The sequence below is a fragment of the Microbacterium sp. 05T445 genome, assembly GCF_056395865.1.
This window is the reverse complement of sequence record NZ_JBFTKJ010000001.1, coordinates 675,845-730,952: the sequence shown is the minus strand read 5'-3', so window position 1 is coordinate 730,952 and position 55,108 is coordinate 675,845. Positions and strand designations below refer to the sequence as shown.

Annotated in this window: 56 protein-coding genes, 3 tRNA genes and 1 pseudogene (2 of these 60 cut by a window edge); 44 read left to right on the top strand and 16 right to left on the bottom strand. The window is 71.9% G+C overall.

Going from position 1 to position 55,108, the window contains the following annotated elements; translation table 11 throughout:
* From AC1DDU_RS03555 to AC1DDU_RS03525, 7 genes are all read left to right on the top strand, one after another.
* A protein-coding gene (locus AC1DDU_RS03555; protein ID WP_477433412.1) for a sugar ABC transporter permease crosses the window boundary here: on the top strand, positions 1-802 show its 3' portion. Its footprint begins 62 nt before the window's first position; the window shows 802 of its 864 coding nt (coding positions 63-864); its start codon lies off the left edge, out of view; its stop codon occupies positions 800-802.
* 145 nt (positions 803-947) lie between these two features.
* Positions 948-2,846 (top strand): glycoside hydrolase family 13 protein, encoded by a 1,899-nt coding sequence (locus AC1DDU_RS03550; RefSeq protein WP_477431244.1) that lies wholly within the window; start codon positions 948-950, stop codon positions 2,844-2,846.
* Positions 2,843-3,628, top strand: coding sequence for a hypothetical protein (locus tag AC1DDU_RS03545; protein ID WP_477431243.1), 786 nt, complete (start codon positions 2,843-2,845; stop codon positions 3,626-3,628). Before AC1DDU_RS03550 ends, AC1DDU_RS03545 begins: the two co-directional genes overlap by 4 nt.
* Before the next feature lie 99 nt (positions 3,629-3,727).
* Positions 3,728-4,228, top strand: coding sequence for an FBP domain-containing protein (locus AC1DDU_RS03540; protein WP_477431242.1), 501 nt, complete (start codon positions 3,728-3,730; stop codon positions 4,226-4,228).
* On the top strand, positions 4,225-5,136 hold the full coding sequence (locus tag AC1DDU_RS03535; protein ID WP_477431241.1) for a PfkB family carbohydrate kinase: 912 nt from the start codon (positions 4,225-4,227) through the stop codon (positions 5,134-5,136). Before AC1DDU_RS03540 ends, AC1DDU_RS03535 begins: the two co-directional genes overlap by 4 nt.
* 88 nt (positions 5,137-5,224) lie before the next feature.
* Positions 5,225-5,309: transfer RNA gene (locus AC1DDU_RS03530), tRNA-Tyr, on the top strand.
* Positions 5,310-5,535: 226 nt separating this feature from the next.
* Complete coding sequence (locus AC1DDU_RS03525; protein ID WP_477433410.1) at positions 5,536-6,090, top strand: YbaK/EbsC family protein; 555 nt, start codon at positions 5,536-5,538, stop codon at positions 6,088-6,090.
* Between the two features lie 91 nt (positions 6,091-6,181).
* On the opposite strand, the gene AC1DDU_RS03520 is transcribed toward AC1DDU_RS03525, so the two are convergent.
* Positions 6,182-7,126, bottom strand: coding sequence for an alpha/beta fold hydrolase (locus AC1DDU_RS03520; protein ID WP_477431240.1), 945 nt, complete (start codon positions 7,124-7,126; stop codon positions 6,182-6,184).
* Between the two features lie 214 nt (positions 7,127-7,340).
* On the opposite strand from AC1DDU_RS03520, the gene AC1DDU_RS03515 reads away from it, so the two are divergent.
* Complete coding sequence (locus AC1DDU_RS03515) at positions 7,341-8,330, top strand: hypothetical protein (protein ID WP_477431239.1); 990 nt, start codon at positions 7,341-7,343, stop codon at positions 8,328-8,330.
* An 18-nt stretch (positions 8,331-8,348) separates the two neighbouring features.
* Here the strand turns inward: AC1DDU_RS03515 and AC1DDU_RS03510 are convergent, their stop codons facing one another.
* Positions 8,349-9,938, bottom strand: coding sequence for a phytoene desaturase family protein (locus tag AC1DDU_RS03510; protein ID WP_477431238.1), 1,590 nt, complete (start codon positions 9,936-9,938; stop codon positions 8,349-8,351).
* Between the two features lie 88 nt (positions 9,939-10,026).
* Between AC1DDU_RS03510 and AC1DDU_RS03505 the strand changes: the two genes are divergently transcribed.
* The 4 genes from AC1DDU_RS03505 (at position 10,027) to AC1DDU_RS03490 (ending at position 13,362) form a co-directional block, all read left to right on the top strand.
* Positions 10,027-10,827: an inositol monophosphatase family protein gene (locus tag AC1DDU_RS03505; protein WP_477431237.1), complete on the top strand. Its 801-nt coding sequence runs from the start codon at positions 10,027-10,029 to the stop codon at positions 10,825-10,827.
* 546 nt (positions 10,828-11,373) lie between these two features.
* Positions 11,374-13,116 (top strand): M23 family metallopeptidase, encoded by a 1,743-nt coding sequence (locus tag AC1DDU_RS03500; RefSeq protein WP_477431236.1) that lies wholly within the window; start codon positions 11,374-11,376, stop codon positions 13,114-13,116.
* A gap of 63 nt (positions 13,117-13,179) precedes the next feature.
* Positions 13,180-13,251: transfer RNA gene (locus tag AC1DDU_RS03495), tRNA-Thr, on the top strand.
* A gap of 37 nt (positions 13,252-13,288) precedes the next feature.
* A tRNA-Met gene (locus tag AC1DDU_RS03490) sits at positions 13,289-13,362 on the top strand.
* Positions 13,363-13,868: 506 nt separating this feature from the next.
* Here the strand turns inward: AC1DDU_RS03490 and AC1DDU_RS03485 are convergent.
* The gene (locus AC1DDU_RS03485; RefSeq protein ID WP_477431235.1) at positions 13,869-14,342 is read right to left on the bottom strand and encodes a winged helix-turn-helix transcriptional regulator; all 474 of its coding nucleotides are present in this window, start codon (positions 14,340-14,342) and stop codon (positions 13,869-13,871) included.
* Positions 14,343-14,443: 101 nt separating this feature from the next.
* On the opposite strand from AC1DDU_RS03485, the gene AC1DDU_RS03480 reads away from it, so the two are divergent.
* The 3 genes from AC1DDU_RS03480 (at position 14,444) to AC1DDU_RS03470 (ending at position 15,544) form a co-directional block, all read left to right on the top strand.
* On the top strand, positions 14,444-14,965 hold the full coding sequence (locus AC1DDU_RS03480; protein WP_477431234.1) for an SRPBCC family protein: 522 nt from the start codon (positions 14,444-14,446) through the stop codon (positions 14,963-14,965).
* Positions 14,966-15,026: 61 nt separating this feature from the next.
* Positions 15,027-15,233 (top strand): hypothetical protein, encoded by a 207-nt coding sequence (locus AC1DDU_RS03475; protein WP_477431233.1) that lies wholly within the window; start codon positions 15,027-15,029, stop codon positions 15,231-15,233.
* 65 nt (positions 15,234-15,298) lie between these two features.
* Positions 15,299-15,544 carry a hypothetical protein gene (locus AC1DDU_RS03470; protein ID WP_477431232.1) on the top strand — a complete coding sequence of 82 codons (246 nt, stop codon included), beginning with the start codon at positions 15,299-15,301 and terminating at the stop codon, positions 15,542-15,544.
* Between the two features lie 44 nt (positions 15,545-15,588).
* On the opposite strand, the gene eno is transcribed toward AC1DDU_RS03470, so the two are convergent.
* The 8 genes from eno to AC1DDU_RS03430 all read right to left on the bottom strand — a co-directional run bounded on the left by eno (position 15,589) and on the right by AC1DDU_RS03430 (position 24,095).
* A complete protein-coding gene (gene eno / locus AC1DDU_RS03465) occupies positions 15,589-16,869 on the bottom strand; it encodes a phosphopyruvate hydratase (protein WP_477431231.1) in 1,281 nt (426 codons plus the stop codon).
* Positions 16,866-17,918: a phosphotransferase family protein gene (locus AC1DDU_RS03460; RefSeq protein ID WP_477431230.1), complete on the bottom strand. Its 1,053-nt coding sequence runs from the start codon at positions 17,916-17,918 to the stop codon at positions 16,866-16,868. The genes eno and AC1DDU_RS03460 overlap by 4 nt, the downstream gene beginning before the upstream one ends.
* Positions 17,915-18,967 (bottom strand): mannonate dehydratase, encoded by a 1,053-nt coding sequence (locus AC1DDU_RS03455; protein WP_477431229.1) that lies wholly within the window; start codon positions 18,965-18,967, stop codon positions 17,915-17,917. The genes AC1DDU_RS03460 and AC1DDU_RS03455 overlap by 4 nt, the downstream gene beginning before the upstream one ends.
* 27 nt (positions 18,968-18,994) lie before the next feature.
* Positions 18,995-19,834, bottom strand: a complete 840-nt coding sequence (locus AC1DDU_RS03450) for an SDR family NAD(P)-dependent oxidoreductase (protein WP_477431228.1) — start codon at positions 19,832-19,834, stop codon at positions 18,995-18,997.
* Between the two features lies 1 nt (position 19,835).
* Positions 19,836-20,492 (bottom strand): RraA family protein, encoded by a 657-nt coding sequence (locus AC1DDU_RS03445; RefSeq protein WP_477431227.1) that lies wholly within the window; start codon positions 20,490-20,492, stop codon positions 19,836-19,838.
* Positions 20,493-20,510: 18 nt separating this feature from the next.
* Entirely contained in the window at positions 20,511-21,524 is a 1,014-nt protein-coding gene (locus AC1DDU_RS03440) for an ABC transporter permease (RefSeq protein WP_477431226.1), read from the bottom strand.
* Entirely contained in the window at positions 21,517-23,031 is a 1,515-nt protein-coding gene (locus tag AC1DDU_RS03435; protein ID WP_477431225.1) for a sugar ABC transporter ATP-binding protein, read from the bottom strand. Before AC1DDU_RS03435 ends, AC1DDU_RS03440 begins: the two co-directional genes overlap by 8 nt.
* A gap of 62 nt (positions 23,032-23,093) precedes the next feature.
* The gene (locus AC1DDU_RS03430) at positions 23,094-24,095 is read right to left on the bottom strand and encodes a substrate-binding domain-containing protein (RefSeq protein WP_477431224.1); all 1,002 of its coding nucleotides are present in this window, start codon (positions 24,093-24,095) and stop codon (positions 23,094-23,096) included.
* Between the two features lie 97 nt (positions 24,096-24,192).
* Here AC1DDU_RS03430 and AC1DDU_RS03425 point away from each other — a divergent pair, with 97 nt between their 5' ends.
* The 10 genes and pseudogenes from AC1DDU_RS03425 to AC1DDU_RS03380 form a co-directional block, all read left to right on the top strand.
* Positions 24,193-24,957 carry a GntR family transcriptional regulator gene (locus AC1DDU_RS03425; RefSeq protein ID WP_477431223.1) on the top strand — a complete coding sequence of 255 codons (765 nt, stop codon included), beginning with the start codon at positions 24,193-24,195 and terminating at the stop codon, positions 24,955-24,957.
* A 42-nt stretch (positions 24,958-24,999) separates the two neighbouring features.
* A complete protein-coding gene (locus AC1DDU_RS03420; protein ID WP_477431222.1) occupies positions 25,000-25,857 on the top strand; it encodes an SMP-30/gluconolactonase/LRE family protein in 858 nt (285 codons plus the stop codon).
* Between the two features lies 1 nt (position 25,858).
* Complete coding sequence (locus AC1DDU_RS03415; RefSeq protein ID WP_477431221.1) at positions 25,859-26,812, top strand: DUF4432 family protein; 954 nt, start codon at positions 25,859-25,861, stop codon at positions 26,810-26,812.
* A gap of 42 nt (positions 26,813-26,854) precedes the next feature.
* Positions 26,855-27,703, top strand: coding sequence for a fumarylacetoacetate hydrolase family protein (locus AC1DDU_RS03410; protein ID WP_477431220.1), 849 nt, complete (start codon positions 26,855-26,857; stop codon positions 27,701-27,703).
* Positions 27,704-27,721: 18 nt separating this feature from the next.
* On the top strand, positions 27,722-28,465 hold the full coding sequence (locus AC1DDU_RS03405; RefSeq protein ID WP_477431219.1) for an SDR family NAD(P)-dependent oxidoreductase: 744 nt from the start codon (positions 27,722-27,724) through the stop codon (positions 28,463-28,465).
* Positions 28,466-28,536: 71 nt separating this feature from the next.
* On the top strand, positions 28,537-29,151 hold the full coding sequence (locus AC1DDU_RS03400; RefSeq protein WP_477431218.1) for a hypothetical protein: 615 nt from the start codon (positions 28,537-28,539) through the stop codon (positions 29,149-29,151).
* A 116-nt stretch (positions 29,152-29,267) separates the two neighbouring features.
* A complete protein-coding gene (locus AC1DDU_RS03395; protein ID WP_477431217.1) occupies positions 29,268-29,858 on the top strand; it encodes a copper resistance CopC family protein in 591 nt (196 codons plus the stop codon).
* 34 nt (positions 29,859-29,892) lie between these two features.
* Positions 29,893-30,426, top strand: a complete 534-nt coding sequence (locus AC1DDU_RS03390) for a copper chaperone PCu(A)C (protein ID WP_477431216.1) — start codon at positions 29,893-29,895, stop codon at positions 30,424-30,426.
* Positions 30,426-31,655 (top strand): Dyp-type peroxidase, encoded by a 1,230-nt coding sequence (locus AC1DDU_RS03385; RefSeq protein ID WP_477431215.1) that lies wholly within the window; start codon positions 30,426-30,428, stop codon positions 31,653-31,655. Before AC1DDU_RS03390 ends, AC1DDU_RS03385 begins: the two co-directional genes overlap by 1 nt.
* 91 nt (positions 31,656-31,746) lie before the next feature.
* Positions 31,747-32,331 (top strand): annotated as a pseudogene (locus AC1DDU_RS03380) (GAP family protein); the annotation flags it as partial.
* Between the two features lie 128 nt (positions 32,332-32,459).
* Here AC1DDU_RS03380 and AC1DDU_RS03375 read toward each other — a convergent pair.
* Entirely contained in the window at positions 32,460-32,864 is a 405-nt protein-coding gene (locus tag AC1DDU_RS03375) for a hypothetical protein (RefSeq protein ID WP_477431214.1), read from the bottom strand.
* A gap of 4 nt (positions 32,865-32,868) precedes the next feature.
* Positions 32,869-33,621, bottom strand: coding sequence for a CDP-alcohol phosphatidyltransferase family protein (locus tag AC1DDU_RS03370; protein WP_477431213.1), 753 nt, complete (start codon positions 33,619-33,621; stop codon positions 32,869-32,871).
* Between the two features lie 20 nt (positions 33,622-33,641).
* Here AC1DDU_RS03370 and AC1DDU_RS03365 point away from each other — a divergent pair, with 20 nt between their 5' ends.
* From AC1DDU_RS03365 to AC1DDU_RS03330, 8 genes are read left to right on the top strand one after another with little or no spacing between them, the layout of a single operon-like run.
* Entirely contained in the window at positions 33,642-34,673 is a 1,032-nt protein-coding gene (locus AC1DDU_RS03365) for a zinc-dependent alcohol dehydrogenase (protein WP_477431212.1), read from the top strand.
* Positions 34,670-35,065, top strand: a complete 396-nt coding sequence (locus AC1DDU_RS03360) for a 6-pyruvoyl trahydropterin synthase family protein (protein ID WP_477431211.1) — start codon at positions 34,670-34,672, stop codon at positions 35,063-35,065. Before AC1DDU_RS03365 ends, AC1DDU_RS03360 begins: the two co-directional genes overlap by 4 nt.
* Positions 35,062-36,078, top strand: coding sequence for a glycosyltransferase family 4 protein (locus AC1DDU_RS03355; RefSeq protein ID WP_477431210.1), 1,017 nt, complete (start codon positions 35,062-35,064; stop codon positions 36,076-36,078). The genes AC1DDU_RS03360 and AC1DDU_RS03355 overlap by 4 nt, the downstream gene beginning before the upstream one ends.
* Positions 36,075-36,902, top strand: coding sequence for a small ribosomal subunit Rsm22 family protein (locus tag AC1DDU_RS03350; protein WP_477431209.1), 828 nt, complete (start codon positions 36,075-36,077; stop codon positions 36,900-36,902). The genes AC1DDU_RS03355 and AC1DDU_RS03350 overlap by 4 nt, the downstream gene beginning before the upstream one ends.
* The gene (locus AC1DDU_RS03345) at positions 36,890-37,843 is read left to right on the top strand and encodes a lysylphosphatidylglycerol synthase domain-containing protein (protein WP_477431208.1); all 954 of its coding nucleotides are present in this window, start codon (positions 36,890-36,892) and stop codon (positions 37,841-37,843) included. The genes AC1DDU_RS03350 and AC1DDU_RS03345 overlap by 13 nt, the downstream gene beginning before the upstream one ends.
* Positions 37,840-38,589: a RibD family protein gene (locus tag AC1DDU_RS03340; protein ID WP_477431207.1), complete on the top strand. Its 750-nt coding sequence runs from the start codon at positions 37,840-37,842 to the stop codon at positions 38,587-38,589. Before AC1DDU_RS03345 ends, AC1DDU_RS03340 begins: the two co-directional genes overlap by 4 nt.
* Before the next feature lie 14 nt (positions 38,590-38,603).
* A complete protein-coding gene (locus tag AC1DDU_RS03335; RefSeq protein ID WP_477431206.1) occupies positions 38,604-40,244 on the top strand; it encodes an LTA synthase family protein in 1,641 nt (546 codons plus the stop codon).
* 53 nt (positions 40,245-40,297) lie between these two features.
* Positions 40,298-40,792, top strand: coding sequence for an N-acetyltransferase family protein (locus tag AC1DDU_RS03330; RefSeq protein WP_477431205.1), 495 nt, complete (start codon positions 40,298-40,300; stop codon positions 40,790-40,792).
* An 8-nt stretch (positions 40,793-40,800) separates the two neighbouring features.
* Here AC1DDU_RS03330 and AC1DDU_RS03325 read toward each other — a convergent pair whose 3' ends face one another.
* Entirely contained in the window at positions 40,801-41,847 is a 1,047-nt protein-coding gene (locus tag AC1DDU_RS03325) for a DUF2510 domain-containing protein (protein WP_477431204.1), read from the bottom strand.
* A 90-nt stretch (positions 41,848-41,937) separates the two neighbouring features.
* Positions 41,938-43,320 (bottom strand): alpha/beta fold hydrolase, encoded by a 1,383-nt coding sequence (locus AC1DDU_RS03320; RefSeq protein WP_477431203.1) that lies wholly within the window; start codon positions 43,318-43,320, stop codon positions 41,938-41,940.
* Between the two features lie 329 nt (positions 43,321-43,649).
* Between AC1DDU_RS03320 and AC1DDU_RS03315 the strand changes: the two genes are divergently transcribed.
* The 6 genes from AC1DDU_RS03315 (at position 43,650) to AC1DDU_RS03290 (ending at position 49,559) form a co-directional block, all read left to right on the top strand.
* Positions 43,650-45,773 carry a heavy metal translocating P-type ATPase gene (locus AC1DDU_RS03315; protein WP_477433408.1) on the top strand — a complete coding sequence of 708 codons (2,124 nt, stop codon included), beginning with the start codon at positions 43,650-43,652 and terminating at the stop codon, positions 45,771-45,773.
* Between the two features lie 74 nt (positions 45,774-45,847).
* Positions 45,848-46,723 (top strand): DUF2510 domain-containing protein, encoded by an 876-nt coding sequence (locus AC1DDU_RS03310; protein WP_477431202.1) that lies wholly within the window; start codon positions 45,848-45,850, stop codon positions 46,721-46,723.
* A gap of 2 nt (positions 46,724-46,725) precedes the next feature.
* Positions 46,726-47,550 (top strand): sulfite exporter TauE/SafE family protein, encoded by an 825-nt coding sequence (locus AC1DDU_RS03305; RefSeq protein ID WP_477431201.1) that lies wholly within the window; start codon positions 46,726-46,728, stop codon positions 47,548-47,550.
* A 9-nt stretch (positions 47,551-47,559) separates the two neighbouring features.
* Positions 47,560-48,009 (top strand): FAS1-like dehydratase domain-containing protein, encoded by a 450-nt coding sequence (locus tag AC1DDU_RS03300; protein WP_477431200.1) that lies wholly within the window; start codon positions 47,560-47,562, stop codon positions 48,007-48,009.
* Positions 48,006-48,419 (top strand): MaoC/PaaZ C-terminal domain-containing protein, encoded by a 414-nt coding sequence (locus tag AC1DDU_RS03295; protein ID WP_477431199.1) that lies wholly within the window; start codon positions 48,006-48,008, stop codon positions 48,417-48,419. The genes AC1DDU_RS03300 and AC1DDU_RS03295 overlap by 4 nt, the downstream gene beginning before the upstream one ends.
* A 3-nt stretch (positions 48,420-48,422) precedes the next feature.
* Positions 48,423-49,559 carry a UDP-N-acetylmuramate dehydrogenase gene (locus AC1DDU_RS03290; RefSeq protein WP_477431198.1) on the top strand — a complete coding sequence of 379 codons (1,137 nt, stop codon included), beginning with the start codon at positions 48,423-48,425 and terminating at the stop codon, positions 49,557-49,559.
* Positions 49,560-49,662: 103 nt separating this feature from the next.
* Here AC1DDU_RS03290 and AC1DDU_RS03285 read toward each other — a convergent pair whose 3' ends face one another.
* Complete coding sequence (locus AC1DDU_RS03285) at positions 49,663-50,865, bottom strand: pyridoxal phosphate-dependent aminotransferase (RefSeq protein ID WP_477431197.1); 1,203 nt, start codon at positions 50,863-50,865, stop codon at positions 49,663-49,665.
* 151 nt (positions 50,866-51,016) lie between these two features.
* Between AC1DDU_RS03285 and AC1DDU_RS03280 the strand changes: the two genes are divergently transcribed.
* From AC1DDU_RS03280 to AC1DDU_RS03260, 5 genes are all read left to right on the top strand, one after another.
* Positions 51,017-51,349 (top strand): hypothetical protein, encoded by a 333-nt coding sequence (locus AC1DDU_RS03280; protein WP_477431196.1) that lies wholly within the window; start codon positions 51,017-51,019, stop codon positions 51,347-51,349.
* A gap of 121 nt (positions 51,350-51,470) precedes the next feature.
* Positions 51,471-52,361 carry an ABC transporter ATP-binding protein gene (locus AC1DDU_RS03275; protein WP_477431195.1) on the top strand — a complete coding sequence of 297 codons (891 nt, stop codon included), beginning with the start codon at positions 51,471-51,473 and terminating at the stop codon, positions 52,359-52,361.
* Complete coding sequence (locus AC1DDU_RS03270) at positions 52,358-53,218, top strand: ABC transporter permease (protein ID WP_477431194.1); 861 nt, start codon at positions 52,358-52,360, stop codon at positions 53,216-53,218. Before AC1DDU_RS03275 ends, AC1DDU_RS03270 begins: the two co-directional genes overlap by 4 nt.
* A gap of 93 nt (positions 53,219-53,311) precedes the next feature.
* Positions 53,312-54,580 carry a sensor histidine kinase gene (locus AC1DDU_RS03265; protein ID WP_477431193.1) on the top strand — a complete coding sequence of 423 codons (1,269 nt, stop codon included), beginning with the start codon at positions 53,312-53,314 and terminating at the stop codon, positions 54,578-54,580.
* On the top strand, positions 54,577-55,108 hold the 5' portion of the coding sequence (locus tag AC1DDU_RS03260) for a response regulator (protein ID WP_477431192.1). The gene runs 101 nt beyond the window's last position; 532 of the gene's 633 nt are visible here — the first part of the coding sequence; its start codon is at positions 54,577-54,579; its stop codon lies off the right edge, out of view. The genes AC1DDU_RS03265 and AC1DDU_RS03260 overlap by 4 nt, the downstream gene beginning before the upstream one ends.

Genomic DNA, 55,108 nt, shown 5'->3' with positions numbered 1-55,108 from the left:
CGTGGTCGCGGTCTTCGCGATCTTCCCGCTGCTGTACGTGCTCTCGGCGTCGCTGAACCCGGGCGGCACCCTGCTGACGGCCAACGGGCTGTTCGGCAACCTCAGCATCGAGAGCTACATCGACTTGTTCCAGTCCGACACGCACCCGTACGGCGCGTGGTTCGTCAACACGCTCGTGATCGGCCTGGTCACGGCGGCGGGCACGGTCATCCTCGGGGCGCTCGCGGCGTACTCGTTCTCGCGCATGCGCTTCACGGGGCGCCGGTTCGGCCTCACGACCCTGCTCGTGGTGCAGATGTTCCCGCAGATGCTGGCGATGGTCGCGATCTTCCTGCTCATGGTGCAGATCGGCGACATCTTCCCGGCGATCGGGCTGAACAGCCAGATCGGCCTCATCATGGTGTACCTCGGCGGCGCGCTGGGCGTGAACACGTACCTCATGTACGGGTTCTTCAACACGATCCCCGCGTCCATCGACGAGGCCGCCAAGATCGACGGCGCCGGCCACGCGCGCATCTTCTTCACGATCATCCTGCGCCTGGTCGCGCCCATCCTCGCGGTGGTCGGCCTGCTGTCGTTCATCGGCACGTCCAGCGAGTTCGTGCTGGCGAGCATCATCCTCATCGACCCCGAGAAGCAGACGCTCGCGGTCGGCCTCTACAAGTTCATCTCCGACGAGTTCTCCAAGAACTGGAGCCTGTTCGCCGCGGGTGCGGTGCTGGCGGCCGTGCTGCCGGTGGCGCTGTTCCTCGCGCTGCAGCGCTACATCGTGGGCGGCCTCACCGCGGGCAGCGTCAAGTAGGGGATGCTCCGTCCCGGTGCCATGATCGGGACGGACACAACTGAAAAACAACACATGGGCTCTGCCATGGCCTCGGCCGTGCAACCACGTCGCACCGATCTCGCAACCGGCGGCGCCGCGCCGCCTGTCCTGGAAAGGCATGAGCATGATATCCCTGACTCCGCACCACGACGGCTCCCCGCTGTACGTGTCCGACCTCGCCCCGCAGCTCGGCGACGTCGTGACCGTGCGCCTGCGGGTGCCCGCGGGCTACGGACCCCTCGCCGCGGTGCGCACGCGGTCGAACCCCGATCACGAGCCGGAGTGGACGGATGCCTCCCTCCTCGGCACCGTCGACGGCTGGGACTGGTACGAGGCAACGGTGACCGTGCGCAACCCGCGCCACGGTTACCGCTGGCTGCTGGTGCACGAGGACGGCGGCGTGGAGTGGCTCAACCAGACCGGCCTCCACACGCTCGAGACGCTCGACGCCGAGGACTTCGCCCTGGTGGCGTACCCGGCGCCCCCGGCGTGGCTGAACGACGCCGTGATGTACCAGGTCTTCCCCGACCGCTTCGCGCGCTCGCCGCAGGCCGACACGCACCCGACGCCAGAGTGGGCGATCGCGGCGAGCTGGGACACCCCCGTCGACCCGGTCATGCCCGGGCGCTCGCAGCAGTTCTACGGCGGCGATCTCGACGGCGTCATCGAGAAGCTCGACCACCTGGTGTCGCTCGGCGTGAACCTGCTCTACCTCACGCCGATCTTCCCGGCGGCGTCCAACCACCGCTATGACGCGTCCAGCTTCCACAGCGTCGACCCGCTCCTGGGCGGCGACGAGGCGTATGTCCGGCTGATCGAGGCGGCGCATGCCCGCGGCATCCGTGTCATCGGCGATCTCACGAGCAACCACTCCGGCGACCGGCACGAGTGGTTCCAGGCGGCACTCGGCCACCCGGGTGCGCCCGAGGAGGAGTTCTACTACTTCACCGACGAGGGCAACACCGAGTACGAGTCGTGGCTCGGCACGCCCACTCTGCCGAAGTTCAACTGGGCGTCGCAGGAGCTGCGCCGCCGGTTCATCGACGGTCCCGACTCGGTCGTGGCGAAGTGGCTGAAGCCGCCGTACAACGCCGACGGCTGGCGCATCGACGTCGCGAACATGACCGGGCGCCTGGGTGAGGTCGACCTGAACGCCGAGGTGCGGCAGCTGCTGCGCAAGACGATGATCGAGATCAACCCCGACACGATCCTGCTCGGCGAGTCCACGAACGACGCTGCGAGCGACCTGCAGGGCGACGGCTGGCACGGCGCGATGACGTACCCGTCGTTCACGCGCCCGCTGTGGGGATGGCTCTCCGAGCCGACCGGCGCACCGTTCCTCACGGCCGAGGGCGTCGAGCGCACCGAGCCCTGGTTCTTCGGCCAGCCGATCGGCGGCATCCCGCGCTACACCGCGCAGCAGTTCGTCGACGCGGTCGTGCGCTTCACCGGCGGCATCCCGTGGCGGGTGCGCCTGGGCAACATGCAGCCCCTCGACACGCACGACACCGGGCGCTTCGCCACCAACGCCGGGCCAGGCACCGTGCCGGTCGCGGTGGGGCTCATGGTGACGCTCCCGGGGCTGCCGGTCGTGTTCGCGGGCGACGAGTTCGGCCTGACCGGCGCCGAGGGCGAGGACAGCCGTACCCCGATCCCGTGGGGCACCGAGAGCGAGCCCGCGGTGGCCGACCGGCTCGAGGTCTACCGCGAGCTCATCGCGCTGCGCCACGCGCACCCGACGCTGTCGACCGGAGGCCTGCGCTGGATCCACGTCGACGACGACACCGTCGTGTTCGTGCGCGAGTCCACCGACGAGACGCTGCTCGTACTGGCCGCGAAGGGCGACGCGGATGCCGAGATCCCGGCGGGCGCCCTGCCCGGAGCCGCGGCGGCGGAGGCCGTGTACGGCGACGGCACACTCGCGGTCGCCGGCGACGGCGCGGTGCTGCTGTCGGCGGACGGTCCGGCCTTCGCGGTGTGGACGCTGCCCGGGGTCAAGGTGCCCGCGGACGGCGCGCGGTGACCGCACCGGAGCGGTTCGACGAGCTCAGCAGCGCACTGGCCGCCGGCGTGCGCGAGCACGATGGGCTCGTCGGACTCGTGCTGCTGGGCTCCGCATCGGATGAGGCGCGCGCCCGGCGCGACGAGTGGTCGGATCACGACTTCTTCGCCCTCATCGAGCCCGGGCGCGGGCCGGAGATCCGGCCCGACCTGTCGTGGCTGCCCGACCAGGACCGGCTCGTGCTCACGGCGCGCGAGGGGGAGATCGGCTTCGTCGCCGTCTACGACGACGCCCACGTGTTCGAGTTCGCGTTCTCGGATGCCGCCGAGCTCGCCGGCGCCCGTGCCGCCGATGCGACGATCCTCGTCGACGACGAGGCCGGCACCACGGCGACGCTCCTCGCCGAATCCCGGGCGCGCACGGCCGGGGACGACCTGTTCGACCCGGCGAACGACGTGCGGCTCGTGCTCGTGAAGCTGCTGATCGGCGTCGGCCGCGTCCGGCGCGGAGAGCTGCTCAACGGCAACGCGTTCATCCGGCAATGGGCGGTGCAGCTGCTGGTGCGGGCGATCCGCGGGCGGTTCGCCGCGGCATCCACGTCGCTGCGCGACGCGAACGACCCGATGCGCCGCTTCGAGCGGGACTTCCCGGTGTGGGGCGCGCACATCGCGGCGTCTCTCGACCTGCCGATCGAGGAGTCCGCCTACGAGCTGTACCGCCTCACCCGAGCGATCCTCGAGCCGGGCTGGGACGAGTTCCCCACGCGCGCGGCCGACGTCGTCGCCGAGCGGCTGGGCTGGTAGCGACGACGACCCCGAGCGGATGCCGCCGCCACCCCGCGCTGCGTGCGCGGGGTGGCGGCGGCATCCGTCGTTCGTAGACTGGGTCGGCGAGGAGGTGCCATGCGCCCGCTGACCGAAGAAGACGTGCGTTCGTCGTTCGTGAACGCGTCGCCCGACGAGCTGCGGCTCGTCACGCTGCCCGCCGATTTCGTCCTCACCGACTGGGATCACCTCGACTTCCTCGCGTGGCGCGACCCGCGCACGCGCGGCCGGGGCTATCTCGTGGCCGAGGTCGACGGCCAACCGGTCGGCATCGTGATGCGTGCCGCGGAGGGCTCTCCGCACGTCCGTGCGGCGATGTGCAACCTGTGCCACACGATGCAGCCGGCCGACCAGGTCGTGATGTACACCGCGCGCAAGGGCGGTGAGGCGGGTGCCCACGGCGACAGCGTCGGCACATACATCTGCGCCGATCTGTCGTGCCACGAGAACGTCCGTCTGGCCGCGCCCCTCGCTCCGAACGAGGTGCGCGCGAGCGTCGACCTCAAGATCGACGGCACCCGCCGGCGCACCGAGGCGTTCGTCGGCCGCGTGCTCGAGACCGCAGGGGTCAGGCGATGACGGTCGTGGTGGTGGGCGACGCCCTCATCGACGAACTGCGCGACGACCACGGTGTGCGCGAGTTCGTCGGCGGCGCCGCGCTCAACGTGGCCGTGGGACTGAGGCGGCTGGGGGTTCCCACGACTCTCATCGCCATGCTCGGCGACGACGAGCCGGCGTCGCGGGTGCGCAGCTACCTCGCCGACTTCGGCGTCGAGCTGATCGCGACGTCGTCGCCGCTGGGCACGGCGCGCGCGGTGAGCACCCGCACCGGCGGCGGTGAGCCCACTTACGAGTTCAACGAGGCGTCCCAGCGCCGCCGCATCCGCTTCGGCGACGCGGAGCGAGCGGCGATGAAGGATGCCGACCTCGTCGTGGTGAGCTGCGTCGCGTTCGACGACGCCGAGCAGGCGGCGGAACTGGCCGACGCGATCGCCGAGGCGGAGGCATCCGTCGCCGTCGACCCGAACCCGCGCACCGGCATGATGCGCGACAAGGCGGAGTTCGTGCGGGGGTTCGAACACCTCGCCGCGCATGCGGCGCTGGTGAAGGTGGGCGAGGACGACGCCGCGCTGCTGTACGGGACGAGCCTCGACGCCTTGCGCGCGCGTCTGATCGACCTCGGCGCGGGCGCCGTGCTGGCCACCGAGGGCGCCGCGGGCGCCACGATCGAGGCCGGCGACGCCGTCGCGACCCAGCCCATCTCGAGTCTTCCCGGTCGCATCGTCGACACCATGGGCGCCGGTGACGCGGCCTTCGCGGCGACCGTCGCGGCGCTCGTCTCCGGCACGCCGGCGACTGCCGACGAGTGGGAGACGGTGCTGCAGAGCGCGATGGATGCCGCCGCCGCGACGTGCCGCTTCGAGGGTGCGCTGCTGCGCACGCCCGACGCCGTGAGGGGCATGGATCTCGACAGCATCGGCACGTGAACGGCGTCGATTTCTGACCTCGCGCATCTACGCGTAAGATTGTGGATCGCGCCTCCGGTCGTCTGGAAAAGTCGGACGGGTGCGCATTGGCGAGTTACCCAAGCGGCCAAAGGGATCTGACTGTAAATCAGCCGTCTTAGACTTCGGGGGTTCGAATCCCTCACTCGCCACCAACGTCGAAACGCGCCCCGCTTGCGGGGCGCGTTTCGACGTTTCCGACCTGCGCTGCGGGATTCGAACCGCGGCGCGAAGCGTCGCGTTCGATGGGCCCCTCCGCCAGAGGCTCCGCGCGGCGCGAAGCGACGTGTGGAGGGGCGGTGGGACCCTCACTCGCCACCAACGCAGGCGCCCCCTCGTGGGGCGCTTCGTGGTTTCGGGGAGCGCTAGCCTGGCGCCATGATGTGGACGGCCACCGGAACCCTCACCGCAGAGGCCGCGACGCGGCATCCGCAACTCGTCGCGACCCCCGTCGCCAGTGCGCTGGCGGCGCTCGATCCCGAGGTCGCCGCGACCGTGGGCGTCGCGGCGATCGACGCGGCGCTCGCCGACACCGCCGCGTTCTGCGAGCGGTACGGCGTCGCGCCGGAGGCGTCGGCCAACTGCGTCGTCGTCAAGGGCAAGCGCGGCGGCGAGGTGCGCTTCGCCGCGTGCATGGTGCTCGCCACGACACGCGCCGACGTCAACGGCGTCGTGCGGCGGCGGCTGGACGTGCGCAGCGCCTCGTTCGCCCCCATGGACGAGGCGGTCGCGCTGACCGGCATGGAGTACGGCGGCATCACCCCGATCGGGCTTCCCGCCGACTGGCCGATCTTCGTCGACGCCGCCGTCGAGGCCGCGCCCGAGGTCGTCATCGGCGGGGGAGCGCGCGGCAGCAAGCTGTTCCTGCCGGGGCGGACGCTCCTGGAGCTGCCGGGGGCCGAACTGGTCGAGGGACTCGGGCGGGCGATCGGCTGAGGCATCCGAGCCTCCTCCCAGTGGGGCGCGGAGTCTCGCAGAGACCGGATCGGGCGCCGGCCGGCGCGCTGCGCTGTGCCGGTCGGTCTGGCTATTGCACTGCCTCGTCGAGTTCGGATAGCGCCGACACGACGGCCTCGGGATCGGCGTACTGCACGTAGTGGGATGTCGTCGTCGCGGTTGTGACGCGCACGTCTTCGCCCAGCGCCGCGTAATGAGCCCGGTCCGCGGCCGACGCCCCGTCGGCGAACACCACGATCGCCGGCACCGTCACCGCCGCGATCGCGGAGCTCGCTCCATCCAACTCTGCGAGGCTCGTGGCGAGCGCATCCGTGCTGTAGAGGAAACCGGCGCGCTCCCGCACCGCTCTGGGAAGGTGCCCTCCGGCGTCATCATCCAACTGCGCGACGACGAAGGGTCGCGTGAGCCCGACCGAAGACGCGGCGACCTGCAACGACGTGGCGACCAACGCCACTGGCGCAGCGTCACCCATGGTGGTCTCGTTGGTGGGGTCGATGAGCAGGAGGCCGCTCACCTGCGCGGGACTGCGGGCCGCGAACTCTCGGGCTATGAGTCCGCCCATCGAGTGGGCCACGATGATGAAGGGGCCGTCCTCGTGTGCCGCTGCGAGCAGCAGCGCCAGTTCGTCGGCCTCGTTCGCGGCGGTGCGTTCGCCGCGGGCCGGGGAAGACCAGCCGTAACCCAGCCGGTCGTACGAGCAGACACGACGCTCGACGGACAACGTCGCCTGCATGTCGGCCCAGTTGGTCGACGAGTCCCCGAGGCCGGACTCGAGGAGCACGGGTGGGAGGGCGGAACGGGGCCCCGCACAGTACAGGTGCCACGTGCGGGACTCGACGTTGACCAACGCCCCCGGTGGACGGAACCGCTCCCGTTCCTGGCTGACGATGATCGTCTCGACGAGGTGCGCGATGCAGAGCACCATCACGAGAAGTCCCGCGACCGACATGGCGATCAGTGCGCGCGGTCGTCGCGGGGTCGCCTGCCGGGTCACTTCGTCAGCATCACTCGTCACCCTCCCATGGTGCGGGCGGCCCGGCCACCGGCACATCCACCCGCGGTACGACATCGCGCGTCCAGAGGTGCGGGTCTGATCGGGCAGCCGGACGACTCCGCCGTGCCTGTCCGCTTCACTCCGGCGACCGGGCCACTCCGAGCGGGTGACCGTTGCGCAGCGGCGTGTCAGGATGGGCGTGCGGGCTCATCGCCCGCGCGAGGAGAGGAACGCCATGACCGTGCCCGACCCGTATTCGTCGGTTCCGCAGGCGACGGCCCAGCCGGCGCGGACGGATGCCTCCCACTCGCCGCTGCTGCGCGCTGCCATCTGGGTGGCGATCGGTGCGCTCATCGCCGCCGCGATCGTGTGCGTGGTGTGGGTGCTCCTCGGCTCGCAGAACGGCATCGTCGGGCGCGCGTTCCTCACGATCCTGCTGCTCGTCGGCTTCGCCGGCGTCGCGATCCTCGACGCGCATCTGGCGCCACAGCGTCCGGCCTGGTTCGCGCTGGCGAGCATGGCCTCGTGGATCATCGCGCTGCTGATCGGCGCGGTCATGATCTGGATGCCGGAGCGCTACCCGTGGCTGGGCGTCTCGCGATTCATCCAGTTCCTCCTGATCGTCCTGATCCTCCAGCTGGTGCTGCTGCATGTGCGCTTCTACCTGAAGGCGCTGCAGCGATACGACACCCCCTTCACGCGCACCGTCGCCATCATCACGGTGTCGCTCGTGGTCGCCCTCGCCGCGCTGCTGATCATCCCGCTCGCCTTCGGCGAATGGCTCAACCTCGCCGACATCTACTGGCGCATCGTGGTCGCCGTCGCGATCCTCGCAGCCCTCGGCACCGCACTCGTGCCGCTGGTGAACGTGCTGTTCGCCCCGAAGAAGGCGCACCCGTACCCCATCGCCGCCGTCGCTCCGGGGGCGCCGATGGCGCCGGCCGGTCCGGCGCCCGCCCCGGCCTCGCAGGAGCTGCTGCCGTGGCCGACGTACGTCGACGCGACGACCCCGCTCCCGATGCTGCCCGACGGGTCGCCCGACTGGAACGCGTACTACACCGGGTACCCGTCGCCCGGGGCGCACGTGTTCGCACCGGTCGAGCCCGCGCCGCCCGCGCCTGCCGCGCTGCCCGTGCCGGCTCCCGAGGCGGCCGCGCCTCAGCCGCCGGTCGCCCCCGGCTACGAGGGCTACCCGCCCCCGCCCCCTCTGCCGCCGCGTCCGTAACGCTCCTGGCGGCCGGGTTCAGCGGGGGAGCAGCTCGAGCGCGGCCATCGCCGCGTTGTGGCCTCCGAGTCCGCTCACCGCGCCGCCGCGCCGCGCGCCCGAGCCGCACAGCAGCACGTTCGGGTGGTCCGTCGCGACGCCCCAGCGCTGCGCCGGGGTGTCCAGCGGCTCGTCGTCGCCTGCCCACGGCCACGACAGCGATCCGTGGAAGATGTCGCCGCCGATCATGCCCAGCGCTGCTTCGAGGTCCGCGGTGGTGCGCGCCTCCACGCACGGGGTGCCGTCGGGGGCTTCGTAGATGCAGTCCGCGATCGGCTCGGCCAGCACTGCGTCCAGCGAGCGCTGGGCCGCCTGCAGCAGCGCCGAGCGCGCGGCATCCGGATCCCGCCCCGCCATCAGCCGGTGCGGTACCTGCAGGCCGAACAGCGTCAGCGTGTGCGCACCGGATGCGCGCAGCTCGGGCCCGAGGATCGACGGATCGGTCAGCGAATGGCAGTAGATCTCGGCCGGGAGCGGATCGGGGATGCCGCCGCCCGCCGCCGCGGCATGCGCCGTGTCGAGCTGCGTCATCGTCTCGTTGACGTGGAACGTGCCGGCGAATGCCGCCTCGGGTGCCACACGCTCGTCGCGCAGCCGCGGGAGGCGGCGCAGCAGCATGTTGACCTTGAGCTGCGCACCCTCGGGGGCAAGGCCGGGTGCGGCGGGCTCGGCGCCCCCGGCGACCAGGAGGCGCTCCAGGACGGCAGGGCCGACACCGCTCAGCACGAGTCGCGCGTTCACCGCGGGGCCGTCTGCCAGCGTGATCTCGCCGTCGGGTGAGACCGCGACGACCTCGCAGTCGGTGCGCAGCTGCGCACCCGCGGCCGTGGCGGCGCCCGCGAGCTCGCCCGTGACGCGGCCCATCCCGCCGATGGGCACGTCCCAGTCGCCGGTGCCGCCGCCGACCACGTGATACAGGAAGCACCGGTTCTGGCGGAGGCTCTCGTCGTCGGCCGATGCGAACGTGCCGATGAGGCCGTCGGTCAGCACGATGCCGCGCGAGATGTCTGTCTCCAGCGAGGCTCGCAGCACCTCGCCGAGGGGGCGGTCGACGAGGTCGGCCCAGAGGCGATCGTCGCCGAGTGCTGCCCGCACGTCCGAGCGGCGGCGCAGCGGCGCGGTCATCGAGGGGAAGACCTGCCGGGCGACCGGGGCGATCCGGTCGGAGAAGGCGGCGAACCGCTCGGCCTCGCCGTCACGGCCGGTGACGCGGGCGAACGAGGCGGCAGTGGCCGCCGCATCCGCTGTGTCGATCAGGATGCCGCGCGCCGGGTCCGCCGGATCGGGCGTGTAGGAGGAGTAGCGCCTGCGCCGGAGCCGGATGTCGAGCCCCAGGTCGTCGATGATGCGCTGCGGCAGCAGGCTGACGAGATAGGAGTAGCGCGAGAGGCGTGCGTCGACGCCCGCCCACGGACGCTCCGACACCGCGGCGCCGCCGACGTGGTCGAGGCGCTCCAGCACCACGACGGAACGCCCGGCCCGGGCGAGGTAGGCGGCCGCGACGAGCGCATTGTGTCCGCCGCCGACGATGGCGACGTCGAACGTGGGGGAGTGGACAGCGATGGCCATGGCTCCCACGCTAGCGAGGCGGAGGATGCCGGCACCGTCGCGGCGCGAACAAGGACGCCGGTGGACCGCCTGCCGCTAGCGTGGAGCCATGACGCTCGCGACAGACCTCGAATCCCTCGCGACGGAGATCGCCCGCGAAGCCGGCGAGCTCGCGCGGACGCGACGGAGCGCGGGGGTCGCGATCGCCGCCACGAAGTCCGCACTCGCCGACATCGTCACCGACGCCGACCGCGAGGTCGAGGCGCTCATCCGGGAGCGGCTCGCGGCCGCCTGCCCCGACGACGGCTTCCTGGGCGAGGAGACCGGCGCCGAGCGCGGCACCAGCGGGATCACGTGGGTCGTCGACCCGATCGACGGCACCGTCAACTACGCCTACGGCATCCCGTTCTATGCGGTCAGCATCGCCGCGGTGCAGGGCGAGCCCGTTCCCGAGGCGTGGCAGGCGCTCGCCGGGGCGGTGTTCAACCCGTCCTCCGGAGAGCTGTTCCACGCCGCAGCGGGGGAGGGCGCCTGGCTCGACGGTCGGCGCCTCGCGGTCAGCGCAGAGGTCGGACCCGCCGGTGCGCTGCTGGCGACCGGCTTCGGCTACGACCCGGCGACCCACGCAGGAGACCTCGCCCTCGTCGGCGACGTGATGCCGCTCGCGCGCGACCTGCGTCGCGGTGGGTCGGCGGCGCTCGATCTGTCGTACGTGGCCGCGGGGCGGCTCGACGGGTATTTCGAGCGCGGTCTGCAGCCGTGGGACTTCGCCGCAGGCGCGCTCCTGGTCACCGAGGCCGGCGGGCGGTTCGCCCGTGCCGCCGCAGACGGATCCGGCCGGGCGCCTCTCGTGGTGGCTGCGGCCCCCGCGGTGTTCGACCCGCTCGCCGCCGCGGCCAAGCTGGTGTGATCGGCGTCTTCAGCGATTCCTCACGAAACGCTCATCCCCAATTCCGAGCCGCACATGGCATTCCCAGGGCGCCGGAGGTAGGGTTTTACCCGATCGTTACCTTCGCCGCCCGAACGGTGAGGGTGGTCAGCCCGAAACGCCCGCTCGCCGCGCCCCCCTCGCGGCACGACCCGAGAGCCCCCCGCCGCATTGCCTTTCGACGCCCCCATGGCTGAGCCTGCGCCCACGCGCCGGTCGAGCCGCACCTCCGCGACGCCTGTGCAGGCGGCTGCGGAGACTCCGGGCACAGGGCGCGCGACGGCCCGGCGACAGGCGGCCGGCACGACTCCCGAGCGTCCCGCCGTGGTGTGGGGTCGTTCCGCAGACGTGAAGCGGACGGATGCCGCGGCCCGGCCCGCCCCGCAAGGCCCCGCGTCTTCGGCATCCTCGACGACGCCGGCAGCGCAGGCCCCGGCGCCCGCGCCGAAGCCCGCTCCGGATGTCACCCCCGCGGCTTTCGCGGAGCCTGTCGTCCCGACGCCTGCTCCTGCTCCGTCCTCCGTGAGCATGCCCGCCATCTCCCGCCCGGTCGTGGAGCCCGCCGCGCCGCGCGTGCGGTCGCGGGCCGCGGCCGCGGCATCCGCCACCTCTCCGGCGCCGGCAGAACCCGTGAGCCGTCGATCGCGGCGTACGCAGACCGGCGAGCAGCCCGTCGTGGCGGTGCCGGCGATCGCCCCCGTCGCCCCGGCGGAGCCCGAGCGGCCGATCGCCGCGTTCGATGCGGTGATCGCCACGCGCGACGAGCCCGCCCCGCTGCGCGACACCGTGCTCGCTCCCGCCGAGCCCTTCGAACTTCTCGAGCCCGCCGTGGCTGCCGACGTGTCGTCGGCCCCCGTCGCCACGACCGCATCCGACGATCGCACGGCGTCGGCGGCATCGACCTGGCTGGCGGACTCGTTCGCGAAGCTCCAGTCCGCCGAGACCGCCGCCGCTGCCGTCTCGACCGCGCCGGTCGTCGAGACGAACTCGCCGCAGCCGACGGCCGCACCGCAGCGGGCTGCCGCCTCGACGATCGCGTCGGCGCCTGTCGATCCCGCCGCGCCGCGCCCCGCCTCGTTCGCCGCTCCGCAGGCCCCGGCACCGACGGCTTCCGCAGCCGCTGCCGCCCCGCGGGCCGCTGCCGTTGCGCAGGCCGCCGCGCCGACCGAGCCCACGCCGCGTGCCGCTCAGCCCCAGGCCGCTCCGCGTGCCGCCGAGGCGAAGGCAGCCACGGCTCCGCAGAACCCCACGGTCCCGCAGGCAGCTCCGACGGCCCCGGGCGCCGACGGCGCGGCCGGCCGGCCTCAGACCCGTCCTGCCGGGGAGCGTCCCCGCACCGAGCGCATCGAGCCGCTGACCGGTCCGATCCCTGCGTCCTCGGCGCCCGGTGTCGACGAGTTCGAAGCCGCGGCGCGCCTGTTCTCCTTCACCGGTGAGACCCCCGTGCAGAACGCGGATGCCGTCGCCGACGCGCAGCCCGAAGAGGGCACGCACTCCGCACCGCGGGCGTCGTCGCCGCGTCGTCGGGCACGGATCAAGCGCGTGGCCACGGCATCCTTCTCCATCGGCGTCTTCGGCATCGTCGGGCTCATGGCCGTCGGTATGACGACGCCGGCCGAAGCGGTCGCCGCGATGAACGGCACCGAGCCGATGCTGGCAGTGATGGCCCCCGCCGACTCCGACGTCCCCGTCATCGACGAGGCGGAGATCCAGGCCTATGTGGCGCCGGGCGACGTGCAGAGCGACACGCTGCAGCGCACCGAGAACTACGCGACCACGACCACGGCGCAGCTCGCGTCGGAGGCCGGCATCCGCAACTTCTCGAACCTGTTCCACAACAACCCGAACTCGAACATCCAGTGGCCCTTCGCGGTCGGCGTGACGATGTCGTACGGGTTCGGCATGCGGTCGGGCCGTATGCACGAGGGCATCGACTTCACGCCCGGCAACGGCGCACCGGTGCAGGCGATCGCCGACGGCACCGTCCGCGTCGCCTCCGAGGCCGGCGGCGCCTACGGCGTGCACGTGATCATCGACCACATCGTCGACGGTCAGCTGGTCTCGAGCCACTACGCGCACATGCAGTACGGCTCGCTGAAGGTCACCGCCGGCCAGCGCGTCACCGTCGGCACGGTCATCGGCCGCACCGGCAACACCGGGCGCTCCTACGGCGCCCACACGCACTTCGAGATCCTGAAGAACGGCACCACGGCCATCGACCCGTGGCCGTGGCTTCAGGAGTACACCGACGGAACCCACACCGTGGGTTGAGCCGGTTCGGAAGGATGCCGCGGCTCTGGTATCCTCTTCTAGTTGCCTGCTAGCAGGCAGCACGCCCCGATAGCTCAGTGGCAGAGCACTTCCATGGTAAGGAAGGGGTCGTCAGTTCAATCCTGACTCGGGGCTCGCAGCATCCGGTTCCTGTGACCGTCGGATGCCTTGCGGCAGGGTAGCTCAGTTGGTGAGAGCGCACGACTCATAATCGTGAGGTCGCGGGTTCAAGCCCCGCTCCTGCTACAGATTCAGACCCCCAGGACCTCCCGGGGGTCTGTCGTTTGTGCTTCGGTCCCTGCCGGGATCGCGTGTCCCCGAATGACGCGAAACATCCTTGTCCAGCGTTCGGATGAAAGCTATCGTGAGATCGGCGGCGACGCCTGGCCGATGGATGTGGGATCCGGGCTCTGCGTCATCGTCACTGGGGAGAAACTGGGGAAAGGCGTCCAGGCGTTGCGCGGGCGTTTCAGAAGCAGCCCCCCTCGGGCTCACCGCTGGCCAGCTTCTGGAGCCCGAGGGGGACCTGGCCGTTCGCGATCGTGTGCGCCCGCTGGGGACGGGGTTGCACCTAGCCCATACGGCACTGGGGATACCGGGCTTGCTCAGCAAAGGCCACAATCAGCCTTGCACAGATCGGGTGCCGAGGTCCACGCCGCGACGGATTGGCGCGCTAACGCGTGCCCACAGGACGTCTCTTCATCCCGCTGCGCACGGTCTCGCGGGAGCGCAGGTCTTTGCTCCCGCCGGCGTCAGCGCGCCGCGTTGCTGCGGCGCGCAGCGAGGTATTCGGCGGGCATCCCCGGACCGATGCGGATGCCGACCTCCTCCGCCGGCACGATGCCGCACGCGTCGCACGCGGTCACGGCGTGCACGGCACCGTCTGCGCACGCGGTGTGGCGGTACAGGATCGGCGGTTCGATCGGGGAGGCCCATTCGTCGCCCCACTCGGTGAGCGCGATGAGTGCCACCGCCAGCGAGCGGCCCTTTTCGGTGAGGACGTAGTCGGCTGATCCGTCGCGCGTCATGATGCCGCTCGCGACGAAGGCGTCGAGCCTGGACGTGAGGACGTTCGTCGCGATCCCGAGGTTGTGCTGGAAGTCGCCGAACCGCGTCACCCGGGCGAAGAGCGCGTCGCGGATGATCAGCAGGCTCCAGCGCTCGCCGACGAGCTCGAGAGACCGCGCGATCGAGCACACCTGGGTGTCGTACATCCTGCCCAACATGTCTCGAATCTACCACTTGCGTGATGCAAGTTCCCGCACTAGCGTCGCTTGCATCACGCAAGCAGTCGGCCCTGAACGGTCGCGAGCGAAGGAGCAGGGGCATGTCAGTGGACTACACGACGACGATCACCGTGAATGCGACGCCGCAGGAGGCGTTCGACGCGATCAACGACGTCTCGGGATGGTGGGGACGGATCACGGGATCGACGACCTCCGTCGGCGACGAGTTCGTCTACGTCGTCCCCGGGTTGCACTACAGCGGCTTCCGCGTCGTCGAGCTCGAGCCGGGGCGCCGCGTCGCCTGGAAGGTGACGGGCAGCTATCTCGACTTCGTGGCCGATTCGTTCGAGTGGACCGGTTCGACCGTTCGGTTCGACATCGCCGAGGTGGGAGGCGTGACGCAGGTCGTCTTCACGCACGAGGGGCTGCGACCCGAGGACGAGTGCTACGACGTGTGCACCAACGCCTGGGGCATGTTCGTGAACGCGAGCCTCAAGGCCCTCATCGAGACGGGTGCGGGCGCGCCCTACACCTTCGGGGGAGACGAGGCCCTGACCGTGGTGGACCACGCCGAGCTGCACCGTCAGGTCGCGGAAGCCGCGGCCGCACGCGACGCCGGCTGAACGGCGGCATCCCTTCGTCCCGGTGTCCGAGGTGCCCGGTAGCGTCGGAGGCGGAGGGGTTATGAAGGCGAATCGACTCGCGCGCACGTCGTCGCGACTGCCCAGGCGAGGCCACGTGCTGGTGACGGTGACCGTGGTCGACGAGAACGGGTTCACGTCGCAGTACGAGACGGTCGAAGCGCCCGTCGGCGCGTTCCGCGACGGCTTCGCGGCCATCCACCTCGCCGCAGTCGAGGCCGACGCCGACCGCGCATCGCGGACGGCCTGACCGCATTGCGAAGGGCCTTGCGCCCGCCGCCGCCGACGATCTACCATCGAACATAGATTCGATGAATGGGAGGCATCATGCGAATGTCAGTGCGTGAAGATGTTCAGGTGTGGTGCGAGCAGGGCCGGCCCGCGCGCCTCGTCGTCGATGCTGAACGCTGGCGCATCATCGACACTCCGACCCGATCCGACGGCGGGCGGCTCTTCCAGAGCTGGCGGTTCACCGCGCGCAGCGATGTCGACCATCGCACGCGGGTGATGGATGTCGAGGAGGTCGACGGTCACTGGATGCTCGTGGCCGCGTGGGAGTGACGGACGGGCGCGGATGCCGCATCGCGGCGTCCGCGCCCATCACTTCACGCCTTGCCGACGGCGCTGAGGCGTGCCGCCGAGGCGAGCGGAGCCAGCGGGAGGCCCCCGAGCGCGTCGTCGATGCGGAGGAGTTCGTTCCACTTCGCCGTACGCTCGCCGCGGGTGATCGAGCCGACCTTCACGATGTCGGCGCCCCAGCCGGTCGCGAGGTGCGCGACCGACACGTCCTCGGTCTCGCCGGAGCGCGCCGAGACGATCACCGCGAGGCCGTCCGCGCGGGCGGCCTCGACGGCTCGGGCCGCGCCCGACACCGTGCCGATCTGGTTGACCTTGATCAGGACCGCCTCGACCGTCCCCGCCGCCGCCGCAGCGATCACGCGGTCGGCATCGGTCACCAGGTAGTCGTCGCCGACCACGAGCGTTCGGTCGCCGGTCGCCTGCACTGCGAGCCGCATGCCCTCGGCATCGTCTTCGCCGGCGGGATCCTCCAACGTGAGGATGGGGTAGGCCTGGCAGAGGCGCGTGAGCTCGTCGATCCACTCGGCGGTGCTGTAGTCGCGTCCGTTCGCACGGTACCCGGTGCCGGTGGCGAACTGCGTCGCCGCGATGTCGAGCGAGATGCCCATGTCGACCCCGGGCACGAGGCCCGCGCGCTCGATGCCCGCGACGAGCACGTCGAGCGCATCATCGGTGCCGGTCACCTCCGGCCAGTGCCCGCCCTCGTCGGCGACGCCGCGGCGCGGGCCGCGTGCCGCGAGCACTTCGCCGACGGCGCGATACACCTCGGCGACGTGCACGAAGGCGTCCGCGATCGTCGTCGCCGACAGCGGCATGACCATGAAGTCCTGGACCGCCGTGCGGTGCGCCGCGTGGGCGCCGCCGCCGAGGATCTGGATCTGCGGGCGCGGGATGTGGCGCGGCCGCGCGTCGAGCACCGCCCACGCCGGGATGCCGCGGCTCGCGGCGGCGGCGTGCAGGGCGGCCAGCGAGGCCGCCGTGGTGCTGTTGCCGCCGATACCTGCGTCGCCGGCGTCGAGCCGTGCGAGCGCCTCGTCGACGGCGGCCTGCTCGTGCACGTCGATGCCGACGAGCGCCGGGGCGACGCGCTCGGTGACGAGGGCCACCGCGCGCGTGACGTCCTTGCCGCCGAGGCGATCGCCGCCGTCGCGCAGCTCGAGAGCCTCGCGGCTTCCGGTCGAGGCGCCTGCGGGGGCGATGCCGCGACCGATCGCACCCGACCGGGTCGCGATCTCGACCTCGACGGTGGGCAGGCCCCGCGAGTCCCAGACACGGCGGGCGATGACGGCGGTGATGGCATCGCTCATCGGGATGCCTCCTCTCGTTCGGTGATCAAGGCGTCAGCGGGAGTGCCGGTGCGCAGCGCGTCGATCGCGATGTCTCGGACGACCGCGCGCGACGCGTCGTCGAGGTACTCGACGGGGGAGGCGCCGGCCACCCGGGCGAGGAGGAGCGCAGGGACGATCCGTGCGATCCGAGAGGCAGCGGCATCCTGGTCCTCCCAATCCACCTCGGCGAGATACGCGCTCTCGAACTCGCGCGCGCCGGCGGCGAGGGCCTCGGCATGAGCGGGCAGGTGGAGGCGCTTGAGCGTCAGGTGCGTCAGGCAGAACGCGGCGTCGAAGGCGGGGTCGCCCCACGTCGCGCACTCCGCGTCGAGCAGCACCGGATCGCCGCCGACGAGGATGTTCTTGGGGCTCACGTCGCCGTGCACCAGGCCGATCCGCGTCTCGCGGAGACCGGCGATGATGCGGCCGAGCGGCTCCCGCGCCTCAGGAACGGCCGCGCCTGCGCGCACGAGATACGGCTCGATGCGCAGCGACTCGAACAGATCGGCGTTGGCGAACCGGTCGGCGAGTTCGGGCTGCCTCGCCGACGCCGCGTGGATGCGGCCGAGGCGCGACGCGACGGATGCCGCGACCTCAGGATCGACCCGACCCGCCAGCAGCTCGGACTTCCAGTTGAGGTGGACGCCGGGGTCGAGGTACTCCAGGGCCATCGTGAAGGTCTCGCCGTCGAAGGCCAGCACCCGCGGGCAGGACCCCGGGACCACCCCGCCGGCGTACTCGAGCCAGGCGGCCTCCGACGCGACCCGGTCCAGCGGAGCGCGCCAGTCGGCGGCCACCTTCAGCTTCTCGAGTGCGCGCTTGAGCACGAACGCGCGGCTGCCGGTGCGGATCAGGTGGATGTCGGACGACACCCCGCCGGTCAGCGCCTGGCTCTCGAACTCCTCACCCGGGGTGAGCAGGCCCATCCGGACGAGCGCTGCCGCCGTGCCGTCGGTGCCCGCGAAGGCCGCCGTATCGGCGACCTGCGCGGACACGCCCCCCGGGCCGGGCGCGATGCGTGTGCTCACGATCGTGCGGACGGGTGCCCGTACGCCGACTGCTCGAGCCCGCGGATGTACCCGATGGCGAACAGGCGTCCGAGTGTCTCGTATCCGGGTCGCGTGTTGGACTCCCCGGCGAGCGTGGGTACGTGGTCCGGGCGCATGGCACCCTCGAACCCGATCTCCCAGTACGCCTCCATGCACGCCGGCATGTCGGTCTGACCCGAGTCGTGGAACGTCTCCTGGAACTCCGTCGGCGTTCCCCGCACGTCGCGGAAGTGCACGAACGGGATCCGCTCGGTGCCGAACTCGCGGATGAGGTCGGGGATCGACGTGGTGCGGTCGAGCACCTCGGGCATGAGCGCGAAGTTGCCCTGGCAGAACGTGATGCCGTTCGCCTCGGACGGGTGCAGCGACAGCAGCCGGCGGAATGCCTCGACGGAGCTCATGATGCGGGGCAGGTTGCGGTCGAACGGCTGCGGCGGGTCGTCGGGGTGCATCGCGAGGCGCACGCCCGCGGCCTCGGCCTCGGGGACGACGGCGTCGAGGAAGTACGCCAACGCGTCCCACATCTGTTCGCGGGTGACCTCGCCCTCCTCGACCAGCCGGGGCATGTCGTCGGTGTCGGACTTGCGGTACCCGGTGACCAGGGCGCCGCCCCGATCCTCGATCGCGATGTCGGTGCGCCCCCAGCTCGACAGTGCCATCCAGTTGTAGGCGAGGGTCGGGATGCCGAGCCGGCCCATCGCGCGCACCTGCTCGATGACGTGCTCGATCTGCTCGTCGCGGCCATCGAGCCCCATGCGGGCCTTGTCGATGGGCGCGGTGTCCTCGGTGGCGACGAGGCGGAAGCCGTGGTCCTGATAGACCTCGATGTTGTGGGCGAGGGCCTTCTCGCTCCACGGCACCTCGTCGCGGTCGTCGGCCTTCCAGCCGCCGGCGCCGACGGATGCGAACATGCGCTGGTCCTGCTCGGCGCCGTTGAGCACACCGACGACGTTGTCGACGCCGACCTGCCGGATGAGCTTCCACGAGGCTTCGGGGCGGGGAGGCAGGAACTCGCTCAGTCTGATCATGGGATGCGTCCTCTCGAGGGGTTCGGGTCAGTCTCTGGTGGGGAGGGCGGCGCCGATGCGGGCCAGCAGGCCGCCGTCGACGCGCAGTTCGGCGCCGGTGACGAAGCTGGCGCGGTCGCTCGCGAGGAACGACACCGCCTCGCCGATCTCCTGCGGCTGCGCGACGCGGCCGAGGGCGTGCGCCGAACCCCAGGTCGCGATCGTCTGCTCGACGGCCTCCGGGGTGCCCTCGGAGAACAGCGCCGCGGAGCGGCGCAGCATCGGGGTGTCGACCGAGCCCGGCGCGACCGAGTTGACCCGCACGCCGTACGCGGCCTCGTCGACCGCCATTGCGCGGGCCAGTGCGTTCAGCGCCCCCTTGCTCGCCGTGTAGGCGACGACGGACTCCTGGGTCGCTGTGGCCTGCACCGAGGAGATGAGGGTGACGCTCCCGCCGTGCGCACGGATGTGAGGCAGCGCCGCGTGTGCGGCGAGGAATACGCCCCGCACGTTCACGGCGAAGGTGCGGTCCCACGTGTCGACCGAGGTCGACACCGCGTCGCCGTATGTCTGGATGCCGGCGGCCGTCACGAGATGGTCGAGCCTTCCGAAGGCGGCGAGTGCGGCATCCACCGCATCCGTGCTGGTCTGCGGGTCGTCGATCGGCCCGAACGCGCCGGTCGCCCGGCCGCCGGCATCGCGGATGGCCGCGACGGTCTCGTCCACGAAGTCCTGCGTGAGACCGTGGACGACCACCGCGGCGCCCTGCGCGGCGAACACCTCGGAGATGCCGCGTCCGATGCCCTGCGACCCGCCGGTGACGAGGACGACCCGGCCCTCGTGGATCCGCCCTGCCTCGCCCATGGCGGCCTGCCTTTCCGCGCCCATGTCAGAGCACTCCGTAGCTGGCGAACGCCTCGGTCGCGCTCATGCCCGCGTCGATCGCCTTACGCACGACATTCTCCGTCGAGGCCTTCGCGAGCGCAGCCTCGACGACCTCGTCCTCGATCTCCTGCGGCACGATCAGCACGCCGTCGATGTCGCCGACGACGAGGTCGCCGGGACGCACCCGCACGCCCCCGATCTCGACGGGCGTCCGGTAGTCGCGCACGACCGTGCGCACCGACGAGTCCTGCGCGTAGTTGCCGTGGCTGAAGACGGGGAAGCCCTGACCGAGCACCTGCACGGTGTCGCGGTGGAACCCGTCGACGACAGCGCCGACCGCCCCGCGCTGCTGCGCCGTCGCGGTGAGGATCTCGCCCCACATCGCGACCGGGGTCGTCGTGCGCGGGGCGATGTAGACCTCTCCGGGCTCGAGCTGGTCCAGCGCCTCGGTCAGCAGGCCGAAGGGCTTGGCAGGCAGGCCGTAGACGTCGCCGACGAGCGCGGGCATGGCGCGGCCGGCGATCCGCATGTCGGGCGTGAGCGGACGGATCTCAGGCGGCAGGAACTGGTGGGTCCTGCCGAGCCTGTCCATGATGTCGCCGATGACCGCGGTGTACAGGCGGGTGCGGATGAGCTCGAAGCGCTCGATGTCTGTCTGCAAGGGTTCTTCTCCGGGGGATCAGGCGATCGCCGAGCGGCGCGAGCGCCACACGTTGACGAGGACGGCGATGAGGACCACGACGCCGCGCACGACCTGCTGCGCGTACGGGTTGACGTTCAGCAGCACCATGCCGTTGAGCAGCGCCGCGATGAACAGCACACCGATGCTCGTGCCGACGATCGTGCCCTTGCCGCCGGTGAGCGCCGCGCCGCCGATGATCGTCGCGGCGATGGCGTCGAACTCGAGCCCGACCGCGATCGTGCTGTTGCCTGAGGAGAGCAGGGCGCTCTGCAGCAGACCCGTGAGTGCGGCGACGATGGCCGAGATCATCATGACGAGGATCTTGATGCGGCGCACCGGGATGCCGGAGAGCCCCGCCGCCTTCGCATTGCCGCCGACTGCGTAGATCGACCGGCCGAAGACGGTGCGCCGGGCCACGAGCCCGACGATCAGGCCGATCACGACGAAGTAGATGGCGGCGACCGGGATGCCGAGGATCCGGCCGGAGCCCCAGTAGAAGAAGTCGCCCGCCGGGATCGGGATCGGGAAGTTGCTCGTGATGAGCTGGGCGAGGCCGCGCAGGGCCAGGTACAGCGCGAGCGTCGAGATGAACGTCGGCACGCCGAAGTACGACCGCATGGCGCCGGCGAATGCGCCGATGACCGCGGCGATGCCCAGCACCAGGAAGACCGCGATGAACATCGGGATGCCCTGCTTCATGACGAAGACGCCGATCAGCGACGACGACAGCGCCGCCATCGAGCCCACCGAGACGTCGATCTCGCCCGACACGATGACGAGGGTCATCGCGAAGGCGACGATGCCGAAGAAGGCGGCGTTCTGCAGGATGCTCAGCTGGTTGGCGGCCGTGAGGAAGTCCGGCGCGAGCAGCGAGAGCGCGACGTAGAGCGCGATGAACACGAGCAGGAGGCCGAAGCCGTCCCACCCGACGATGCGGCGCAGCGTCCGGGCGACCGGGCCGGAGGTCGCGCTCTCCGTGCGCGGGGTCTCGGTGGTGGTGGTGTCAGTCATTCTCGTTTTCCTGTCGCATGGCGAGGGCGAGGATGCGTTCGGCGGTGGCCTCGCGCCCGATGAGTTCTTCGTGGATGCGGCCGTCGCGGAGGATGAGGACCCTGTCGCACACCTCGGCGATCTCTTCGAGCTCGGACGAGACGAAGATCGACGACACGCCGTCGTCGGCGAGGCCCCGGATGAGGCGGTAGATCTGCGCCTTCGCGTGGAGGTCGACGCCGCGCGTGGGCTCGTCCAGGAGGAGGATCCGCATCTGAGCCGTGAGGGCGCGGCCGATGACGCCCTTCTGCTGGTTGCCGCCGGAGAGCGTGCCTATCTCCTGGGCGGGAGAGGACGCGCGGATCGACAGAGCCTGCATCGACTCGCCGACCAGCCGCACCTCCTTGAGCGCGCGCAGCCAGAACCGGGGGAGCACGCGCCCGCGCGCGGTCAGCAGCAGGTTCTCGCCGACGCCGAGCAGCGGGACGATGCCCGACCCCTTGCGGTCCTCTGACGTATAGGCGACCCGCTGCGCCAGGAGTCGGCGAGGACTTCGGCGCGGCATGTGCGTGCCGCTGACCTCGACGCGCCCCTCGGCGTCGTGACGCAGCCCGAACACCGACTCGAGCAGCTCGGTCCTGCCCGAGCCGAGGAGGCCGGCGATGCCGAGCACCTCGCCCTCGTGCAGCGACAGCGTCACCCCGGCGAGCCGGTTCGGGACGGTCAGGTCCTCGACCCGCAGCACCACCGGCGCGTCCCGCCGGTCGCGGTGCTCGAGCTCGGCGGAGATGTCCTCGTCGCCGCTGATGAGCTCCGCGACGCGGCGCGACGACAGCTTCGCCACCTCGTCGGTGGCGATGTGGCGCCCGTCGCGCAGTACCGTCAGGGTGTCGGCGACGAGCGGGATCTCCTTCATGCGGTGCGACACGTAGATGACCGCGACCCCGCCGGCGGCCAGGCGCCGGATGAGGGTGAGCAGCCCCTCGACCTCGTGGGCGTTGAGCGCGCTCGTCGGCTCGTCGAGGATGAGCACCTTGGGCTCGTCCACCAGCGCCTTGGCGATCTCGACGAGCTGCTGGTCTGCGAGGGGGAGGGTGCCCACGATCGTCGAGAGCGGGATGTCGACGCCCAGCAGGCCCAGGCTGCGCCGCGCCGTCTGGCGCATCGCGGCGACGTTGACGAAGCCGCGACGCCTCGGCCACCGGCCCATCGTGATGTTCTCCGCGACGGACAGTCCGGGGACCAGGCTGAACTCCTGGTGCACCACCGCGATGCCGCCCGCCTGGGCCGCCTTGGGGCTGGACCAGTGCACCGGCTCACCGGCGAGCCGGATCTCTCCGCCGTCGGGCTGGAGCGAACCGGAGATGAGGTTGACGAGCGTGGACTTGCCGGCGCCGTTCTTGCCGAGCAGCGCCCGGACCTCGCCGCGCCGGAGGGCGAAGTCGACGCCGTCGAGGGCGGTGACCGCGGCGAATCGCTTCGTCAGGCCGCGGCACTCGAGAAGGACATCGTCATTGATCTCAGTCATGTGATCTTCCCTGGGGGCGGCGGGGCGGTGGTCCCGCCCCGCCGCCGGTTGCTGGGTCGGGACTACTTCTGCGCGGCGACGAACTCTTCCGTCGTGGCCGGGTTGGCGCGGTCGTAGACGATGCCGGGCAGTTCGACGCTGTGCGGGTCGTTCTTCTCTCCGGCGAGCACCTTCTTGGCCATCTCGTATGCGCCCTGCGCGGTTCCGACCGGGTCCTGACCCGTGGTGGCCTGCAGGACGTCGTCGGCGGCGGTGACGAACTCTGCGAGCTGCGTCGAGATGTCGGTGCCGAAGACGGGGATCTTCTTGCCGGACTGTGTGACGGCGATGGTGGCGCCGGCCGTGCCGCCCTCGTTCGAAGCCCAGATCATGTCGACGTCCGGGTTGGCGGTGAGGATGTCGGAGGTCACCGGGGTCGCCTTGTCGACCAGGTACGCCTCCTGGTCGGTGAGGATATTGACGGTGACGCCGGCCGCGTCGAGCGCCTCGAGGAAGCCGCTCTTGCGCAGCTTGCACGCCGAGGCGATGTCGCAGTTGAGGATCGCCAGGTTCACGGTGCCGCCCAGCTCGTCCTTGGCATACGCGGCCGCGACCTCTCCGGTGCCGGTTCCGAGGGCGGTGTTGTCGGACTGGATCACGCCGTCGACGAGCTTCGGGTCGGTCGTGGCGCCGATGCAGTTGCCGTAGCAGATGAGGGCGATGCCGGCATCCTTGATCGCCTGCATGGTGGCCAGCGACGCCTCGTCCGCCGTCGGCTGGATGAGGACGGCGTCCACCTTCGCCTGGATCATGTTCTGCGCGACCTGGTTCTCGGTCGCGGGGTCGTTGTTCGACAGGCCGGTGACGACCGAGCCGCCGTCGGCCTGCACGGCCTCCTCGAGGCCCGACTGGATCCCCTGGAAGTACGTGTCGCCCTGCAGCATGATCAGGCCGACCTTGACCGCGTCGTCGCCGGCGGCCGCCGAGTCGCCGCCGGACGATCCGGACGAGCAGCCCGTGAGCGCCAGCGCGAGCGCCACGGCGCCGGCTGCTGCTGCGGTGAACACCTTGGATGTGCGCATCATCTATCTCCCTTGATTTGCGATGATTGCGGCCAGCATAAACACTTGTATACTAGTGTGCAAGTCCAGGTTCGGAATCGTTCGCGAAGATGGGAACACGATGACGGCACTACAGAATCCGCAGGGAGGCGGCGGTCGCAACGGCTACCGCGGCAGCCCCCTCGACGCGCTCGAGCCCACGCGTGGGGCGCCCGGCTACACCCCGGACTCGCGGGGGCGAATCTCCGACTACGTGTACGAAGAGCTGGGGGAGGCGATCCGCAGCCTCCGCCTCGAACCCGGCGCGCCGCTGTCCGAACCGGCGGTCGCGTCCTGGCTCAACGTCAGCCGCGCTCCGGTGCGCGAGGCGTTCACCCGGCTCGCCGACCAGCGGCTCATCACGATCGTCCCGCAGGTGGGAAGCAAGGTCGCTCCCATCTCGATGCGCGACGTCAGCGACGCCGTCTTCGTGCGCAGCTCGCTCGAGACCGGCGCGTTCCGCCAGGCCATCGGCCTCGAGGCCATCGACCCGTCGGAGCTCCAGCAGATGGTCGACCTCAACCGCGAGGCCTTCGAGCGGCGCGACATCGAGGCGTTCTTCGAGACCGACGAGCAGATCCACCAGCTCGTGTTCGCGCTCGCCGGTGTTCCACACCTGTGGGAGGTCGTGCGCGGTATGAAGGTCCACCTGGACCGCCTGCGGCGCATGAACCTCAGCGCGGCGATCGACAATGCCGAGCTGCCCGTGGAGCACCAGGCCATCGTCGACGCGATCACGACGCGCGACGAGGTGGCCGGCATGGCCGTCATCCACCAGCACTCGCATCGCATCCTCGGCGACACGTCACGCCTCCGCGGGGAGTATCCCGACTACTTCGTGTCCTAGGCCCTCGCGAACCCCCCCCGAAACTGGACGAAGGAGTCCGTCATGACCTCAGATCCTGCTGTCGTCGTCTCCCGCCGCACCGAGTGCGGAGAAGGACCGGTGTGGGACGCCCCGAACGGCATCCTGCACTGGGTCGACATCATCCCCGGCGAGATCCTGCGCACCGATCCCGCGACCGGCGAGACCGCCGTGACCACGTATCCCGAGATGGTGGGCGCCGTCGCGCAGCGCGCCGGCGGCGGCGTGGTGGCCGCGGTCGCGAGCGGGTTCGCGGGCTTCGACGCCTCCGGCGCGCTCGAGCGGCGCGTCGACTGCCTCGGCGACGGGGTCCGTATGAACGATGCCAAGGTGTCGCCCGACGGCCGGTTCTGGTCGGGCAGCTGCGCCGAGGATTTCGCGGAGGGCTCGGGCGGGCTGTGGATGCTCGACGCCGACTGGAACGCCACGCTCGTGCTCGACGGCCTCACCCAGCCCAACGGCATGGACTGGGACCTCGAGCGCGGCGCGTACTACCTCGTCGAGACGCAGGCTCGGCAGGTGCTGCGCTTCGCATGGGATGCCGCGCGCGGCACGATCGATCCCACCCCGACCGTCCTCATCGGCGCCGGCGAGTTCTCGGGCTACCCTGACGGGCTCTGCCTCGACACCCGTGGGCACCTGTGGATCGCGGAGTTCGCGGGTGCCGCCGTGCACGAGTTCGCTCCGGACGGCGACCGTGTCCGCACGATCGCGATCCCCACCGCCCAGCCCACGTCGTGCGCCTTCGTCGGCCCGGAGCTCGACGAGCTCTGGGTCACGTCGGCGGGGCTCGGCATCGCCGACGACCCGGCGGCGGGGTCGGTGTTCCGGATCACGGACCTCGGGGCCACCGGCCGCGCGAGCACGCCGTTCGGAGGCTGACGTGCCGCTGACCCTCGCCAACGAGCTGCTCGAGGTCGAGATCGCCCCCGAGCGCGGCGCCGACATCCTCCAGCTCACCGACCTGCAGACGGCGACGCCGGTGCTCACCGTCTCGCCCACCCGGCTCGCGGGGCCACGGGTCCTCCCGGGCGCCGACTCGATGGCGCAGTTCCTCGCCGGGTACCCGGGCGGCTGGCAGCTGCTGACGCCGAACGCCGGTCCCGAGCGCACCCACGACGGGGTGCGGCAGGGGTTCCACGGCGAGGCGGCGATCGCGTCGTGGACTGTCGTGTCGCGATCGGCCGACGCCTGCGAGCTCGAGACGACGCTGGCCACCGCGCCGCTGCACCTGGCGCGCCGCATCGCCCTCCACGGCGCCGAGCTCGTCGTCGTGGACGACATCACCAACCTCTCGCCCGATCCCGTGCAGGCACGCATCGTGCAGCATCCGGCGTTCGGCGCCCCGTTCCTCGACGACAGCAGCTACGTCGTCACGACCGCGGGGGCGATGGTGACGGATGCCGACGCCCCCGGCACGCTGGCATCGCCCGACGTCGTCGGGCTGCCGGGCGCGCTGCTGACGGCAGGGCCCGTGGCGGGCAGCATCCGTCTTCCCGGTCCCGCATCGGGGGCGTCGCTGTTCGCGGCGCTCACCGACCTCGACCAGGCGCAGGTCACGTTCTGCAGCCCGACGCGCGGGTTCGGGATCACGCTCAGCTGGGATGCCGGGGTGCTGCCGCACGCGTGGTTCTGGATCGAGGCGAACGCCGGGAGCGGGTGGCCGTGGTTCCGCAGGCTCTACGCCGTCGCCGTGGAACCCGCCAACATCCTGCCCGGCGAGGGCGCGGCATCCGACGGCCGTCCGCGCGGCGGAACCGGCGCCGGCATCGCGCCCGGCGCGACCGTCAGCACCACCACCCGACTGACCCGCGTCGCACTCGGCGACGCGGACTGACCATCCCGCCGCCTTCGGGCGCACCGACACGAAGAAGGAACCATGCGCTTTGCACGAATCGGCGAACCGGGAAGCGAGATCCCGGTCGCCCAGATCGACGGCCGACTGCGCGACCTGCGCCCGCTGACCGCCGACATCGACGGGGCATTCCTGTCGGCCGACCCGGTGGCCGCCGTGGAAGCGGCCGCAGGTCGCCTCCCCGAGATCACCGACGTCGACGGCATCCGGTTCGGTGCCCCGGTCGCCCGCCCGGGCGCGGTGTACTGCATCGGCATGAACTACGCGGCCCACGCCCGGGAGGGCGGCAGCGAGCCGCCGACCGATCTGGTGGTGTTCCTCAAGCCGTCGCACACGGTCGTGGGACCGGATGACGCGGTGCCGCTGCCGGTCGGCACGTCGAAGGTCGACTGGGAGGCGGAGCTCGCGATCGTGATCGGCACGGCCGCGTGGCAGCTCTCCGGGCCCGAAGAGGCGCTCGCGCACATCGCCGGCTACGCGGTGGCCAACGACCTGTCCGAGCGCACGTGGCAGCTCGAGATCTCGGGCGGGCAGTGGTCGAAGGGCAAGGGCGCGCCGGGCTTCTGTCCGCTGGGACCGTGGCTGGTGACGGATGCCGATCCCTCCGACCTGGCGATCCAGAGCTTCGTCAACGGCGAGCCGCGCCAGGACTCGCGCACGTCGGACATGATCTTCGACGTCGCCACGATCGTGGCCCGGCTGAGCATGCACACCCTGCTCGAGCCGGGAGACGTGATCCTCACCGGGACCCCCGAGGGCGTCGCCCTCTCGGGTCGGTTCCCCTACCTGGCCGACGGTGACACGGTCGAGATCGCGATCGAGGGTCTCGGGCGGCAGCGTCAGCGCGCCGTCGCGGCCGTGCCGGTCGTCTGAGTGCGAGAGGACAGCATCATGGACGTGTTCGAGGACCGGGTCGCGATCGTGACCGGCGGTGCGTCGGGGATCGGCCGTGCGACGGCTGAGCGCCTGGCGAGGGAGGGGGCTCGCGTCGCGGTGTTCGACCGCGACGCCGCGGAGGTGGAGGGCGCGGTGTCGTGGACCGTCGACGTCACCGATCCCGCCTCCATCGCACGAGCGGTGGAGGGCGTCGTCGCGAAGTGGGGGCGGATCGACGTCGTCGTGAACTGTGCGGGCATCGGCGCTGCGGGCTCCATCGTCGACTCCGAAGACGCGGAGTGGATGCGCGTGTTCGACATCAACGTCATGGGCGCGGTGCGCGTGATCCGCGAGACCCTGCCGCACCTCATCCGCTCGAGCCCGTCGAGCGTGGTAAACGTGGGTTCCGCCGTCGCCCTGACCGGCTTCCCCAACCGTTCGGTGTACACCGCGAGCAAGGGCGCGGTGGTCTCCCTCACGCGCGCGCTCGCCGCCGACCACCTCGCCGACGGCGTGCGGTTCAACTCGGTGTGCCCCGGCACGACCGAGACGCCCTGGGTGCAGCGCCTCCTCGACGCGTCGCCCGACGCCGCCGTCGAGCGGACGCAGCTGGAAGGCCGTCAGCCGCACGGACGACTGGTGACGGCCGACGAGGTCGCCGACGCGATCGCGTACCTCGCCAGTCCTCGGGCGCAGTCCACGAACGGGGTCTCGCTCTCGGTCGACGCCGGCATCGAGGCGCTCTACATCGCGCACTGACGCCGCGGGGGGCGGCGCCCGCTCGGCTGTGCCGGGCGGGCGCCCTCGCCGCCGCCTGCAAGAATGGAGCCATGGCCCGCTCCAGAACGCCCCGCGTCGTTCGCGGTGTGGCGGCGGCATCGGTGGCCACCTTCGTGGCGCTGCTGTCGCACGTCGCCGGCGGCGGGGCGATGCCGGGCTGGGTGGGCATCGTCGTGCCCTGGGTGCTCGCCGTCGCGGTCTCGACGCTGCTGGCAGGGCGCTCGCTCTCGTTGTGGCGGCTGTCGCTCGCGGTCATCGCGAGCCAGTTCCTGTTCCACGGGCTGTTCGTCCTGGGACTGCTGGGTCCGTCGTCGTCGACGGCATCCAGTCCCGGCCTGCACGAGCACCACGCGCTGCTGGATGCGGCAGGGCCGATGACGGGGATGCCGTCCTCCGACGCCTCGATGTGGGTCGGTCACGCGGTGGCCGCGGTGGCCACCATCGCCCTGCTGTATCGCGGTGAGCGCGTCGTCCGGCGCCTGCTCGCCCTCGCGGTCGACGTCGTGGACGCGATGCGCCGACGTCTCGTCGCCCTCACCATGGCGTTCGTTCCGGTTCCGCGTCGCCTCGTGCGCGTCGGCGCTCCCGCGCTGGTCGCGGCGTCGCTGGGATGGTTCCCCTCCTCGCTCGCCCGGCGCGGCCCGCCGGCACTCCTCGCGGTCTGATTCTCTGCGCCTCCGCTCGCGGTCGCGAGCGTGCGAGGCTTCCTGCCGTCCACGCCGTGGACGGCGCCAGACTGTTGCGCCGTCCACGGCGGGCGGCGTCGAGGAAGAGGTTTCCCATGACCCGTCTCCGCGTGATCGCGGCGGGGATGGCGGTAGCGGTGTTCGCGGTGCTGACCGCGGCTGCTCCGGCATCCGCCCATGACGAGCTGGTCGCCAGCTCACCCGCCGTCGACGACGTGCTGTCGACGGCGCCCACCGAGGTGTCGCTGCAGTTCTCCGCCGACGTGCTGACGATGGGGACGGTCGTCGTCATCGCCGATGCCGACGGCGTCGACTGGGCGGCATCCGCTCCGGTCATCGACGGCAACTCGGTCACCGTGCCGGTGCTGCCCGATATGCCCGCAGCGGGATACGAGCTGCGGTGGCGGGTGGTGTCCTCCGACGGGCATCCGATCTCGGGGATCATCCCGTTCACCGTCGGCGACGGCGAACCCCTCGTCCGCGACCCCGCCCCTGACGCCGCCGCGTCCGGTGCGGCGGTGGAACCAGACAGTCCAGAATCACAGGCCGCACAGGAGAACGGCGCTCTGCGCGTCGTCCTCATCGGCGCGGGCGGAGCGATCCTCGCGATCGCGGCGCTCGTGCTGGTCCGATTCCACCTCCGCCGGCGGGAAGACCCCGCCGACGCCGGCACACCCGATCACTGAGTCGGATGCCGGGAATCCTGTGAAAGGCGATCCCGTGATCACCACCAAGAAGAACACCACCGTCCGCCTCGGGCTCCTCCTCGCCGCCGCTGCGGTCGCCCTCACCGGCTGCGCCGCGCCCGCGGCACCCGCCGCCGATGAGGCCGTCGCCGCAGACGCGATCACCATCGGCGACGCGTGGGTGAAGTCCGCCGACGAGGGCATGTCCGCCGCGTTCGGCGAGCTGTCCAACGACGGCGAGCACGACGTCACCGTCGTCTCGGCGACCACCGACGCCGCGGGCATGGTCGAGCTGCACGAGACGGTCGAGAACGAGTCCGGCGAGATGGTCATGCGCGAGATCGACGGAGGGTTCGTCATCCCCGCCGGCGGCGCGCTCCACCTCCAGCCGGGCGGCGACCACATCATGCTGATGGACCTCACCGGGGCGCTCCGCGCCGGCGACGAGGTCACCGTCACCCTCACGTTCTCCGACGACTCGACGTTCGAGTTCACCGCCCCGGTGAAGGACTACTCCGGCGCGAACGAGAACTACCAGGGCTCCGACGACGGCGAGATGGATCACTGATGACCGCCGGCCGGGACAAGGGTCCCGGCCGCCGCAGCTCGACCCGGCGGCAGTTCCTCCTCGGAGGCGCTGTCGCCGGCGTCGGCGCCGCTGCGGCGGTCGGCATCGACCACGTCGTCCGCAACCCTCCCGTCGCCGCCGAGGCGGCGGCATCCGTCCCCCTCAACGGGGACGTCACGGTGCCCTTCCACGGCGCCCACCAGGCGGGGATCGACACCGACGCGCAGGCCCACGGCGTCTTCCTCGCGCTCGACCTGCACGCCGAGACCGACCGCGAGGGCCTCCGACGGATGATGCGGATCCTCTCCGACGACGCTGCGCGCCTCACCCAGGGGCGCAGTGCGCTCGCGGATTCGGAGCCCGAGCTCGCGGTCGCGCCCGCGCGGCTGACCGTCACCTTCGGGTTCGGACCGGGGTTCGTCGCCCGCGCGGACGGCGATGCGCCGGGCTGGCTGCGGCCGCTCCCGGCGTTCACGGTGGACCGGCTGCAGCCGGAGTTCACCGACGGCGACCTGCTGATCCAGGTCGCCGCCGACGATCCGCTCACGGTCGCGCACGCGTCGCGCATGCTGCTGAAGGATGCCCGCAGCTTCGCCGCGCTGCGCTGGAGCCAGCAGGGCTTCCGCCGCGCGCACGGCTCGGTGAGGCCGGGCACCACGATGCGCAACCTGTTCGGGCAGGTCGACGGCACGAGCAACCCCGCCCCGGGTACCGCCGACTTCGACGAGGTGGTGTGGAGCACGCAGGGATGGCTCACCGGCGGGACCGGCATGGTGGTGCGCCGCATCCGCATGGACCTCGACACGTGGGACCGGCTCGACCGGGGCGGTCGCGACCAGGCGCTGGGCAGGTTCCAGTCCACCGGCGCTCCGCTGACCGGCAGCGACGAGTTCGACGAACCCGACTTCGCCGCGACCACGGCGATCGGGTTCCCGGTCATCCCCGAGTTCTCGCACCTGCGCCGCGCGCGCAGCGACCGGGCGGGCGAGCGGATCTTCCGCCGGGCGTACAACTACGACGACGCGCCCGCGCCGGGGGAGATCTCGAACGCGGGGCTCATCTTCGTGGCGTTCCAGGCCGATGTGGACCGGCAGTTCACCCCGATCCAGCGCCGGCTGGACGAGCTCGACCTGCTGAACCAGTGGACGGTGCCGATCGGGTCCGCCGTGTTCGCCGTTCCCCCCGGGTGCCGCGAGGGCGGGTACATCGGCGAGACCCTGCTCTCCTGAGGCACGCCGGCTCCTGCGGCCGCCCCGCGCCTCCTGGACCATCCGCACGCGCTTTCGGTGCAGAATCGGGACGGGGCGGCGAGGGGGTGCGATGTCGGTTCTCTGGTACACGATTCCGCTTGCGGTCGCCCTCGCGCTGAGCGTGGTCCCGATCGCGGTGGTGCTGCTGCTTCTGCTGGCGCCCGATCCGCTGCCGCGCAGCATCCCGTTCGCGATCGGGTCGGTGCTGGGCGTGGCCCTGCTGGTGACGGGATTCGCGTTCGGCGCGAGCCTGCTGCCCCATCAGTCGGGCGACGATCCGCCGCCGTGGATCCACATCGCCGAGATCGGCATCGGGGTGTGCCTGATCGTCGCGGCGGGGATCCTCGCGCGGCGCCGGACGGACGCCGCGCCCCCGGCCGACCGGCCCACGCTCGCGAGTGCCGCCGACAACCTGACCCCCGTGCGCTCGTTCGGGTTCGGCGTGCTGCTCAACGTGCGCCCGAAGAGCATCCTGCTCACGGTGGCGGCGGGGCTCGCGATCGGGACGGCACCGCTGGAGCCGGTCCTCAGCGGCGTCACGGTCGCGGTGTTCGCGATCATCGCCGGATCCGCCGTCACCGGGCTCGTGATCGCGTACGCGATCGGCCAGAATCGCGTGCGTCCCACCCTGGGACGGCTGCGCGACTACCTCGTGACGCATGCCGGACTCGTGCTGCGCATCGCACTGCTCGGCATCGGCGTCGTCCTCGTCGGCGTGGCGCCGTGCAGCTGCTCACGCGCTGACCGCGCCCGCTCCCCGGCGGGTCACGGCGCCGTGCCTGCTCAGCTCGCGGGCTGGACGGCCGGGCGACGCAGCACCATCGCCGTCGTGATGCCCAGGAGCACGATGCCGATGGACTCGACGATCACCGTCTCGGGCACCAGCGTGAAGTCCCACGTCTCGGTGATGCCGAACAGTCCCACGGTGAGGGCGAGGATCAGCGAGAGGAGCGTCGCGATCAGGAACAGCAGGCTCAGCACGGTCGCCAGCTGGAGGAGCCGGCCGCGCAGCACGAGCATCCCGATCCCGAGCACCAGCGCTCCGATCGCGTTCAGGACGAAGAGCACGCCGAGAAGGCCGCCGACCCCGTTGAACACGAGATACAGATGGATGCCGCCTGCCGTGAGCAGGGCGATCGCGCTGAGGATCCTGAATGTCCACAGGACGGGGCTGCTGGTCGAGTTCATGGTCCTACCTGCTCTCTTCCGGAGGCGAGACGGTCGAAGCCTTCTCGGGGGAAACGACGGCGGAGCCGGTGCGGTTCACCCGGATGAGGAACACGAGGTCGCGACCGAACGACTCCACGAGCAGCAGCAGCGCCGCCATCGCGATCGCGACGTCCGCGACGGGCGGCAGCAGCTGCGCCGCGACGATCGTCAGCGCGACGCCGCACACGGCGGTGACCACCTTGCGCCAGTACCGGAACGGCAGCGCGGCGCGCATCCACGGCAGCACCCACCCCGCCGCGACGAAGGCGTAGCGCATGAGGCCGATCGTGAGCACCCACCAGCCGACGAATCGCGCGTCGTACACGCACAGCACGAGGAGCAGGAACGCGTCGACCTCCATGTCGAAGCGGGCGCCCAGCTCGCTCACGCTTCCGGTGCGGCGGGCGACGTAGCCGTCCACGCCGTCCAGGAGCAGCGCGCACACCACGATCGTGACCAGCAGGGGCGTCGAGGTGATCGCGATGAAGGATGCCGCGACCAGCGCCGTGACGAGCCCGACGAGCATCGACCGGGTCGCCGTCACCGCGTTCGCCGCGCCGAAGCGGTCCGCGCGGCGGCGGCGGAGGCCGATCGACAGCAGCAGCGAAGAGACGACGAGATACGCGGCGCCCGCCGCCCCTGCCGCCGGCGGCAGGGGCGTGACGGCGGCGATCGCGAGCATCCCGACCAGTCCGCCCGCGACCCACCACCACGGCATCCACTGAACTTTCGCCATCCGCACTCCGTGTTCTCCTCATGGCGGTCACCAGGGACACGACGCAGACACCCGCCCCGGTTCATCCCGATGCGCCGGACGCCGCGATCGGCTGGTGGACTGTCGGCCCCGGGCGCGGCGAGTTCCGGCAGGAGCGCCTTCCCGCGCCGGCGGAGGGCGAGGCCGCCGTCCGCACGCTGTGGACCGGCGTGAGCCGGGGGACCGAGACGCTCGTCGCGCGCGGCGAGGTCCCCGAATCGGAGTGGGACCGCATGCGGGCGCCCTTCCAGGACGGGCGGTTCCCTTTCCCCGTGAAGTACGGCTACCTCAACGTCGGCGTGGTCGAGGACGGTCCCGCCGCGCTGCACGGTCGCACGGTGTTCGCGCTGTACCCGCACCAGTCGAGGTTCGTCGTGCCGGCCGCGGCGCTGACGCCGGTGCCGGATGCCGTCACCCCGCGCCGCGCGGTGCTCGCCGGCGCCGTCGAGACCGCGGTGAACGTGCTGTGGGACGCCGCACCTCGCGTGGGCGATCGCGTCGTGGTCGTCGGGGCCGGCATGATCGGGTGCGCGATCGCCGGGGTGGCGCGCGGCATCCCGGGCGTCGAGGTGACCCTGGTCGACATCGACACCGGCAAGGCGGCCGTCGCTGAGGCTCTCGGGGTGGCCTTCGCCGATCCCTCCGCGGTGCCCCTCGATGCCGACGTCGTCGTCGAGGCCAGCGGCAGCGGCAGCGGCTTGCAGTGCGCGCTGCGTGCGGCCCCCACCGACGGCGAGGTGATCGTCGCGAGCTGGTACGGCGCCCGCGCCGTGCCTCTCGAACTGGGCGCGGACTTCCACTCGCGGCGCCTCGGCATCCGCGCGAGTCAGGTCGGCGAGGTCGCCGCGAGCCGGCGCGCGCGCCGCACCACAGCGGACCGGCGCGCCCTGGCGCTGCGTCTGCTCGAAGACCCGGTGTTCGACGCCCTGCTCGGCGGCGTCTCGACCTGGCGGGAGCTGCCCGCCGTCACCGCCGCCCTGGCCGACGGCACCGCCGGCGATCTCTGCCACACGATCGATTGGACTGCGCGATGAGCTTCAGCCTGACCGTACGCGACCACCTGATGATCGCCCACAGCCTGCGCGGCGAGGTGTTCGGGCCGGCGCAGCGCCTGCACGGCGCGACCTACGTCGTCGACGCGACGTTCCACGCCGACACCCTGGACGACGACGGCGTCGTGGTCGACTTCGGCTGGGCGGGCGAGGCGGTCCGCGAGATCGTCGGCGGACTGACCTACCGCAATCTCGACGACGAGCCCGACCTGCAGGGCGTGAACACCACCACCGAACGGCTTTGTCAGATCATCGGCGACCGGCTGGCCGCCCGCATCCGCGAGGGCGCGGCCGGGCGCACCGACCTCACCGGCGTGGCGATCACACTGCACGAGTCGCACGTCGCCTGGGCCTCGTACGAGGTGGCGTTGTGACCACCCGGCCCGCCGTACGGCTGATCGTCCCCGCAGGGGTCGACGATCCGCAGCGCGTCAGCGGCGGCAACGTCTACGACCGGCATGTGCGGGACGGCCTGCGACGGCGCGGCTGGGACGTGTCGACGGTGGAGGCGACGGGGCGCCGGGAGGCGGCATCCGCTCTGTCCACCGCCCCCGCAGGGTCGCTCGTGCTCGTGGACGGACTGACCGCGGGGTGGGCGGCCGCCGAGCTCGAGGAGGCGGCGGCCCGGGTGCGGGTCGTCGTGCTCGCCCACATGGTCGTCGCGGCGTTCCCGGACGCGCCGGCGGACGCCGTCGAGGCCGAGCGACGCGTCCTCGCGTGCGCGAGCCGCGTCGTCGTGACGAGCCGCTGGACCGCAGGCGAGCTCGCGCGGCGAGGTCTGGCCGGCGCCGACCGCGTGACCGTGGCCGCCCCGGGCGTGCGCGAGGCGACGCCGGTCGTGCGCGCGCAGGACGAGCGCAATCTGCTGTGCGTGGGGGTGGTCGCCCCGCACAAAGGACAGGACACGCTGCTCGCCGCGCTTGCGCGGCTGCCGCGCGCCGACTGGACATGCTCGATCGTCGGCTCGGCGGAGCAGTTCCGCGATTTCGCGACGACCATCGCCCGTGGCGCCGGCGCGTTCGGCGGCCGGGTGCGGCTGACCGGCGTGCTGGGCGGGTCGGACCTCGGCGACGCCTATCGCCGCACCGCCGTGCTCATCGCGCCGTCGCGCGTGGAGAGCGCCGGCATGGCGATCGCCGACGCGCGGGCGCGCGGCATCCCCGTCATCGGCACGCACGTCGGTGGGATCCCCGACACCGTCGCGGGCGGGGGCGCGATCCTGGTGCGTCCCGACGACCCCGGCGCACTCGCCGACGCGATGGACGCGTGGATGACCGACCCCGCCCTCCGTGCGCGGCTGCGACGCGGGGCGCTCGGCGCCCGTGCCCGCCTGCCGCGGTGGTCCGACACGGTGACGCGCGTCGCCCGGGCGTTGGAGGCGGCATGACCGGGATCTCCACCGCCACTCCCGACTGGCTCGCCCTGCGCGCGCCCGCCGACGATGCCGCCCGCTCGGGCGAGCTCGCGGACGATGCCCGGCGGATGCTGCCCACCGGCCCGGTCGTCGTCCATGACCTCGGCGCGGGCACGGGCGCGATGGCGCGGTGGCTCGCGCCGCGACTGCCCGGTCCGCAGCGGTGGGTGCTGCACGACGGGGATGCCGGCATCCTCGCGCATCTCGATCTCCGGTCGGCCGTCGACGGTGCCGGGCGACCGGTCGACACGGAGGTGCGCGTGGCGCACCTCGGTGAGCTGCCGGTCGACGCGTTCCGCGGTGCGTCGCTGGTGACGGCATCCGCTCTGCTGGACGTGCTCACGCGCGACGAGGCGGCGCGCATCGTCGCGGCGTGCGTGGCGGCCGGGGCGCCGGCCCTGTTCAGCCTCAGCGTGACCGGGGGAGTGCGGCTGGCACCGCCGCTGGAGGCCGAGGCCGACCTCGAGCGGGCGATCGGCGCCGCGTTCGACGACCACCAGCGCCGCGACGCTCAGGGGCGGCGGATGCTGGGGCCCGACGCGGTCGCCGTGATCTCGGGCCTGTTCGCCGACGCGGGCTGGAACGTGCGCACCGCTCCGACGCCGTGGCTGCTCGGCGGAGCGGACGCGCCCCTCATCGCCGAATGGCTCGACGGGTGGGTCGGCGCCGCGGTCGAGCAACGGCCGGAGCTCGCCGCCGCCGCCGACGCCTACCTCCAGCGCCGCCGCGTGCAGGCGACCGCGGGGCTGCTCGAGGTCGTCGTGGGGCACGAGGACGTCCTCGCATGGCCGCGCTGAACCGCATCCCTCCGCGGGCGCGCACGGCGGTGCGCATCGCCGCCGGCGTCGCGGTCGTCGTGGCGACAGCGCTCGTGGTCGGCGTCGGGCCGTTCCTGCGCGGGATCGCCGCCGTCTCGCCGCAGGCCATCCTCGGCGCCGTCGCGCTCGCCGCGGTGGCCACCGCCGCCGCGGCCTGGCGATGGCGGATCGTGTCGGCGGGGTTCGGGCTGCCGTTGGCGTGGAGCACGGCGTTCACCGCCTACTACCGCTCCCAGTTCCTCAACAGCGTGCTTCCGGGAGGCGTCATCGGAGACGTCCACCGCGCGTACGACCAGGGACGGCAGCAGGACCGCCTCGGTCTGGCCGCGCGCGCCGTCGCGGCCGAGCGCGTCGCCGGCCAGCTCGTTCAGGTCGCGCTGACCCTCGTCATCCTGCTCGCCGCCGGCGTCGCCTCGCCCCTCGCGCCGCTCGCCGGCATCGGCGCGGCGTTGGCGGCGGTCGCGGTCCTGACGGTGGGGATCCTCGCGATCAGCCGCCGGGGCCGCGCCGCGATCGTCCGCGAATACCGGATGCTGCGCCCTCTGCTCGCCCGGCCGCTCACGGTGCTCGGCATCGCGGCCGCGTCCGTCGTGGTCGTGGCGGCGCATGCGGCGACCTTCATCGTCGCGGGGTTCGCCGCCGGGGTGTCCGCCGGCCCGCGAGAGCTCGGGCTCGTCGCCCTCGTGGTGCTCGGGGCCGCGGCGATCCCCGTCAACGTCGGCGGGTGGGGACCGCGTGAGGCCGTGAGCGCATCGGCCTTCGCGCTCGTCGGGCTCGGCGCCGGTGCGGGGGTCGCGGTCTCCACCGCGTTCGGGGTGCTGACCCTCGTCGCGGTCGCTCCGGGCGCCTTCGCGCTGCTCGGCGACCGCTTCCGCTGGCCGCACCGGAGGAGCATCATCGGGGGGAGGAGATCCGCATGAGCGAGCGACCCTACGTGACACTCAGCTGCGCGATGTCGATCGACGGCTATCTCGACAGCGCCGAGCCGCGCCGGCTGGCGATGTCCAACGCCTCCGACCTCGACCGCGTCGACGGGGTGCGCGCGCAGAACGACGCGATCATGGTGGGCGCCTCGACCGTGCGTCGCGACGACCCGCGTCTGCTGGTGCGGGATGCCCGGCGCCGCGCGAACCGGGTGTCCTCGGGGCTGCGCGACTCGCCCGTGAAGGTCACCGTCACCGCCTCGGGCGAGCTCTCTCCCGATGCCGCGTTCTTCACGACGGGCGACGCGCCGCGGATCGTCTACTGCCCGCAGGCCCGCGAGAGCGCTCTGCAGGCCCGGCTGGGCGAGCGTGCCGTCGTCGTCGGGCTCGGCGACTGCGTCACGATGGCCGCGCTCCTGGACGACCTCGGGCGGCGCGGCGTGCGCCGGCTCATGGTCGAGGGCGGGGGCAAGGTTCTCACCCAGTTCCTGGAGGCGGATCTCGTCGACGAGCTGCACCTGGTCGTCGCCCCGTTCTTCGTCGGCGAGACCGGGGCTCCCCGTGCCGTCGGGCCGGGAGCCTTCCCGTGGACCGCCTCGCGGCGCGCGCGGCTCGCGGAGGCGTGCCAGATCGGCGATGTGGTGCTGCTGCGGTACGCCCTGTCGGAGCGGTTCGGCACGCTTGACGCAGACGGGCCGGCCACCGGCGCCGGGCGCACGGCCGCCTCCGCCCCGGTGCCGTGACCGAGGAGCGCCCGGTGATCGCGCCGGCCCCGAGGGAGCGGGCCGCTTCCGGGTGGCGGGGCCGGCTCGCGACCGTCGCGGCGATCGCGGTGCTCGTCATGGTCCCGCTCGTCCCCGGCGTGCTCGCCACCGGCTCGGCGTCAGGGCTGGTGCGGCTGCCGGTCGAGTCGCTGGTCATCCTGCTGCTGCTGGCCCTGGTGCCGTGGCGGATCCCTCGGCTGATGCTCGCGGGGCTGTTCGGCGTGTTCGTCGGGGTCGCCGTCGTGCTCGCCGCGATCGACCTCGGGTACCGTCTCACGCTCGGCACCCACTTCGTGGCGCTCGACTGGCCGCAGCTCGGGGATGCGTTCGGGGTCGTCGTCTCCTCGATCGGCGCCGGCGCGGCGAACGCGCTGCTGACGGGGATCGTCCTGGTCATCGTGGGGATGTGCGTCGCGCTCGCGTGGTCGGCGCTGCGCACCGACGCGCTGCTGCGCCGGCGGTCGCGCGGCCGGATCGTGCTGAGCGCCGCGACCGCGGCATGGATCGTGGCGGCCGCGATCGCGCCGCCGCTGAGCGTCGCGGATCCGGTCGCGGCCGCGGCATCCACCGGTTCCATCGGCTCGGCCGTCTCGCGAGCGGTCACCACCCTCCAGCGGCAGGCGGCCGTGGCGCGCGCCATCCGCGACGATCCGTTCGCCGACGTCCCCTCGTCGCAACTGCTCACCGCGCTGCGCGGCAAGGATGTGGTGATCGCGTTCGTCGAGAGTTACGGGCGGGTCGCGCTGGAGGGCACGAGCTTCTCGCGGGGCGTGGCCTCGGTGCTGCAGGACGGCGATGCGGCGCTCGCCGCCGACGGCTACCGCACGCAGAGTGCGTGGCTGACCTCGCCGACGTTCGGCGGCGTGAGCTGGCTCGCCCACTCGACGTTCCAGACCGGCATCTGGATCGACGCGCAATCCGTCTACGGGCAGGTCGTCGCCAGCGACCGGCTGACCCTCGCGGAGGCGTTCCACCGCGCCGGGTGGCGGACGGTGGCCGACGTGCCGTCGAACACCAAGCCCTGGCCGGTCGGCACGTCGTTCTACCACTACGACACGCTCCTGAACGCGACCGATGTCGGGTATCGCGGGCCGAGGTTCGGGTACGCGCGCATCCCCGACCAGTACACGCTGAAGCACTTCGCCGACCGCGAGCTCGCCGGTGCACACCAGCCGGTCATGGCCGAGATCGACCTGGTGTCGTCGCACACGCCGTGGGCGCCGCTTCCCACGCTGGTGCCGTGGGAGCGGATCGGCGACGGCTCGATATACGCCGACCAGCCGGCCCGCAGCGAGCCGGCCAGCGTGGTGTGGGACGACCCGCGCACCGTGCAGAAGTACTACGGGATGTCGGTCGAGTACTCCCTCGGCTCGCTGTTCTCGTTCCTCCAGAACGTCGACGACCCGAACCTCGTGGTGATCGTCCTCGGCGACCACCAGCCCGCCACGATCGTGAGCGGAGCGGATGCCGGTCATGACGTGCCGATCAGCATCATCGCCAAGGACCCCGCCGTCTTCGACGCCATCGCGCCGTGGGCGTGGCAGCCGGGGCTGCACCCCGGCGACGCCGCCCCGGTGTGGCGGATGGACGCGTTCCGCGACGCCTTCCTCACGGCATTCGGCGCGCCGCGGTGACGGACGGCGGCCAGGCAGCCGCCCCGCAGTGCGCGCGATGGCAGGATGTCGGGATGACGTTCACCGTGCGCGCGCCGGAGCCGGCCGATGCCCGTGAGATCGCGGATCTCCACGTGGCGACCTGGCGTGAGACGTACACGCACCTGCTGCCTGACGGTTTCTTCGACGACGAGTTCGTCCAGGGGCGGCAACGGATGTGGCAGCACATCGTCGCGGAACCCCGAGACGACCTGATCGCGCGCGTCGCCGAGCAGGAGGGGCGCATCATCGGGTTCGCGGTGTCGGGGCATCCGATCGGTCCCCTCGCAGACGAGGCGCCGCGCGACCGGCAGCTGTACATGCTGTACCTCAGCGCCGCGCATCACGGTGCGGGCGCGGGCCAGGCGCTCCTGGACGCCGTGCTGGGCGACGACCCGGCGGTGCTGTGGGTCGCGAAGGACAACCCCCGCGCCATCGCGTTCTACCGGCGCAACCGGTTCGAATTCGACGGCGTCGAGCAGGCGGATGGCGCCGCGCCCCGGATCATCGACGCGCGGATGGTGCGATAGCGCCGGGATCAGTCGTCGTAGGCGGCGTCGATGCTCCAGCCGCCGTCCGTCGGAACCACGTCGTATTCGTAGCGGTACTGGTAGAACTGCGGCTCCGCCGTCTCCTCGCCGTTCTCGTCGTAGGTGCTCATGAACGTCTCCGTCGTCTCGACCACGATCGTGTCGTCCACGGTCTCGACGTTGCGGTAGACCGTCCGGTAGTTCTCCGTTCCGAGCGTGAACGACGTGGCGTGGTCCGTGAAGGCCGCGCAGCTCGTGATGTCGAGGTCGACACGGAGGTGGTCGGTCGTCGTGGCGAAGAAGGGATCGCAGTCCGCGCTCAGCCACGCGTCGTTGTAGCGCTCGACCGCGTCCAGGGCCGCCTGCTCGTCGGAGGTCGTCGGCGTCGCCCCATCACGGAGGTTGTCGATGACCCAGCCGTCGTCGGTCTGGATCACGCGATACTCGAGATGCTCCTCGTAGTCGATGGGCCCGGGCGCGAGCTCTCCGTCGGTGTCGTAGTTGCTCGTGAAGGACTGCACCACCGAGACGATGATGCCGTCGCCGTCGGACTCGGTGTCCTCGAGCGTGACCACGGGGTGCTCCGCCCGCTCGCTCGCCAGGCTCGACACCTCCTCGAAGGTGGCGCAGTCCTGCACTCCGATGGCCTGCCGGAAGTCCGCGGTCGTCGTCTCGAGGAAGAGGTCGCAGTCCCCGGTGAGGAACACATCCGCGTACGCCTTCACCGTGTCGCGCGCCGCCTGCTCGTCGCTGACCTGCGACTGCGGGGTTCCGTGTGGTGAGGAAGTGCTCCGTGGGTGCGCGGACACGCCGTTTGCGACCATTTGCGAGACGATCACCGGTGCCGTCAAGGCGGTGGCGACGATGAGGATGACCGCCGCGGCGGAGCCGCCGACGGCCCAGGCGATCCAGGTGCGCGAGGAGCGCGGGGGCGTGCCGGCATCCGGTCGCGGGGTGCCACCATTCGGCTGGACCTGTGCCGTCCATGCTGCGCCGTCCCACCAGCGCGTCTCCCCATGACCGTCGTCGTACCATCCCGGAGACGGCGTCGTCATGGCGCACACACTAGACCTCCCCAGGCGGTCTGTCATCAGGCCGCCTGCGGCGGCCTTCCGGGCGTGTCGCCCCGGTCTGACGGCTGCCCCTCAGTCGGTGGATGCGGTGTCGTCGGTCCACGCGGCGATGTCGACGCCGTGGTTGTCGGGCGAGGTGAGCGTCCACCACTCGGGGGCGTGGGAGTCGTCCGCCATCCGCCCGCCCGCCGCGAGCGCCGCGGCCACCCGCGCCTCGACCTGATCTCGCGGCACCGAGATGTCGATGTGGGTGCGGCCGCGCTCCGGCTTCGGCGGATCGAGCGGGTGGAACCACACGTGCGGATTGCGCCGCAGCGGGTCCACGGCATCCTCGCCGCCCAGCGGGTCGTAGCCGAGCGCCGCTGCCCAGAACGGGCGGGTATGCGCGCCGGGGCCCTCGGCCACCGCGATGCCCACGACCGTGAGCACCGACGGGTCGGGCTCGAGGCCCAGCCTCCGGGCCGCCAGGGAGACGGATGCCGCGAGCTCGGCATCCACTCTGCTCACCGCGCCGTCGCGGCGGCTGAAGGTCTTGACGAACACGCCCTCGGGGCGCAGGTCGACGTCGGGGAAGTGGTCGAGGGTCTGGGCGATCGCGACGACCTCGGCGACCAGTCGCGCGCCGTGGGCGAGCGAGGTGGCGCGGAAGAAGGCGTGGGCGCCCCAGTACAGGACGCGCCAGTCCTCGACGCCATCGGACGCGTGGAACTCGCGCGCACTGATCGCCTCGACCTCCGGCTCGATCGCGCCGTCGCCGAGCGGCGGCTGGGCCAGGATGATGCGCGCGAGCTGCTGGGGCCGGGTGAGCTGCGGCCAGTGCCCGGTGGGCAGGTCGACGAACGTCACGTGGTGCAACCTCGTGAACTCCTGGACGGGCGCCGCGCCCTCCTCCATCCAGCCGCGCAGGTCGGCGACCGTGTACTCGGTGGCGACGGCGGTCACCGGGATGTCGAGGCGCCGCTGGTCGCGCAGCCGCTGGATGCCGGTGACCACGCCGGCGGGTGAAGGCACCGCGTGCGCCCGGAACGCGGCCATGCCGCCGTCGCCCAGGTCGCGGAGGTCGGCCTCGTCGAAATCGTCCCAGTCCGGCAGCGGCAGGTCGGCGCCCTGCGGGTCGTACCCGTTCAGCAGCGGCGCGCCGTCGGGCGTCGGGAAACCGCCGACGAGGACTAGCCGCGCCACCCGATCGGGGCGCGCGTCGGCGGCCGCGTAGACGACCCCGGCGCCCGCGGAATGCCCGACGAGCACGACCTGCTCTCCCGGCGCAGCGTCGATCGCGGCGACGACCGCGGCGACGTGGTCGGCGAGGGTGATCCCGGAACGATCGGCCTCGGCGGATTCGATGCCGGGGAGCGTGAGGGGGATGGCGCGGTGGCCGGCACCCTCCAGCGCCGGCGCGACCTCGTACCAGGCCCATCCGCCCATCCACAGGCCTGCGACCAGAATGATGTCCATCTCGCGCTCCCTCGTGCGATCCCCGATGCGAACCAGTGTCGCCGGAACCGCCGACATCCGTGGAGCCGGGAATACGACATCGGCCGCGGCGTTGACGATGATACCCCTAGGGGGTATAACGGAAGCATCCCCATGATCGAGGAGACATCGTGACCGACCCGCACCGCGACCACGACCACGGCACCGTGGCGGCCGATGGGCAGACGCCGCCCGCCCCGGCCGAGCACCCGGCCCACGGGCATCACACCTCCCACGATCCTGACGCGCACGGCGGACACGACCGTTCCGCACACGCCCACGGCGGGGCAGACGGTGCCGGCGTCCCCACGATGACGCAGCCCGCGACGCACGATCACTCCGCTCACGACCACTCGGCGCACGACCACGCGGGACATGACCACGCCGCGGTGTCTGCGACCGACGCCCACGCAGGTCACGACGCCCACGCGGGTCACGGAGGGCACGCCGGCCACGGAGCCGACCACGTCGCCCGGTTCCGCCGCCTGTTCTGGATCAACCTGGTGCTGGCGGTGCCCGTCGTCGCGTTCTCGGGCATGTTCGCGATGGTCCTCGGCTACTCGCTCCCGGACGCGCCCTGGGTCCGCTGGATCTCGCCGTTGCTCGGCACGGTCATGTACTTCTGGGGCGGCTGGCCGTTCCTGACGGGTGCCGTGTCGGAGCTGCGCACCCGCAAGCCCGGCATGATGCTGCTGATCGGCCTGGCGATCACCGTGGCGTTCTTCGCCTCCTGGGGCGCGAGCCTGGGCCTGCTGCACCACGAACTGGAGTTCTGGTGGGAGCTGGCCCTCCTGATCGTCATCATGCTGCTCGGCCACTGGATCGAGATGCGCTCGCTGGCGCAGACCACCTCCGCACTCGATTCCCTGGCGGCGCTGCTGCCCGACGAGGCGGAGCGCGTCGAGGGCGACCGCATCGTGGCCGTCTCGCCGTCGGAGCTCCGCGTGGGGGATGTCGTCGTCGTCCGTCCCGGCGGCAGCGTGCCCGCCGACGGGCGCATCGTCGACGGCGGCGCCGACATGGACGAGTCGATGGTCACCGGCGAGTCCCGTCCGGTCGCCCGCACGGTCGGCGACCAGGTCACCGCGGGTACCGTCGCGACCGACTCCGGGCTGCGGGTCCAGGTCATCGCGACCGGCGACGACACCACGCTCGCCGGCATCCAGCGGCTGGTCGCCGAGGCGCAGAGCTCGACGTCCCGGGCGCAGCGCCTGGCCGATCGCGCAGCGGGGTGGCTGTTCTGGTTCGCGCTCGGCGCCGCGGCGATCACCGCGATCGTCTGGAGTGCGATCGGGATGCCGGACGATGCCGTCATCCGCACGATCACGGTCCTCGTGATCGCCTGCCCCCACGCGCTGGGTCTCGCGATCCCTCTGGTGGTGTCGATCGCGACCGAGCGGGCCGCGCGCGGCGGCGTGCTCATCAAGGACCGGCTGGCGCTGGAGAGCATGCGCACCATCGGAGCCGTGCTGTTCGACAAGACCGGCACTCTCACCAAGGGCGAGCCGACGGTCGTCGACATCGCCGCGGTCGCCGACCTCGACGCCGACGGCGTGCTGGCGCTCGCCGCCTCGGCCGAGGCCGACAGCGAGCACCCGCTGGCGCGGGCGATCGTCCGCGCCGCCCAGGAGCGGGGCCTCACGACGGCCGCCGCGACCGGATTCCAGTCCTCGCCCGCGGTCGGCGTGACGGCGACGGTCGAGGGGCGGGTGGTCCGCGTGGGCGGACCGCGCCTGCTCGAGGAGGTCGGCGCGTCCGTCCCCGCGGCGGAGCAGTGGCGCGACCAGGGCTCGATCGTCCTCCATGTCGTGCGCGACGGCGTCGTCGTCGGCGGGCTGGCGCTGGCCGACGAGATCCGGCCGGAATCGCGCGAGGCGGTCGACGCGCTGCACAAGCTGGGCGTCGAGGTGGTCATGATCACGGGGGATGCCGAACCCGTCGCTCGGTCGGTCGCGGAGGCCCTCGGCATCCGTCGCGTGTTCGCCGGTGTGCGTCCCGAAGACAAGGAGCGCAAGGTCGCCGAGCTGCAGAGCGAGGGCCTCAAGGTCGCGATGGTCGGCGACGGCGTCAACGACGCGCCCGCGCTCGCCCGTGCCGACGTCGGCATCGCCATCGGCGCCGGAACGGATGTCGCGATCGGCTCGGCCGGGGTGATCCTCGCCTCGAGCGACCCGCGTTCCGTGCTGTCGGTCATCGAGCTCTCGCGCGCGAGCTACCGCAAGATGACCCAGAACCTGTGGTGGGCCGCGGGGTACAACCTCATCTCCGTGCCGCTGGCGGCCGGAGTGCTCGCCCCGATCGGGTTCGTGCTGCCGATGTCGGTGGGCGCGATCCTGATGTCGCTGTCGACCGTGGTGGTCGCGCTGAACGCACAGCTGCTGCGCCGGCTCGACCTCACGCCGGAGCGCAGCGCCCGCGCGGTGCTGGAGCGCTGAGTTCCGCAGGAGGCGGTGGCCCGGGGCGCTGCCCTCGGCCACCGCTCTCCCCGCGGCGGGGATAGGGTTTGAGCATGACGACGACTCCTCCCGGCTGGTACGACGACGGTCACGGCGCGTTGCGCTGGTGGGACGGCGCCCAGTGGACCGAGCACGTCGCCCAGCCCGACCCCGAGCCGTCCGAGGCGCCCACCGAAGCCGAGATCGTCGCCGGCCAGCTCGGGCTCGCACAGCAGGAGCCCGCGCCCGCCGCGGCCGTGGCGCCCCGGGCGGAGGTCGTGCCGGCAGCGACGCCGGCAGCGTTCCCGGTGTACCCGTCGACGCCGGTCTCCGGTGAGCCGGCGTCCCACCCCGACCAGCAGGCCTACCCCGCCGTCCAGGAGCACCCCCAGCAGGGGTACCCCGTCGCGGGCTACCCGCAGGGCGCCTACCCGGGCGGGGCCTTCGTCGCGGCGACCGAGCCCCGCAAGTCCAAGCTGTGGATCGTGTGGGTCGTGCTCGGCGTGGTGCTGCTCGGCATCGTCATCGCGGCCGCGGTGCTCATCCCGCTCGCGATCCTCAACTTCTCCGGCGCGAACGGCGGGGCGCAGTCCTCCGACGAGCAGGCCGCCGTCGCCGCCGTCGAGCTCTACGACGACGCCTGGCAGGACGGCGACTGCGACGATCTGACGGCGTCGACCACGTCGTCGTTCCGCGACGCGAACGGGTTCACCGACTGCGCCGACTTCGAGTCGCAGGCCGAGGTGTTCGACGACAGCGTCGACGACTACGAGGTCCACGTCACCGATGTCGAGACCGTCGGCGACGAGATCACGGTCACGACGAACGAGACCTACACCGGGCTCGTCGACGAGAACGGCGACAAGATCGACCCGGTGCAGAACTCCGAGGTCTATCACTACACCGTGATCAGCTCCGGCGGCGCCTGGGTGATCGACGACGTGTATTGAGGATGAGCGACCCCGCACTCTCCCGCCCTCACGACGCCCGGTTCCTCCTCACCTGCGTGGGGATCGGTCTGCTCGCGGGCGTCCTGTCCGGTCTGTTCGGCGTGGGCGGCGGCACCGTCATCGTGCCGTTCCTCGTGCTGTTCCTCCATTTCGACCAGCGTCTGGCCGCGGGCACCTCGCTCGCGGCGATCGTCCCGACCGCGACCGTCGGGGTGATCTCGTACGCGGTCCACGGCTCGGTGGCCTGGATCCCGGCGCTGCTGCTGGCGGCGGGCGCCGTCGTCGGTGCTCAGATCGGCACGTGGATGCTGCCGCGCATCTCGCAGACGGTGCTGCGGTGGGCGTTCGTCGGGTTCCTCGTCGCGGTGATCGTGAGCCTGTTCGTGGTGGTCCCCTCGCGTGACGCGGAACTAGCCCTCACCTGGCTGAGCGGCGTGCTGCTGGTCGTGCTCGGCGTGGGCACCGGCATCCTCTCCGGCCTCATCGGTGTCGGTGGCGGGATCATCGTCGTCCCCGCGCTGATGGTGCTGTTCGGCACGAGCGACCTCGTCGCCAAGGGCACGTCGCTGCTCATGATGATCCCGACCGCGGTCTCGGGCACGATCGGCAACGTGAGGCGTCGCAACGTCGATCTCGTCGCGGCCGCTGTCATCGGCCTCGCGGCCTGCACGACGACCGCGCTCGGCGCGTGGGCGGCGACCCTGGTCGACCCCTTCGTCGGCAACATGCTGTTCGCGGCGTACCTCGTGTTCATCGCGGTCCAGATGGGCATGCGGGCGTGGCGCGGGCGTCCTCGCGCCGCGGGGGCCGCGGATCCCGCTCGGTAGGATGGCCTGGTGCCAGTGAACCCCGAGCTCGTCGGACGCGACTTCCCGCCGACGGCCCCCTACCTCGTGGGTCGCGAGAAGGTGCGCGAGTTCGCGCGTGCCGTCTTCGCCGACGACCCGCAGCACGTGGACCCCTCCGCAGCCCAGGCGCTCGGCTACGCCGACGTCGTCGCGCCGCCGACCTTCGCGATCGTCGTGACCGACGCCACGCTGCAGCAGCTGCTGGGCGAGCCCGACTCGGGCATCGTCCTTCAGAACGTGCTGCACGCCGAGCAGAAGTTCCGCTACTCGCGGCCGATCGTCGCGGGCGACGAGCTGACCGCGAAGCTGTCGGTCACCGGCATCCGTGCGATGGGTGCGGCCGCCATGGTGACCAGCGAGTCCGAGATCAGGGATGCCGCGGGCGACCACGTCGTCACCACGACGTCGGTCCTGCTCGTGGGGGAGGGCGACCAGTGAGCGCGCTCGAGAACCTGACCGTCGGCGACGTCGTCGCCGAGCGCACCGTGCACCTGACCCGCGAGTCGCTGGTGCGCTACGCCGGGGCATCCGGCGACTTCAACGCCATCCACTACCGCGACGACGTCGCCGCCGCCGTCGGGCTGCCGGGCGTCCTCGCGCACGGCATGCTCACCATGGGCCTGGCCGTGGGCACGCTCGAGCCCTGGATCGGCGACACCGGTCGCATCCTCGAGTACGGCGTGCGCTTCACCAAGCCGGTCGTCGTCGACCTCGAGACCGGCGCCGACGTGACCGTCGTCGCCAAGGTCGGCGCCGTCGACGAGGAGTCCGCCCGCATCGACCTCACCGTGTCGTACGACGGCGCGACCGTGCTCGTCAAGGCGCAGGTGCGCGTCCGGACCGCCTGACGCATGCCCGACGTCACTCCGATCCCGCTGTCGCGGCTCACGACGCTGCGCACCGGCGGCGTCCCCGAGCGCATGATCGATGCCACCACCGCCGAGGAGCTCGTCGCGGCACTCCGCGACGTGTGGGCCTCGGGCGACGAGTGGCTCGTGCTCGGCGGCGGGTCGAACCTGTTCGTCGGCGACGAGCCGTTCGAGGGCACCGTCGTGCGTGTGCTCACGAAGGGCATCGAGCGGATGCCGTCGCCCCTGCCCGGACGGGTGCGCCTCAAGGTGCAGGCGGGTCACGACTGGGACCACCTCGTCGCGTACGCGGTGTCGGAGGGCCTCGGCGGCGTCGAAGCGATGTCCGGCATCCCCGGGACCGTCGGCGCAGCGCCGGTGCAGAACATCGGCGCGTACGGCCAGGAGATCGTGCAGACCCTCAGCGAGGTCGAGCTCCTGGACGAGTCGACCGGCGAGCTCTCCACGGTGCCGGCCGCCGAACTCGGGCTCGGCTTCCGCACGTCGGTGCTGAAGCACCACTACGGCTCGGTGCCCGCGCGTCGCGCGGTCATCCTGACGGTGACGCTGGACCTTCCGGAGATCGGGCAGGGCGCACGCCGCATCGCGGGCGACCAGCTGCGCTCGGCGCTGCGCCTCGCACCCGACGACGAGGTGACCCTCGCGTGGGTGCGCGATCGCATCCTCCAGACCCGTCGCAGCAAGGGCATGGTGCTCGATCCCGACGACCCCGACACGTACAGCGCCGGATCGTTCTTCCAGAACGCCGTGGTGTCGGCATCCTTCGCCCGCACGCTCCCCGACGAGTGCCCGCGCTGGCCCGTGCACCCCGACCTCGACCCTGTGCTGGTCATCCCGCTGGCGACGTTCGACGGCTACGTGCCGCCGCCCACGACCGTCGAGTCCGACGTGAAGGTGAGCGCCGGCTGGCTCATCGAGCACGCCGGGGTGCGCAAGGGGTTCAAGCTTCCTCGCTCCCGCGCGGGTCTGTCGACCAAGCACGCGCTGGCGCTGACGAACCGGGGAGAGGCGACGGCGGCCGAGCTCGCCGAACTGGCCCGGTTCATCCAGGGCCGTGTGCAGTCCGAGTTCGGGCTGATCCTGCAGCCCGAGCCCGTGCTGGTGAACGTCGAGCTCTGACCCCTGGTCGGGCAGCTCGCCCGGTGACCGGGGCGGTCGCGCAGAACACAGAACGCGGATGCCTCTCCTCGAGGCATCCGCGTTCTGAAACCGCGGCGGCAGGTCAGGCGGTGAAGAGGCGCTGCATGCGCTGGATGCCTTCGAGGAGGGCGTCGTCGCCGAGCGCGTACGACAGGCGCAGGTAGCCCGAGGGCCCGAACGCCTCACCGGGGACGACGGCGACCTCGGCCTTCTCGAGGATGAGGTCGGCCAGCTCGAGCGAGGTGGTCGGGGTGACGCCCGCCCACTCGCGGCCGAGCAGTCCGCGCACGTCGGGGTAAGCGTAGAACGCGCCCAGCGGCGTGGGGACCTCGACGCCGTCGATCTTGGCGAGCTCGGTCACGATCGTGCGGCGGCGACGGTCGAAGGCCAGGCGCATCTGCTCGACCTCCTGCTGCGGGCCGGTGAGGGCCGCCAGCGCCGCGCGCTGCGCGATGTTGTTGACGTTCGAGCAGAGGTGGGACTGCAGGTTGCCGGCGATCTTGATCGCGTCCTTGGGGCCGACCATCCAGCCCAGGCGCCAGCCGGTCATCGCGTACGTCTTCGCGACGCCGTTGACGAGGATCGTCTGCGCCGCCGCCTCCGGCACCGCCTCCACGATCGACACGGCGCGCGTGCCTTCGTAGACGAGGTTCTGGTAGATCTCGTCCGAGATGATCCAGATGCCGTGCTCGACGGCCCACTGCCCGATCGCCTGGGTCTCTTCGAGGGTGTAGACCGAGCCGGTCGGGTTCGACGGCGACACGAAGACGAGCGCGGTCGTCCGGTCGGTGCGCGCGGCCTCGAGCTGCTCGACGGTCACCTTGTAGTCCTGCTCGGCACCGGCGAACACCTCGACGGGGATGCCGTCGGCCAGCGCGATCGCCTCGGGGTAGGTCGTCCAGTACGGTGCAGGCAGCAGCACCTCGTCGCCGGGGTTCACCACGGTCTGGAAGGCCTGGTAGACGGCCTGCTTGCCGCCGTTGGTGACGATGATCTGCGACGGGTCGACCTCGAGTCCCGAGTCCCGCAGCGTCTTGCCGGCGATCGCCTCGCGCAGCACGGGAAGTCCCGCCGCCGGCGTGTAGCGGAAGTTCGCGGGGTCGCGCAGCGCCTCGGCTGCGGCATCCACGATGTACTGCGGGGTGGCGAAGTCGGGCTCGCCGGCCGCGTAGGAGATGACGGGCCGGCCGGCGGCCTGCAGCGCCTTCGCCTTGGCATCGACCTTGAGGGTCGCGGACTCGGCGATGGCGGAGAGCTTGCGGGAGAGCGGTGCGCGTTCTGTCACGCTTCGAGCGTAGTCGGCGCACGCACCGCGGTCAGCCCGCCGATCGCGTGCGCGTGGCCCGCGACTGTGCACGAAACGCCGCGCGCGCGACGGATCGTCCGGATGGCGAGCGCACTACCCGCCGCCTCGACCGCACGATAACCTGTGCCTCGTGGACGCCTGGATCTGGGGAGCGGTCGTACTCGCCATCGTGCTCGTCATCGCCGGTGGCATCGCCTGGTGGCTCGCGCGCGGGTGCGTGCTGACACTGATCGGCGCGACCGGCGCGATCGTCGGCGGGCTGCTGTCGCTGCTGGTCCTGGTGTTGCTGCTCGACCCCGAGGCGGGGCTGCGGGCGGCGGCGATCATCACGGTCGGCTCGGGAGCATGGCTGCTCGCCTGGGCGCTGGCCGGCGGCATCCGCGGCCAGCGGCTGCTGCACGCGGAGGAGCGGGCGGATGCCGAGGGCGGCGCCGCTCCTGTGCCCGCGTCCGCGGTGCGCTGACCACCCCGAGGCGGGGCCGCGCGACAGCGCCAGGTGGATGACGCCCATCCACCGAATGGGGGATGGGCGCTCCTGCGGATGACGGCTGGCTGCGGCATCCGTCTGCCACGACGCTGGAGTCATGCAGACACAAGCGGTGCGGGTGCGGAACCTGCGCAAGACCTACGGCGACCGCACGGTCGTCGACGGGGTGTCGTTCGAGATCGAGCGCGGCGAGACCTTCGCGCTGCTCGGACCGAACGGAGCCGGAAAGTCGACCACCGTCGAGATCCTGGAGGGGTACCGCCGCCGCTCGGGCGGCGAGGTCGAGGTCCTCGGCATCGATCCCGCCACGGGCGGCCTCGACTTCAAGGCGCGGCTCGGGATCGTCCTCCAGTCGACCGGCCAGTCCGGAATGGTCACCGTGCGCGAGCAGCTGCGGCAGTTCGCCGGCTTCTACCCCGACCCGCGCGACGTCGACGAGGTGATCGCGGCCGTCGGACTCGAGGCGCAGGCCAAGACCCGCATCTCGAAGCTGTCGGGCGGACAGCAGCGGCGCGTCGACGTCGCCCTCGGCATCATCGGGCGTCCGGAACTGCTGTTCCTCGACGAGCCCACCACCGGCTTCGACCCGCACGCGCGACGCGAGTTCTGGGACCTCATCCGCCGGTTGCAGGCCGAGGGCACGACCATCGTGCTGACGACGCACTACCTCGACGAGGCGGCACAGCTCGCCGACCGCGTCGCCGTGATCGCCTCCGGTCGTCTGCAGGCGATCGGTGCGGTGGCGGGGTTCGGTGGCGAGGTCGCGCGGGTTCCGATCGTGCGGTGGGTGGAGGACGGGATGCCGCGGCACGAGCGATCAACGGATCCGTTCGCGTTCGCGACCGCCCTCGCCGAGCGCCTGGGGGAGACGCCCGCCGAGCTCGAGATCGTGCGTCCCAGCCTCGAAGACGTGTACCTCGAGCTGGTCGCCGGGACGACCTCCGACCCGGTCGCCGGTGCGGCCGCCGTGAGAGGAGCAGTGCAATGAGCGCGACGGTCGAGAAGACCCGGGCTGCCGGTATCCGTCCGCGGCGACGCAATCTGGTCGCCGTGGGAGTGTGGCGAGCCAGGTTCGAGCTGATGCAGTACTTCCGCTCGGGCGACACGCTCTTCTTCACCTTCCTCTTCCCGATCTTCATGCTCGGTCTGTTCAGCGTCGCCTTCGGGTCGGACGGGGACGTGCAGATAGCCCCCGACGTGCCTCCGATCTCGATGGCCGAGCTCTACCTTCCCGGCATGATCGCGGCGGGTCTGCTGCTCTCAGGGTTCCAGAACCTCGCCATGGACATCGCGATCGAGCGCTCCGACGGCATGCTCAAGCGCCTCGGCGGGACGCCGCTGTCGCCGGTGAGCTACTTCATCGGCAAGATCGGACAGGTGCTGGTGACAGGGGTGCTGCAGTCCGCGCTGCTGCTGCTGTTCGCCTCGGCCGTGCTGGGTGTGGAGCTTCCGACCGAGCCGGCGCGGTGGGCCACCTTCGCGTGGGTCTTCCTCCTCGGCATCACGACATCGGCCCTCCTCGGCGTCGCGCTGTCGTCCGTGCCGCGCACCGCCAAGAGCGCGACCGCCGTCGTCGTTCCGATCGCCCTGGCGCTGCAGTTCGTCTCGGGTGTGTACCTGACGTTCTCGCAGCTCCCCGAGTGGCTGCAGAACGTGGCGGGGATCTTCCCCCTCAAGTGGATGGCCCAGGGCATGCGCGCGGTGTTCCTGCCCGACGCCTATGCGGCGCTCGAGCAGAACGGCGAGTGGAACCTCGCGGGCGTCGCGATCGCGCTCGCCGTGTGGCTGATCGTCGGCCTCGTGCTGTCGCGCGTCACCTTCCGGTGGATCCGGCCATCCGCGTAGCCTGCCGGTGGGACACCTCACCGCCCGACGGCATCGGCCTCCGCTGAGTCTGCGGAGGCCGGTCGGCGCGTCGAGTGAAGGGATGATGGAGCGATGCTGACCAGACGCGGGTGGGACGCGATCGTGTCGATCGTCTCGGCAGTCATCGCGATCGCGCTCATCTTCCTCTTCCCGCCTTCCAGCGTCGCCCGTACCGCGATCGCGCTCGCCGCGATCGGTCTCTTCGTGCTGGGCTACGCCCTCATCGGCCGCGACGCCATCGAGCCGCCGCGCGCGGCGTGGCGATATCCCGCGTTCCTGTCGGTGGCGGCCGTCGCGGCGGGGATCGGTGCAGGCGCGGCCCCTTTCATGGCGATGCTCCAGACCCTCGCGTATCCGCTGGTGTGGGTCATCGGCGACTCCCGACGACGCGGGATCGGTGGCTCCGCGGTCATCGCGGCGAGCGTGTTCGTCGGCGCGAGCTTCGGCTACGGAGCGAACCTGGACTCTCTTCTCGCCGGCGGGACCACGGCCGTCTTCTCCCTGGCATTCGCGATCGGCATCGGGCTGTGGATCGCCCGCATCGCCGAGTACGGCGAGGAGCGAGAACGCCTTCTCGCCGAGCTGACGGCTGCGCAGACCGAGGTCGAGGCTCTGAGCCGGGAGCGCGGCGCCTCCGCGGAGCGGGAGCGCCTTGCCCGCGACATCCATGACACCCTCGCCCAGACGCTCGCAGGACTGGTGATCTTCGCGGAGCGCGCCGGCCGACAGTCGAAGGAAGGACAGTCGGATGCCGCCGCCGCGACGATCGCGACGGTGGAGCAGGTCGCGCGCGACGCCCTCGCCGAGGCCCGCGCGCTCGTGGCCCGCACCGCGGCCGTGCCCACCGAGCCGGCCTTCGGCGCCGCGGTGGAGCGGCTGGTCGAGCGCTTCCGCGACCACGGCGCGGCGCGGATCGCGCTGGAGGCGGGCGGGGTGTCGGGCGACCTCGATCGCGAGGCGCAGGTCGTGCTGCTGCGGTGCTTGCAGGAAGCGCTGTCGAACGTGACGAAGCACGCGGGCGCAGCGAGCGTCACGGTGCGCGTGGAGGTCGAGCCGGATGGTGCCGCGATCCTCCGCGTGAGCGACGACGGGCGCGGCTTCGATCCGTCGCTGCCGGGGACCGGCTTCGGGCTGGAGGGCATGCGCGAGCGCGTGGCGCTCGCCGGGGGCGCACTCGAGGTCTCGTCTGCGGCGGGCGAGGGGGCGACGCTGACGGTGCGGCTTCCTGCGCCTGTCCGACGTGAGGACCGCCTCCCCGGTGTGGCGCCGATCGCCGCCGCACCCGAACCTTCCGGCGTCGCCACGACTCCCACCCCGCGAACGAAGGGAATCCGGGCATGATCAGGCTGCTCATCGCCGACGACCACCCGGTGGTGCGCGCCGGCCTCGCCGGTCTGCTCTCGGACGAACCCGGCTTCGAGGTGGTGGCCGAGGCATCCGACGGCGACGAAGCGGTGCGTCTCGCGGCCGCGACGCGTCCGGACGTCGTCCTGATGGACCTGCGCATGCCGAGCGTCGACGGCGTCGCGGCGACAGCGCGGATCGCCGCGGGTGAGGCGGGCGACCCGCCGCCGCGCGTGCTGATCCTCACGACGTACGAGTCCGACGACCAGATCCTCGCCGCGATCGAGGCCGGCGCGACCGGGTACCTCCTCAAGGCTGCACCGCAGGCCGAGATCGTCGCGGGCGTGCGGTCTGTCGCGGCGGGACAGTCGGCGCTGTCGCCGCAGGTGGCGGTGCGGCTCGTCGAGAGGATGCGGCGTCCCGAGCCCGAGACGGTGCTGACGGCGAGGGAGCTCGACGTGCTGAGGCTCGTCGCCATCGGCCACAGCAACAAGCAGGTGGCGGTGGCGCTCGGGATCGGCGAGT

What these genes read in the sequence shown, in the direction of transcription:
- AC1DDU_RS03550 (WP_477431244.1), top strand. Translation starts at nt 948, where the DNA reads ATGATATCCCTGACTCCGCACCACGACGGCTCCCCGCTGTACGTGTCC.
- AC1DDU_RS03540 (WP_477431242.1), top strand. Translation starts at nt 3,728, where the DNA reads ATGCGCCCGCTGACCGAAGAAGACGTGCGTTCGTCGTTCGTGAACGCG.
- AC1DDU_RS03535 (WP_477431241.1), top strand. Translation starts at nt 4,225, where the DNA reads ATGACGGTCGTGGTGGTGGGCGACGCCCTCATCGACGAACTGCGCGAC.
- AC1DDU_RS03525 (WP_477433410.1), top strand. Translation starts at nt 5,536, where the DNA reads ATGTGGACGGCCACCGGAACCCTCACCGCAGAGGCCGCGACGCGGCAT.
- AC1DDU_RS03515 (WP_477431239.1), top strand. Translation starts at nt 7,341, where the DNA reads ATGACCGTGCCCGACCCGTATTCGTCGGTTCCGCAGGCGACGGCCCAG.
- AC1DDU_RS03510 (WP_477431238.1), bottom strand. Translation starts at nt 9,938, where the DNA reads ATGGCCATCGCTGTCCACTCCCCCACGTTCGACGTCGCCATCGTCGGC.
- AC1DDU_RS03505 (WP_477431237.1), top strand. Translation starts at nt 10,027, where the DNA reads ATGACGCTCGCGACAGACCTCGAATCCCTCGCGACGGAGATCGCCCGC.
- AC1DDU_RS03500 (WP_477431236.1), top strand. Translation starts at nt 11,374, where the DNA reads ATGCCCGCCATCTCCCGCCCGGTCGTGGAGCCCGCCGCGCCGCGCGTG.
- AC1DDU_RS03485 (WP_477431235.1), bottom strand. Translation starts at nt 14,342, where the DNA reads ATGTTGGGCAGGATGTACGACACCCAGGTGTGCTCGATCGCGCGGTCT.
- AC1DDU_RS03480 (WP_477431234.1), top strand. Translation starts at nt 14,444, where the DNA reads ATGTCAGTGGACTACACGACGACGATCACCGTGAATGCGACGCCGCAG.
- AC1DDU_RS03475 (WP_477431233.1), top strand. Translation starts at nt 15,027, where the DNA reads ATGAAGGCGAATCGACTCGCGCGCACGTCGTCGCGACTGCCCAGGCGA.
- AC1DDU_RS03470 (WP_477431232.1), top strand. Translation starts at nt 15,299, where the DNA reads ATGGGAGGCATCATGCGAATGTCAGTGCGTGAAGATGTTCAGGTGTGG.
- eno (WP_477431231.1), bottom strand. Translation starts at nt 16,869, where the DNA reads ATGAGCGATGCCATCACCGCCGTCATCGCCCGCCGTGTCTGGGACTCG.
- AC1DDU_RS03455 (WP_477431229.1), bottom strand. Translation starts at nt 18,967, where the DNA reads ATGATCAGACTGAGCGAGTTCCTGCCTCCCCGCCCCGAAGCCTCGTGG.
- AC1DDU_RS03450 (WP_477431228.1), bottom strand. Translation starts at nt 19,834, where the DNA reads ATGGGCGCGGAAAGGCAGGCCGCCATGGGCGAGGCAGGGCGGATCCAC.
- AC1DDU_RS03440 (WP_477431226.1), bottom strand. Translation starts at nt 21,524, where the DNA reads ATGACTGACACCACCACCACCGAGACCCCGCGCACGGAGAGCGCGACC.
- AC1DDU_RS03435 (WP_477431225.1), bottom strand. Translation starts at nt 23,031, where the DNA reads ATGACTGAGATCAATGACGATGTCCTTCTCGAGTGCCGCGGCCTGACG.
- AC1DDU_RS03430 (WP_477431224.1), bottom strand. Translation starts at nt 24,095, where the DNA reads ATGATGCGCACATCCAAGGTGTTCACCGCAGCAGCAGCCGGCGCCGTG.
- AC1DDU_RS03425 (WP_477431223.1), top strand. Translation starts at nt 24,193, where the DNA reads ATGACGGCACTACAGAATCCGCAGGGAGGCGGCGGTCGCAACGGCTAC.
- AC1DDU_RS03420 (WP_477431222.1), top strand. Translation starts at nt 25,000, where the DNA reads ATGACCTCAGATCCTGCTGTCGTCGTCTCCCGCCGCACCGAGTGCGGA.
- AC1DDU_RS03410 (WP_477431220.1), top strand. Translation starts at nt 26,855, where the DNA reads ATGCGCTTTGCACGAATCGGCGAACCGGGAAGCGAGATCCCGGTCGCC.
- AC1DDU_RS03405 (WP_477431219.1), top strand. Translation starts at nt 27,722, where the DNA reads ATGGACGTGTTCGAGGACCGGGTCGCGATCGTGACCGGCGGTGCGTCG.
- AC1DDU_RS03400 (WP_477431218.1), top strand. Translation starts at nt 28,537, where the DNA reads ATGGCCCGCTCCAGAACGCCCCGCGTCGTTCGCGGTGTGGCGGCGGCA.
- AC1DDU_RS03395 (WP_477431217.1), top strand. Translation starts at nt 29,268, where the DNA reads ATGACCCGTCTCCGCGTGATCGCGGCGGGGATGGCGGTAGCGGTGTTC.
- AC1DDU_RS03385 (WP_477431215.1), top strand. Translation starts at nt 30,426, where the DNA reads ATGACCGCCGGCCGGGACAAGGGTCCCGGCCGCCGCAGCTCGACCCGG.
- AC1DDU_RS03375 (WP_477431214.1), bottom strand. Translation starts at nt 32,864, where the DNA reads ATGAACTCGACCAGCAGCCCCGTCCTGTGGACATTCAGGATCCTCAGC.
- AC1DDU_RS03370 (WP_477431213.1), bottom strand. Translation starts at nt 33,621, where the DNA reads ATGGCGAAAGTTCAGTGGATGCCGTGGTGGTGGGTCGCGGGCGGACTG.
- AC1DDU_RS03365 (WP_477431212.1), top strand. Translation starts at nt 33,642, where the DNA reads ATGGCGGTCACCAGGGACACGACGCAGACACCCGCCCCGGTTCATCCC.
- AC1DDU_RS03360 (WP_477431211.1), top strand. Translation starts at nt 34,670, where the DNA reads ATGAGCTTCAGCCTGACCGTACGCGACCACCTGATGATCGCCCACAGC.
- AC1DDU_RS03350 (WP_477431209.1), top strand. Translation starts at nt 36,075, where the DNA reads ATGACCGGGATCTCCACCGCCACTCCCGACTGGCTCGCCCTGCGCGCG.
- AC1DDU_RS03345 (WP_477431208.1), top strand. Translation starts at nt 36,890, where the DNA reads ATGGCCGCGCTGAACCGCATCCCTCCGCGGGCGCGCACGGCGGTGCGC.
- AC1DDU_RS03340 (WP_477431207.1), top strand. Translation starts at nt 37,840, where the DNA reads ATGAGCGAGCGACCCTACGTGACACTCAGCTGCGCGATGTCGATCGAC.
- AC1DDU_RS03330 (WP_477431205.1), top strand. Translation starts at nt 40,298, where the DNA reads ATGACGTTCACCGTGCGCGCGCCGGAGCCGGCCGATGCCCGTGAGATC.
- AC1DDU_RS03325 (WP_477431204.1), bottom strand. Translation starts at nt 41,847, where the DNA reads ATGACGACGCCGTCTCCGGGATGGTACGACGACGGTCATGGGGAGACG.
- AC1DDU_RS03320 (WP_477431203.1), bottom strand. Translation starts at nt 43,320, where the DNA reads ATGGACATCATTCTGGTCGCAGGCCTGTGGATGGGCGGATGGGCCTGG.
- AC1DDU_RS03315 (WP_477433408.1), top strand. Translation starts at nt 43,650, where the DNA reads ATGACGCAGCCCGCGACGCACGATCACTCCGCTCACGACCACTCGGCG.
- AC1DDU_RS03310 (WP_477431202.1), top strand. Translation starts at nt 45,848, where the DNA reads ATGACGACGACTCCTCCCGGCTGGTACGACGACGGTCACGGCGCGTTG.
- AC1DDU_RS03305 (WP_477431201.1), top strand. Translation starts at nt 46,726, where the DNA reads ATGAGCGACCCCGCACTCTCCCGCCCTCACGACGCCCGGTTCCTCCTC.
- AC1DDU_RS03290 (WP_477431198.1), top strand. Translation starts at nt 48,423, where the DNA reads ATGCCCGACGTCACTCCGATCCCGCTGTCGCGGCTCACGACGCTGCGC.
- AC1DDU_RS03275 (WP_477431195.1), top strand. Translation starts at nt 51,471, where the DNA reads ATGCAGACACAAGCGGTGCGGGTGCGGAACCTGCGCAAGACCTACGGC.
- AC1DDU_RS03270 (WP_477431194.1), top strand. Translation starts at nt 52,358, where the DNA reads ATGAGCGCGACGGTCGAGAAGACCCGGGCTGCCGGTATCCGTCCGCGG.
- AC1DDU_RS03265 (WP_477431193.1), top strand. Translation starts at nt 53,312, where the DNA reads ATGCTGACCAGACGCGGGTGGGACGCGATCGTGTCGATCGTCTCGGCA.